Here is a 55,925-nt window from a genome sequence, read left to right as displayed (position 1 = left end):
TAATTATGCGCTTTTTCAACGAACATCTCCGCTTCTTCTTGGCTGAGATCTTTAAGTAATACATCTAATTCAGCTGCCAATTTCACACCGCCATCAGATTTATCTGGCAATAAATAAGCAGTCGCACGTACTTCTGGCTCAATTGTACCTTTGCCTGCACCTTTCAAAATATGCATTAGCGCATTGTTAAAACAAGAGCTGTAACCTGCTGCAAATAACTGTTCAGGGTTTGACTCTGTAACGCCGTTGCCACCCATTTCTTTTGGAACAGCTAAGTCTTGATAAAATGTATTATCTTCACTAAAAACTTTTCCATCTCTTCCTCCATTACTTATGACAGTTGTTTCAAATAATGGTTTTGCCATGAAAATCACTCCAATAATTTTTGAAATTCAATAATAATGATTAATTAATCGTTTTACATATCGAATTAAGCTTAATCTAATTGTATTCTATCATTAATTTTTAGATATTTAAAATCATAAGTGTTAAATTGTCATTTGTCTCTACTCATTAAAAAATAGGACAAGTACATAAGTAAAAGTCCTATTGGGCTAAAACACTTTCAATTGTTCGCTATGTATTACAAAACTCGCCAACACTTCTGCTAATAGGTAGTTATATTATGTATAAAGACAAGAAGAACTCGTTTCTAAAACCTAAAACACTAAGTTCAAAACTATAGCTATTAAAGCTAAAATAATCGCTATATAACCTAGTTTAAATTTAGCTAATACTCCATAAACACCAACAAATAAAATTCCTAAAGTTGTACATAAAGAAGCCACATCTGAATTTATTTGAAAGGCAAAAACAACAAGACTAATGAAGAAAAATATAGAAGAAATAATCAAAGAAATCATAGAAAAAATACCACGATTTTTTTCATTCATAATAAAAAGCTCCTTTCACTTTTTAAAATATAAAACAATATTGCATTATTGACGTTGAGCTGCTGAACTCTTAACTTTTATAATAATGTTTAGAATACCAAGCCACAAAAATTGCAAACAATATAAAATAAACTCCAAACCATGTGTCTAAATGGTCTTGATTCATTTGTTTATATGCAAAAAATACTAAAAACATCCCTAAAATCACTTGTACAATAAGTAAAAACCATTTCAAATAACCCACTCCTTTACATTTTTCATTATTTCACAATATAATTAATCAAAATATTTTTATTTATAAAATAAAATAGGGCAAGCACATTATGGTACTGATCTTAGTATCAATACAAGAGAAAACTCCTTTCTAAAAGAACAAAATCTCTATTAAACCTAAAATAAACAAAACTGCACCTACTGATAAGTAAAGAACTTCAGTTTTTCCTTCTTTTTTAGTTTCAATCCAATAATTTAAGATAAGTATTAAACCTACAACGGATAAAGAAAAAGGAAAATTTATAAGACCTGTTAAATCCAATATTGTTAATATGGAAGTTACTATAATTAATAAAATCAATATATTAGATATAACATTTAAACTCTTCATTACAACACCTCATTTTTCAAACATTTACATTGTTATTTTTTCCAATTCCTTTATTAACGTTGATCTTCAGAACTGTTTACAATTAATAATTTTTTCGTATAAACATATATTCTATTTTTTATCTTTAAACTTTTTAAGCACAAAGGAAAATGGTGTCATAACGAATGCAAAAAATGATGAAGAAATTAGATTTGCATACATATCAAATTCAATTGGTAATACTAAATCCAATAGGGATTTCAAAACAAAAAATGAAACCAAAAAATATATAAAGGACAAAAATATCTTCAAAATACAACCCCTTTTTAGCAAACTTTATTTCAGTCTAATTAATCTAAATTCTAATATAAATATAACAAAAATAGGTGAGCAGATAAGTGTTTGCCCATTGCATGTCCACTCCTCAAATCAAAGGTAACGGGTTAAATATTAAAATAATGATAATAAAAAACCATACCAAAGAGGTGAAACATAAGTTTCCATTATTGCTGCTAGTAATACAATTGGTAAATAATAAAGAATATAGCTTTTAATACTGTCAATTAATATTATGTAAATTGGTTTCATTTTAATAGGTTTTTTTCTGAATAAATTCATTAACTTACTAATAATAACTTTGTTAATAACATAAAGTATTGAAAGCATTAAGCTTGAACTATAAATTTCAATTAATAGATGCGGCAAAAATCCAAGAAACAGCCTTATTCCATCCGTGAAATTATATGCAAAGTGTATGCCAATTAACATACCTAATGAAAAAACAGTTGATAGCATATTCAAATAATATAAAAATGGTATTGGTATAATAGCAAGTATCAGCATTATGAAAGGTAAAATGAACCCATTATTAAAAAAATATGTAAATAAACCTACTAGTTTAAATTTGTGCTCGTCATTTATACTAGCTTTTGAAAAATCGCTAAAATCATCTATCTTCAAGCCAAGAATGTAAAATATGAAAATAATTGCTACAGTTATACCTACAGTAAATATGAAAAATTTATTAGCCCTTTTCATAAAACTTTTTTCAATGGATAACATAATCTTCTCCTTATATTTTATGTAGTTCATAACAAACCGTATACTAACATACTATTAATAAAACAAACCTTTTATAATCTTCGGTCATTTCTAAATTTCATAGACTTAACAACTAAATAAACTACATTTACTCCCATTACAAGAACATAAGGTATTAATATAAATAAATTTTCTAATTGTGAGATGAAAATAAGTCCAAGTAAGAAAATACATTTAACATAGTTGGCATAATAAATCCTTGATCTAGTTCACCCTTCCTTTTCAAATCAATAACACTCCTTTGTGATATTAAAATCAATTTATTACTGATTGTATAATATTTGATATTAACACATAAAAATAGGGCGAGCACATAAGTGCCTGCCCGAGCAGTTTTGAATTAACTATAAAAATAGTTAGAGTGATTTCATAAAATAACACAATTATAAATAAGAAGGTGATATTTTAATTTGTGAAGCGTCCCAGAAGGAACCCTAAGGGATAAAGTTCTGGAGGAACTTCATGCACAATTATATTATACGCAATTAAATAGTACAATGAGATTTACAGTATCTTAACACTACTCACTTGATTTAGTCTTATTGAATTTCAAAATAGTAAAGATAACTACGATAGCTATCGTAACGAGGTCAAATGATCTTGTAAAAGCTTCTCCAAATTCTTTATTTTGCCAGAAATAGCGAATGATGAATAAAAGTGTTGAGTGAATGAAAAGTATTATAAACATATATATCATGGATTTATCCAAAACCATACATATAATAATCATCATTGTAACTGCAATTATAGTGAGTAGTAACATTACTACATAAGGTGCAGACATATTTATTTCTCCTTATTTAAATAAATAGCTAAGAATGCCGTTCCTATACAAAACCACATACTAAATATTGCTATCCACATAACTAATCCACCTTTTCTATATATTCCAATAATACATTCCCAATTAAAACAACTATAGCAATATCTGCTAGTATAACTGGTATGTTAAATGGTACTGAGAAATTTAATAATAAAGTCCCTATGTAAAAAATAGCTATAGCAATAAAAAACTGTATTACAACATGAAAGAATTTATGACCTCTCATTTTCATGAAAAATAGTCCTACAAACAATACAAAAAGTAATGATAAATATAATGTAATACCAGTTAAACCCATTAACTCTTCTGATTGGGAGTTAATATGAAAGAATGGTATAAAAGTTAACATCCTATTTATGAATAACAGAATACCGCAAAAGACTATAATACCAACGAAATGAATACCTAAACTCTTAATGAATAATAATAATTTATTTTCTGATTTCTTAGAACCAATCGATATAAACAAATCTATTATAGCAGCTAACACAATTATTAATATAAATACTATTAAATAAAATTGGGAATACTTTCCCATAAAAAGGTCAATAAAAAAGCCTAGAACATCGTACAATCCACTTAACATAGCTTCCTCCTTATACTTTTCTTTTTTAATAATATTGAGTGTAACTCACAGGTATATTAACATAATCAAAAAACAACTTATATTGTCCATACATATAAATTGAGTTAATAAATGTAACAATAACAAAACCACCTAACAGAACTGATACTGATGGGTGGAAGTTATAGCACTTCATTTAAACAACCTATAAATTTCAATAAATATTTGATAGTGTGATATTAGTTATATAAACAATCTTTATTAATGGAGGAAACATGCTTAAAATTTATGATGCTACTTATATCAAAAGAACATTAAGCTTTTTAGCTATAACATTATTGATTTTTATCATCACTTTTATTCTGGCTATTATATTTAGTCCTTCTACTGAAACCATTAAAAACATATTTAATGGTATACCTAAAAATGTGGCCAATGCAGAAGGTTTACAAAAAGTTTGGGAATATATATTAAACAATGGCTTTAGAGTTCCTTTTCAAATGCTGATACTAGCTATCATTCCAATTCCTTTTTTATATTATTTAAATATAATCAGTACAACAATTTCTCCTGCTATAGCTTTAGGATTTGCAGTTAACTTTGATAATTATAAAGGAATTATGCTAACCATATCTACAATCCCTCACTTCTTGATAGAAATATTAGCATTTTGCTTTGTTGCTAGTAGCCTATTTAAATTAAATCAATCTATTATCAGAAAGATTTGCAATCTTTTAAGAAAAAACAAGAAACAGAATTTTTCTATCAAACTAGCAATAACTAATTTAATAAAAATTTACATTTTTATTGCTTTACCTTTATTTATAGTAGCAGCATTCGTCGAAAACTATTTATCAAAATTAATACTTGATTTACTCACTTAAAATAACAAGCCCACTATCATTGATAATGGGCTTATTTCTAATCTTCCAAAGGAATATCATCTATAATTTTAGTTCTATTGGGGTACTTCTTATCCATTTTCTCTTCTACTTCAGTCATCCTACTCACCAATATTAATGATTACTGGTGTACCTCCTATTAGTTCATGCTTATCTGTAAAAAGTGTATTGTATTTGCCAAGTAGATCACGCGCTTTTAATCGGTCACTTATCTTAATAGGTACTTCAACCATCTCAACACTTTCGTTGTAAATGATATTGTACTTGCCTGTATCTGGGTTCTTAACGTATTCGCCACGTTTAGTGACTACCTCTTTCATTTCTGTTTCTTCCCCAACGGCTGCATTAGATAGTAGATGTAGTATCTCATTCGCAGAAAGCACTTTATCATCAATAACCTTATTTTTATCTTCATAGATATAGTTTCTTAAATAGGTTATAACGTTGTTTATGAGCACTTTGCTACCTGAATCATTCCTTTGATGATAATTGTATTACAGTTTTTAGATAAGTATACATAAACTACGCTTCTATTCACTCCCCACAATTCCTAAATCACAAAAAACCCCTCAAGCCTATGCTTAAGGGGGTTCATCATTCTATTCTGTTATTCCCACTCGATGGTACTTGGGGGCTTAGATGTAATATCATAGACAACACGGTTCACGTGGTCTACTTCATTAACGATTCTGCTTGAAATTTTTTGTAAGACTTCCCAATCAATACGCGCAAAGTCACTTGTCATTCCATCAATGGATGTCACTGCGCGAATACCAACAGTATGATCATACGTCCGGTAGTCTCCCATGACACCTACAGATTGAATACCAGGTAACACTGTGAAGTATTGCCATATATCGCGTTCAAGACCTTCTTCACGAATGACTTGTCTTAAAATCGCATCTGATTCGCGTACGATTTCAAGTTTATCTTCTGTAATTTCACCCAGCACACGAATACCTAAACCTGGACCTGGGAAAGGCTGTCTCCATACTAAGTGTTCTGGAATACCTAATTCGATACCTAATTCACGTACCTCATCTTTGAATAATGTATTAATAGGCTCAATTAATTGGAATTCCATATCTTCAGGTAATCCGCCTACATTATGATGTGATTTAATCGTTTGTGCTGTTTTTGTACCTGATTCAATAACGTCTGTATACAATGTACCTTGCGCTAAGAAATCAACACCTTTTAGCTTAGATGCTTCATCATCAAAGACATAAACGAATTCATTACCAATGATTTTACGTTTTTGTTCCGGATCTGACACACCTTGCAATTTGTTCATAAAACGTTCTTGAGCATCGACACGAATGATGTTCATGTTGAAGCCCTCACCAAATTGTTCCATGACCATGTCGCCTTCACCTTTACGTAATAAACCATGGTCTACGAAAATACATGTTAATTGGTCACCAATCGCTTTGTGTAATAATACAGCAACAACAGATGAGTCTACACCACCACTCATTGCACATAGCACCTTGCGATCACCAACAAGTTCGCGGATTTTTTCAACTTCAATATCAATAAAGTTTTCCATTGACCATTCACCAGTACATTCACACACACGACGTACGAAGTTACGTAATAAATCGTTACCAAATTCAGTATGACGTACTTCAGGATGGAATTGAACACCATAAATACGGCGTGATTTATCTTCAATTGCTGCATAGTTTGTGCTTGGACTATCTGCAATCACTTCAAAACCTTCTGGGATTTCGATCACTTTATCTGAATGACTCATCCAAACATTTTGTTCTTCAGGAAGTCCGAAGAATAATTCATCCGTTTTCGCATTAATCACTGCTTTACCGTATTCTCTTTCATTGGCACGTTCAACTTTGCCACCTAACAATTTAGTTGTTAATTGCATGCCATAACAAATACCTAGAATAGGAATACCTAAATTGTAAATTTCTGGGTCAATCGTAAAAGAGTTCTCTTCATATACTGAATTTGGTCCTCCTGAAAGGATAATCCCTTTCGGATTCATGCGTTTAATTTCTTCAATGCTGATTTCATGGTCGTGCAGTTCACTATACACACCCATTTCACGTATACGACGTGTAATTAATTGGTTATATTGGCTACCAAAATCTAAAACAAGTATGAGCTCTTGCTCTTTCGCCATTTCCATAACTTTAAATCTCCTTTTAACTTAGAATGAATAATTTGGTGATTCTTTAGTAATTTGCACATCATGTGGGTGACTTTCTGCTAATCCAGCAGGTCCCATACGTGTGAATTGTGCTTCTTCTCTTAATGCTTCTAAGTTTCTTGAACCAGTGTAACCCATACCTGATCTCACACCGCCCATAAGTTGGTAAATCGTATCTTGTAATGGACCTTTATAAGCAATACGACCTTCAATACCTTCAGGCACGAATTTTTTAGGGGCTTTATCTTCTTGGAAGTAACGATCGTTAGAACCACTTTCCATTGCGCCTAATGAACCCATACCTCTATATACTTTATATTGTCTACCTTGGAATACTTCTGTTGCGCCAGGGCTTTCTTCAGTACCTGCAAGTAAGCTTCCTAACATCACAGCGTGTCCACCAGCTGCCAATGCTTTGATGATGTCTCCTGAGAATTTAATACCACCATCAGCAATAATAGCTTTTCCATGTTTACGTGCTTCTGTTGCACAGTCATACACGGCTGTAATTTGTGGCACACCTACACCAGCAACAACACGAGTCGTACAAATTGAGCCAGGTCCAATACCTACTTTGACAACATCTGCACCAGCTTCGTATAAAGCTTTAGTACCTGCAGCAGTCGCAACGTTTCCGGCAACTAATGTCACTTGTGGGAATTTTTCTTTAATGTGTTTAACCTGTTCTAAAACACCTTTAGAATGTCCATGAGCTGTATCAATAACTAAGGCATCTACACCCGCTTCAACTAATTTTTCAGCGCGAATATCTGTATCTTTTGCAATACCAATCGCTGCACCAACTAGCAATCTGCCAAGTTTGTCTTTAGCAGAATTTGGGAATTCAAGTACTTTTTCAATGTCTTTGATTGTGATTAAACCTTCTAATTTACCATCTTTAACTAACGGTAATTTTTCTATTTTATGTTGCTGTAATAGTTCTTCAGCTTCATCCAAAGTAGTGCCTACAGGTGCTGTAATTAAGTTTTCTTTAGTCATAACATCTGAAATCTTAATAGAGAAATCTTCAATAAAACGTAAATCACGGTTTGTTAAAATACCGACTAATGTTCTGTCTTCTTCATTGTTAACAATAGGTACACCTGAAATACGATATTTGCCCATTAATGCCTCTGCTTCATACACACTTTCTTCTGGCGTTAAGAAGAATGGATTTGAAATAACACCATTTTCTGAGCGTTTAACTTTTTGAACTTCATCTGCTTGATCTTCAATATTCATATTTTTATGAATGACACCTAGGCCACCTTGTCTAGCCATTGAGATTGCCATTTTAGATTCAGTTACAGTATCCATACCTGCTGAAATAACAGGGATATTTAATTTAATACCTTCTGATAATTGAACGCTCAAGTCTACTTCTTTCGGCAATACATCTGATTCTGCTGGTAACAATAACACATCATCAAAAGTTAAAGATTCTTTTTCAAACTTATTTTCCCACATATGAATACAGCCTCCTAATATTTGTTTTATAGCTCCATTATTCCATAGTTTCTATGTTTTGTTGATTCTTAATGCCGTTAAAAAAGAAATTCAAAACAATTGCTGAAATCGCACCGAGTACAATACCATTTTGAGTTAACCATGCGAATTGGTCTCCTAAAGCTTGAAACGCTTGTGGTACTGCACTTATACCCGTTCCTAGTCCAACTGATACCGCGATTATCAATAAATTATTTTGATTTTTGAAATTAATATTACCTAATATACTAACACCATATGCCATTACCATGCCAAACATTGCTATCATTGCGCCACCTAATACTGGTAGTGGAATCATATTGGCTAAAGCACCTAATTTAGGAATACAACCACAAATAATGAGCAAGATAACCATGCCATAGATAACTTTGTTCTTTTTAGCACCAGATAATGATACTAAGCCTACATTTTGAGAATAAGCAGTATACGGGAATGCATTAAAAATAGATCCTAAGATAATCGCAAGACCTTCAGCTGTATAACCTTTACGAAAATCTTTTCTTTCCAATTTCTTACCTGTAATTTCACTTAATGCATGGTAAACACCTGTTGATTCTATCAGACTGACTAACGCAACAATAAAGAATACTAAAGTTGCGCCAAAATCAAAGCTGAATGTTGAAAATCTAAATGGTTGTGGTAACGAAAACCAATGTGCTTCACCAACTTGTTTCACATCAACAATGCCAAATATTGACGCTAATACTGTACCTACAATTAAGCCAATCAATATGGCAATAGATTTTAAGAAACCTGTTGTAAAACGTTGCACAATTAATATGACTATTAATGTAATTACACCAAGTAAGATGTTTTTGGCATCACCAAAATTTTTAGCACCTTCTCCACCTGCTAAATAATTCATCGCTACTGGCATCAAATTGATACCTATAATTGTAACGACACTACCTGTTACAACTGGTGGAAAGAATTTAACTAAATATGAAAAGAATGGAGCAATGATGACAACCAATATACCTGATAAGAAAAGGGAACCATATAAATCACCTATGCCTTTGGTTTGCCCGATTAAAATCATCGGCGCAACGGCAGTAAATGTACAACCTAAGACGATAGGCAATCCGGTGCCTGTGCCTTTCCAAACTTGTAAAAATGTGGCTACACCACACATAAAAATATCAACAGTGACTAAGAAGGCAATTTGTTCTGGAGTAAAATCTAAGCTTGTCCCTACAATAATTGGTACGAGTATGGCGCCTGCATACATCGCCAATAGATGTTGTAAACTTAAGATAAATGTCTTCATGATTGTTCCTCAACAAATGTCACTTTATTTCCACTTAGAGAAGCAACTTTACATAAAGACGATACTTTCAACCCTGCTGTTTCTAAACGTTCTCTGCCTGGTTGGAAGCTCTTTTCAACTACAATGCCTACGCCAACAGTTTCAGCATTGGCTTGTTGAACAATTTCATTTAAGCCTAATGATGCATCACCATTAGCTAAAAAATCATCAACAATTAATACGCGATCATTTTCATCTAAAAATTCATCTGAAACCACTACAGTACTCGTCGTATTTTTAGTGAATGAATGGATATCAGCTTGATATGTATTTTTCGTTAACGTGCTAGGCTTTGCCTTTTTAGCAAATAAGCATGGTACATCAAAATGCATTGCTGCCATGATTGCTGGTGCAATACCAGATGCTTCAATCGTTAATACTTTAGTAATCCCTTCATTTTTAAATTGATTATAAAACGTTAGTCCTACATCGTGCATCAGCTTTGCGTCTATTTGATGATTTAAAAACCCATCTACCTTCAAAATCTTCTCATCAATGACGACACCGTCTGCCTCAACTTTCCGTTTTAACAAATCCACTCAAAAAACCTCCTCATTTTTTATACAAAAAAAATCCTAAACTAACTTAGTTTCAGGATCTATGAGTGAACGTGCAATACTATAAAGAACTGATAGCCTTCAACATTCATTTCCCTAATTATGTAGAAATTGAAAACACGACAATTGTTTTAGAAGAATATATTAATCACTTCATTTCCCAAATCAAACTTTAAAACGATTGAAGTTGAATGCTTTGTATTGTATTGGTTACCCATAGTCATGTCGTTAATGGCAACATGGTAGAAACTTCTAGAGCCATATTCTCTAGATTATATGAGTTAGATAAATTATTAACTGATGATAGCAAATTTCGGCATGATTTTCAACACGAATATTATAAGTAAGCGCTTTAAAGAAGGAGATTTATTAATAGTCAATTATGTTAGTAACCGCTTTCTTTACTTTTAAATCAAGATTGTCAGATACGCCACTTCATTATATAATAAATATATATTCGTTTTACCTAGTAGTTAATAGGGAAAGTATTAGATAAACAATAGAAAAGTGGACGGAGGGACAGTTAATGGCTGATTTTACAATCGTACAAAGTAAAGACGAAATACTACCAACTATCCAGCAAAAATTGTCAGAAGGATATGTTGAATCTGAAATTTCAGTAATTAGTAAGACAAAACTTCATTTTGACGAATTACATGATTCTGAAGTAAACCTAACAGCAACGAGTGGCTCATTCAGTGATAAAATGGCTAAAATTTTAACTGGCGAAGACGGTGAAGAAACTGTTTTAGCTTATTATGATATTAGCGATGATGATAAAGAGCGTTATAAAAAAGAGATCCTTGATAATAACTATCTCGTGATTGCAACTAAAGATAACTCTTCTCATGAAGAAGTACAAGAAGCAAATGCTGCATATACAAATAGTGCTATTAAAGATAAGCATTACGCAGAAGAAACAGAAGGACCAAAATCCTAATCTACGCTCAAGTAAAGTGTGATTTATACTATTATTTTAATAAGATCACAAAATACTTTCATATAGCTACTTAACATTATAGACTACCTTTATAAGGAGCGAACGCAGGAAATCACTTTGTATTTTGTGGTTTCTGTCTCGCTCCTATTTTATTCCTTTTATAAATGACCCATAGAATATTTTTATAAATTATTTCCACTGATTTCCATTTATTTACTATGTTATAATAAACGCATTATTATTGGGGGGCATCTATTCATGGATTTTAAGACTATCAAATCAATTGATGATCCATTATTTAAAGCAGCATTAAAACTTTATGATGGACAATTCGACATTGATTTATCTGAAGATGAACAAATATTTAAACAATCTTTAAAAAATGAACATACCAAAGATGACTATATCTTTTTAGTAGGCATACAGTCAGATAAAGTTGTTAGCTTAGCAACTGCACATTATGAAGCGACAACAAATTCTGCCTTTTTAATCTATTTAATTGCAAATGACCAACCGGACCACGATGAATTAATTACAAATACTTTGGCACGTATAGAAAAGGAAATTAATTATTTATCCAATCAATTACATGAACACGATGTAAACTTTATTATGCTAGAAGTACCTAAAGAACCAGAACTTGTTTCAGAAGATGAGCAACAAGTGCTCAGTAACAGACGCGAGTTTTTATTTAGCCATGGTTTTGAAAGACAATATGATTTAGATTATCTAGCCCCAAATTTAGACGGATATTCAGAAGGATTGCCTAAAGATTTGTTTATCAAATCTAATATAGAACTGACAAAAGACATATATGGGCCAAGTATTAAATCAAACTATATATTAAAGTATGTATTTGCGAACAGAATTTCTAGAAGTATTATTTACCCATTATTAGAAGAAATGGATTTACGTAAATCATAGTGTACACCACTTGAAATCACTGTTAAAACAGTTTAGACTAACATAGAGGTAAGACTGACGTTTCACTAACCGAAGACAAACGTCCGTATACATAAAATCACTTATGAAAGGACTCATTTCTATGTTAACTAAAGAATTTGCACAACGTGTTGAACTAAGTGAAAAGCAAGTCCGTAAAATCGTTCAACATTTAGAAGAACGCGGTTATCAACTTAGTAAAACCGAATACCGTGGCCGCGAAGCCACAGATTTCCAAGAAGAGGATATTGAACTCTTCCAAGATATTGCTGAAAAAGTGAAGCAGACAAATAGCTATGATTTAGCCTTCGAAGAACTTGAAAAGGAAAAAGATTTTCTACAGGTATTAGTCAAAGAGGATGACAACAACCTACCTTCAGATCAAAATGTGTCTTTACTCGTAGAAGATTTACGTACCGAAATTCAAAATATGCGTGACGAACGCCAAATGCTCGGACAAATGATTAATCAAGTGCACCAACAACAGCAAGAATTGCATAAAATGCAAGATCAAATTACATCTAAACTAGAAGAAAATACAGAATCACTGAAAGCAATTCAATCATCTACAGATGAAATTAAATCTACACAAAGTGTCATTCAGGATTCCCAAAAAGAACAAACAGAACTTGTGAAGTCTAATGTCGAATCTGAACGCGTGCATACAAATCAAAGTTCAATTAATAATGAAGCGAATGCATTCACTGAAAATACAACTGAGCAAGCAAATACGAAAGCAACACCTGAAAAAGCGACTGACACAGCAGATGCTCATACAAATACAGTTTCTGAAAATGTATCAACACAAACTGCCGATGAAGAAATCACACAAATTAGCGAACAACCTTCGACACAATCAGCAAATTCAGAAACTAAAAAGCAAGCTGCCGAAGTAAATTCAGCCGATAAAACAGATGACCAAATTGAACAAGATACACATAAAGAAACGTCTGAAGCTGAACAACAAACAGATCATAACAAAGAAACCGCATCAGCTTCGTCTACTACAAATGAGTCAGACGCACAACAAGCAAACACGTCTCAAGAAACAACGTCATACGCTTCACCACTTGCTAAAGAAGAGCGCAAAGAAGAACGTAAAGGATTTTTCGCACGCCTCTTTAATTTATAAGTTAAAGATGATACCAAAGCCAAAAAGTCTTTGGTTAAAAAAACGTCAATTTCTATTGAAATCGTATAGAAATTGACGTTTTTTGTTTTGCATAAAATTTCACAGTTTGTGATATAGCTATTATTCAAAAATTACAGCGCTATTTTGACTTTACTAAGGTCACTTTAAACTATAATATTACTCGAATCGAAATTCGTATTAAAATATCTACCAGCTTTTCTAAATCAAAAATTTTCCTTAATTTCATCCTAATTGAATTTCTATCTGATTTAGCCACAAACGCCTTGACACCATATTCTACCTAGATTTATAGCCCTTCCGATTCTGCTTCAAAAATAAAGTCATATAAATTTTATAATTTTTTTGAGTAATTGACTTGAATATTATTCGTTTTGCTACTATCCTTAGTATGCGTATCGGATTTAACAAAATAAATTAAATAAAAGAAAGTGTAGGTCTTGTTTTTATGTTATTAACAATTTTAAACATCATTATTTTTGCGGCCTTCCTTATCGGATTATATGTAATGGCAAGAAGACATGTTTCGTTTCCTAAACGTGTCTTTACAGCTTTAGGCATCGGGATTGTCTTTGGGATTGCTATTCATTTAATTTACGGTGTGGATTCAAAGGTCACTAAACAAACCACAGATTGGTTTAGTATAGTTGGAGATGGCTATATTTCATTCTTACAAATGATTGTTATACCTTTAATATTTATTTCAATCGTTTCCGCATTTACTAAAATTAATATTGGAGAAAAATTTGCTAAAATTGGCATCTATATCTTCATTTTCTTAATTGGGACTGTAGCAATTGCGGCAATTATCGGTATTATCTCAGCACTTGTCTTTGGCTTAGACGCATCTACGATTGATTTAGGTAGTGCCGAAAGCTCAAGAGGCAGTGAAATCGCAAGTCAAGCTAAGGATATGACAGCTAACACGCTACCACAACAAATCTTAGAATTATTACCAAGTAACCCATTCTTAGATTTCACTGGTCAGCGTACAACATCAACGATCGCTGTAGTGATCTTCGCTGCATTTGTTGGCTTTGCCTTCTTACGTGTAATGCGTAAACAACCTGAAAGTGGTCACTTACTTAAACGTGGTATCGATGCCGTTTATAATATCGTAATGGCAATTGTAACGTTTGTATTACGTCTAACTCCATACGGTATTTTAGCTATCATGGCGAATACAATCGCTACAAGTGATTTTGGTGCAATATGGACATTAGGAAAATTTGTAATCGCATCTTACGCGGCATTAATTGTAATGTATATCATTCACTTACTCATTGTAACTGGTATGGGACTGAACCCTGTTACATTTGTTAAGAAAACGTCTGAAGTATTGCTATTTGCATTTACTTCTCGTTCAAGTGCTGGTGCTTTACCACTCAATGTTCAAACTCAAAAAAATCGTTTAGGAGTGCCAGATGGTATTGCAAACTTCTCAGCTTCATTTGGTCTTTCTATTGGTCAAAACGGCTGTGCCGGCATTTATCCAGCAATGTTAGCAATCATGGTAGCACCGGCAGCTGGTGTCGAAGTTAATTTACAATTTATCTTATCTGTCATAGGCATTGTTGTGATTAGTTCATTTGGTGTAGCAGGTGTCGGTGGTGGCGCAACATTCGCATCTATCATTGTATTATCTACATTAAATTTACCTGTTGCATTGGCGGGTGTACTGATTTCAGTAGAACCACTTATCGATATGGGTCGTACTGCATTAAACGTTAACGACTCTATGCTTGCTGGTACAGGTACAGCTAAATTGACAAACAACTTAGATACTGACACTTATCATTCGAAAGAATACGGGGAAATCACAAGTTCATAATAAAAGACATCACTCACTATGAACTTCAGATATTTTTATAAATATAATTAAAGGTTGGAACGCTAGTCGTTCCAACCTTTTTTCATTTCTATACTTTTACTATATTATCAATTCAATTTTAATCATATTACTATTTTTGTCGTTTTATTGTTATCATCAGTTTTACGTAATTATAAATAAAGACAATAATCAAACTTAGCGATAATGATTTCAACAATAGGTTGACCCATGTACCGTTCGTAGTTAAATAATACGTCACGATACTATTTATAACAAACACAATAAAAATAATCCCTAACTTCAGTAACATGTCTCCCACCTCTTTTAATTTAGTTTAGTGGGAAACATGCATTTTTTCAATTTAATTTTTCAATACCTTCAATAGATATATCTTTACTTTTTAAGATTCAACACTTGTTTGTCCAAATATTTTTTTCTTTATTGCTTCTCCAGTTGGCGTTCCAGCTAGACCTCCCAGTCCAGTTTCTCTCAACGATGCCGGCAAGTTGCGTCCTACTCTATCCATCGCCTCTATCACTTCGTCTACTGGAATTCTACTTTTTATTCCAGCTAATGCTAAATCAGCTGAGATTAAACCATTGCCTGAACCAATAGCATTACGCATAACACAAGGTATTTCAACTAACCCTGCCACAGGGTCACAAACTAACCCTAATAAATTACTGATAGCTAATGCCATCGCATGACCACTTTCTTCAGGTGTTCCACCAAATATCTCAACTGCTGCAGCTGCTGCAATTGCTGAGGCTGATCCCACCTCTGCCTGACATCCACCAATAGCACCTGCCACACTTGCATTGTTTGCGATAATTTTGCCACATAGTGCTGCAGCAAATAAAAAATCAATCATCTGCGCTTCTGTTAAACCGTGTGTTTTTTCTAACTTGAATAATATGCCTGGTATTGTACCTGATGACCCAGCAGTTGGTGTTGCACAAATGATACCCATCGCAGCATTCACTTCATTTGTCGATATTGCACCTTTTAAAGCTTCTACCATATCATGTCCAGATAAAGCATGGTAATCTTCATTATATCGATCTAGTTTCACTGCATCATGTCCAGTATAACCTGTTACACTTTTCACACCATCTCCAGAAAGTCCCTTTTCTAACGCTTCTCTCATAACATCAAGATTTTGTTTCATTAATGCACGAACTTCATCCCTTGAAATCCCTTTTAATTCCATCTCCTCATGAATCATCATTTCAGCAAATGTTGTGTTCTGTGCCACTGCATAATCTATAATTTCTCGCATTGAATGATACATATTGCCACTCCTCTAACAAATATATGAAAAATTTAATTCTTTATATTTCTCACGTAATTTACTTAAACTATCTACATCTAAAGCTTTATTTAGATGTAATGCCAATAAACATTTGTCATTATTAATTGTTTTAATTTCTTCATTAATATCTACTTCATACTCAATCAAGTCATTAATCAAATGGTTAATTAAAGAAATATTAGCTTCTCCATCTACAACCAAAATAGGCAATGCATGATGCATGAGGATACAAAGCCCATCCACGTGGATACTTTTAATTTTAATTGTACCTCCACCAATTGAAATACCATTAATTTCTACATGTCTTCCATTACCATCTAATTTAATTAATGCGCAGTTCGGATGTTCACCCAAGCTAGCACTTGTTTCTTCTATAATTTCTATATCAATATTTTGTGCTTCCGCAAATGTGATAGCGTCTTTAATTCGCTCATCAAATGTGCTGAAACCCATTGACCCACCAATAATTGCTAAATCTGTTCCGTGACCCTTGTGCGTGGAGGCAAATGATTCATAATAATGAATCACAATCTTTTGAGGTTCAGACTGTAATACTGTTCGCGCAGCATTGCCTATTTTCACTGCACCTGCAGTGTGAGAACTAGATGGGCCCATCATAATAGGACCAATAACATCAAAAGCACTTTGATAATCTTGTTTTCTTGCCATTCTTCTCTCTCCTTAATTGGTCTGTTTTTTCATTCTAGGTAGATTGAAATTCAAGCTAGTCATATTAAATTTATTAATCATTTTTCCTATAACTAGACTTAATAAAATACTAGTAATTGATACCGTAATAATCGTAATCACAGATTTAATCGGGTCATTAAATCCAAACAATACAATAGCACCGGCAATTGGCGTCGCCATACCTGTCACATTGATTACTAATCCACTAAATGTGACGATACATGCGTTTACAACACCAATAAGTGCATTAGTACCATAGAGTTGCAAAGGATACTTCGCAATAATATCTATTTGGGTTAATGGTTCAACTGCAACAGCGAAAGCTTTGGAAGCGTTACCTATTTTTAATTGTTTAAACATAATGAAATTGACAAATGAGCTACCTGTACATGTCAGTGCACCAATCGCCATAGGCAAACCAGTTAGTCCTAATAAGCTTGTTAATACCATGGAACTAAGTGGTGTCATACCTGTAACAGGAATAATAAGACCTAAAATAATTGCTAATACATAAGGATTGTTGTCACCAACAGCTGTCACGGCACTACCAATTTGTTTTAATAAAGCGATAACACCTGGGCTCATAATACTTGCAAGAAGGAAAGAAACAGCAGGAGCAAATAAAATTACAGTTATTAAATCTAAGCCCTCTGGGACTTTTTTTTCTAAAAATTTAATAGCAAATGAAACCAAATAAGCAGCTAAAAAAGCGGGTAATAATTTAAAATCGTGAAGTACTAAACCAACGATTACAGCAAAAACTGGCGAGACACCTAATTTTAAACAAGTAAGAAAACCGACTGCTACACCACTTAAACTACCGGCTAAGTCACCAATTTCCTGCAAAAACTTAATGTCAAAGACGCCACCAATGGCATAACTTAAAAATGCTTGTGGTAAGAATGTTGCACAGGCAGCACCCGACAATGCTTGTAGCCCTTTCTTACCATAAGGTGCAAAATTTAAAAATAACGTCATAGCTAACAATACAATGAGTAGCGTTCCTACACCTAAAATAATATCCATTTCCTCAAACCTCTTTCTATTTTTCATTGATATCTATCATTTTTTATTTCCAACCACATCATAAAACTTTGTGAAAACACTTACAATGGCAAAAAACAGACTTTTATGAAATATTTGTGAATAAATTCACAAAATAATGAATTTTATATAATATAATAATCCATTTGTTATATTGTTTGTTATATTAAGTTAATGAATTTGAGAAAGATAATAAGTTTTCACTAAAATAACCGTTCAATAGCTGCAATAATTTGAACAAATGACTGAATTGGTACTAATATCGTAACTAAGCACTATCATTGTGTAACGAACTCCTAAATGACATAAAACAAAAACCGTCAATTTCTATTATTATTGCAATAGAAATTGACGGTTCTTTTTTAGACCAAAGTATTTATTTTACAAGTACTTAACATATGGACAGTTAAATTTAATGAAACAGTCGATTTAATTTTAAACTTTTCATTTTGATTGTTTTCCTTAACACTGACTGTCTTTGCTTCTATTTTGTTAACAGAAAATTGATCCTCACTTTTAAATATTTATTATCTTGGTTTAAATGGACCCCAAGTAATTTTTTGTTTACTATCTAACGGAATGTTATCAATTGTATTCGAAACATCATCAAACCATTTTAAAAATGCAGGATTTTTGTCTAAATGCGCTTCAGCACTATCTTCGCTAATATCATGTAAATACCACGCCTTACTTTCAAATTCATATTGAATCTGTGAATATGCGAGCCGAGTTAAATTAACACTATCATATAAGCAGTTCACATGCTTCACGAGATTAGGTGCTTGTGAAATTAAACTATTTGATATGGTTCTTTTATGGGTTTGATTATCTAAATCATTCCACATTCTTAACTGGCCATCCATTTGAAAGAATATATCTATCGTAGAATCGTTTTCGTTAAATGAAATAAGAATAAATATACGTTCTGCTGTGTGATCAACGGAATTAATAGCTCCAACAACTAACTTTTGGGCCAATTTCACCCAATAGGCTTGGGCTTCTTGAGGGGTTAGTTTACTGCTAGAAGAATAAATATATTGCTCTTTAGCTTTATGATTTCCATGCGTTTTCTTACCAAAAAATTTGTCAAACATGCTCAACATAACCAACCCCTTTCTATGATATGACCTTTTCATCATAAGTGACACGCAACAGAAGTTGTCAGTGAATTATTTTTTAATAAAACCTGATTTATTCAATTGTTCTAACATATCTAGTCTCTGCTTAGCACTCATAAAATTAGAAATTTGTTCTGACCACGTTTCAGTACGTTCACCATTTGTACGGGATTCATAATATTTACTTACAGTTTCATCGTAATCTGCTAATGTTTTACGTTGCGTTTCTTTATCACTGTCATATTTATTGTGATGGAAGATATTTTCAAGTGGTAAACGTGGTTTAGGATCTCCATTTTCGTCATCTGCTGGTAAGCCTAATGCCATACCAAATAATGGGAAAGTATGCTTAGGTAAGTCTAAAATTTCACGCACACGTTCAACATCGTTTCTCAATGACCCTAAATAAACCATGCCATAACCCATGACCTCAGCTGCAGCAGCAATATTTTGTGCAACTAATGTCGCATCTATCGTACCGACCAACAAACCTTCTGCTGATTCAAATGATGTTGCCATATCTTTTTTAGTATTTTCATTAACGATTGCATGTCTGTAATAATCCATAACAAAGACAAATAAATAACCGTTTTCTACTACATAAGGTTGACCTGACACTTCTTTCAAGTCTTCTTTAACTTCAGGATCATCTATACCAATAATTGAATAAGCCTGTAAATAGCTTGACGTTGAAGCGCTTTGACCCGCTTCAATTAATTTTTTAATATGCTCCTCTGGAATAGGCTCTTGCTTAAAGTTTCTGACTGAATGGTGTTTTTTCAATAAGTTGTATACATAATCAGACATGTATTATCCGCTCCTCTTTTGTGTATGTGTTTATAGTATTTAGATGTTAACAAAGCTCACAGTGAATTGCTTGTTATTTGTTTACCCTTTTTTCACTCTTATTAAATGTTATCATCCTATTTAAATGTTGAATATTCCTAAAATATATAAACAAAATAAAACACGAATGTGATGCTTGTGTGCTTCAATTAAATAAATCATCTTGGCACATTATATATGTCAGAAATGGACACAAAAATACTTCTTAAATTTTTTCATATATTGCTATATAACCACAAGTATATTTTCCTTTTGTAATATCTCCTGTTTTAAAAATAATAATATTCAAAATTGAAATGTTTTCCAAAACATAAATGTGGAACAATAATAACAAGGGGGTAATTCATTTGAGTAACAAAAAACAGGAACAATTAAAAAATGTAGAAAAAAACAATGACGATAAAGCAATGACGACGAATAATGGCGTTAAAGTAAGTGAAGATGAAAACACATTAACCGTTGGTGAACGTGGTCCTAGTTTATTAGAAGATTTCCATTTTAGAGAGAAAATTATGCACTTTGACCACGAGCGAATTCCTGAAAGAATCGTACATGCTCGCGGTTTTGGCGCTCACGGTGAATTTCAAGTTTACAAAGATTTATCTGAATACACTTCTGCAGACTTTTTAACACATCCTGAAAAGACTACCCCAGTGTTTGTCAGATTTTCAACTGTCCAGGGATCAAAAGGTTCTCCAGATACAGTAAGAGACGTGCGTGGTTTTGCTACAAAATTCTATACAGATGAAGGTATTTTTGATTTAGTAGGTAACGATATACCTGTTTTCTTTATACAGGACGCTATTAAATTTCCAGATTTAATTCACGCTGTTAAACCTGAACCACACAATGAAATGCCTCAAGGTGGGACTGCTCACGATACATTCTGGGACTTTTTCGCACAAAACCCAGAATCAACGCACACAACGGTTTGGGCTATGAGTGACAGAGGTATCCCTAAAAACTTTAGACAGATTGAAGGATTCGGCATCCATACCTTCCGCTTGGTTAATCGTGATGGTCAATCCTATTTCGTAAAATTTCATTGGAAGCCAGTTCACGGTTTAGAATCATTGGTATGGGATGAGGCACAAATCTTATCCGGTAAAGATATTGACTTCCATCGCAAAGATTTATATGAAGCAATTGAAAAAGGAGACTACCCTGAGTGGGAATTAGGCCTTCAAGTGATTCGACCAGAACAAGAATTTGATTTTGATTTTGATATTTTAGATCCAACAAAAATATGGCCAGAAGATGAAGTTCCAGTTGAAATTGTTGGTAAAATGACGTTAAATCAAAACGTATCTAATGTTTTTGATGAAACGGAACAAGCAGCGTTCCATCCTGGTCATATCGTGCCTGGCATTGATTTCTCTAACGATCCTCTATTACAAGGACGTTTATTCTCATATACGGATACTCAAATATCAAGATTAGGTGGACCAAACTTTAATCAAATACCAATTAATCGACCAGTTAATGAAGTACACAATAACCAAAGAGATGCTATGCATCAAATGAATGTCCATAAAGGACAAACGGCATATCACAACAATGCATTAAACAACAACGATCCCCACACAACACCTAAAGAAGAAGGCGGCTACGAACATTATCAAGAAAAAGTTGAAGGACGTAAAATACAAAAACGTAGTGAAAGCTTTAAAGATTATTACAGCCAAGCTAAACTTTATTTGAATAGTTTAACAAAGCCTGAGTTCGACCATACCGTAGATGGATTTTCATTTGAAATTGGTAAATGTAAATCAGCTATGGTTAAACAAAATGCAGTGAATCAACTAAACAAAGTTGATCGCGCATTGGCAGAGCGCGTCGCAGCAAACGTAGGTGTTGAAGTGCCAGAAGAAAATGAAGAAGTACAAACTGATGCCAAAGATAGTAAGTTAACAATGGAAAAATTCGATATACCATTACCTGGACATTCTGTAGCAGTACTTGTGAACGGTGAGATAAATGAGAAAACATTAAAAGCATATGCCAAAACATTTGCCGACAACAAACTCAACTATGCTTTTGTAGGCAAACAACCTAAAGATATCACTAAAGATTTCGGCATAACTGAAACGTATGATACTGCACACCCTACATTATTTGATAGTGTGTTTGTAATTTCAGATGGTGCAGAATTATCACCGGATGCAGAGGCATTTGCAGAACTCACATACAAACACAACAAACCGCTAGTTGTTAATCAAGCCGCATCAGAAAAATTATCAAATGCAAAACTAGACTTGAACGCACCCGGTGTATATATTTCAGATGATGCTCAAACGATTATTCAAGCATTTGAACGCGCAAGATATTGGGACAGATAAGCATATAAAATTAAAATAATATATCCCTACAACGATATATTTAATGATACAAGCAGACGAGATAGAAATTTTTCATTGTAATTTAATTTCTATCTCGTCTTTTTTATGTGAATATGGGTAAATACTTACTAAACATTTAAAGATTCAATTTACATCAAATTGATCTGATTTCATGCTATATTTATTTCAAAAACACCTTCAAATAGGTGTTTGCAACCTCGAGTTGCACACGAGTAAACGATTAAGTGCGTGACATTACATGGTGATACCGTTAATTTCAAATAAAAGGAGTGATAACTATGGAAATTGGACCACGTATCAAAGAACAACGCGAACTCAAAAATTGGTCGCAAGACGAACTTGCTGAAATATTAAATATTTCACGTCAAAGTATTTCAAAATGGGAACTGAACAAAGTCTATCCTAGTATTGATATGTTAATAAAAATGAGCGACCTATTCGACGTCTCATTAGATGAACTCATTAAAGGAGATAAAGCATTAAAAAAGACAATTATTGAAACCTATCAACAACCAGTTTCTAATCAGAAAGATCGTCCTATGAATGTTTGGGAATTTCTATCTAACTTTTGGTGGTTATTCTTCCCTGTAGCGTTTATTATTTGGTGGATGGTACAGTCGTTTGTTTGACTGTAAAATTGTTTATTAATATGATTATTTCACTTTTTTCAATGAACAACTCATAAGCTATTTTAAAAACTTAGGAATAGAAATGTAGCTAATAAATTATTTGTTATGCTTCTATTCTTAAGTTTTGAGTAGCATAAACAATTCACTTTTTAAATTCTCCTAAATTCCACAACCTAAAATAATCTCTTTATGTGATTCAATCATTTTATATACACCTATTGTTAACATGGAACAATTTAGCAAATATCAAAATGCGGCGCTAATGTTTTCCAATAAATCAATTTACTTTCTTTAATATTTACTTATCATTACAAGTTCCAAAAGCGGTAAATAAGTTCACAAATTTGTGATAATTTTTCATAAGCCTATCATATCAAACTTTCAATGCCTTCCTTCTCAATTCTTATGTTTAGTTGAGAATAGGAAGGCTATTTATATAGTGTGAAAGAAAATACAAATAATGTATATGCTTTCATTTTCTTATGTAGCTTAACTAGTTTTATTGTCTTCTAACACAAATAGCGAGCACGATTTAAATCTATTGTGCTTTAAAGGTACTAATGTTGACGAAACAATAGCTACATGCAATAATAGTAATTGAAAGATTAGAATTATTATAATTAAGAAATTATGATAATCTGATTAATAATATTTAAATTAACACTAAGTTATTAAATAGGAGGATGTTTTACATGTCTTTAATCAACAAGGAAATTTTACCATTTACAGCTAATGCTTATGATCCAAAGAAAGATGAGTTTTTCGAAGTTTCTGATGAAAACTTAAAAGGTTCTTGGAGTGTAGTTTGCTTCTACCCAGCAGACTTCTCATTCGTATGTCCTACTGAATTAGAAGATTTACAAAATCAGTATGATAAATTACAAGAATTAGGTGTAAACGTATATTCAGTTTCAACGGATACACACTTTGTACACAAAGCTTGGCATGATCATTCTGAAGCAATTAATAAAATTCAATATACAATGATTGGCGATCCTTCACAAACAATCACTCGTAATTTTGATGTATTAGATGAAGAGGTGGGCCTAGCTCAACGTGGTACATTTATCGTTGATCCTGATGGTGTTGTTCAAGCAGCTGAAATTAATGCGGACGGTATTGGCCGTGATGCAAGTACATTAGTACACAAAATTAAAGCAGCACAATATGTACGTCAACACCCAGGTGAAGTTTGCCCAGCTAAATGGGAAGAAGGTTCAGAAACATTACAACCTGGTCTTGACTTAGTAGGTAAAATCTAAGGAGGCATTGATTTGAATGCTTAATGATCAGCTAAAATCACAATTACAACAATTACTTCAATTAATGGAAGGTGATGTTGTACTACGCGCAAGTCTTGGTTCAGATGATAAATCGAAAGAACTAAAAGAGTTGCTAGACGAAGTTGCAGCAGCATCATCTCATATCACAATTGAAGAGAAAGACCTAAAACGTACACCAAGCTTTACAGTAGATAAACCTGACGCAGACACAGGGATTACATTTGCTGGTTTACCTATGGGTCACGAATTTAATTCACTTGTATTAGCTTTATTACAAGTCAGTGGTCGCGCACCTAAAGAAGAGCAATCTGTCATAGATCAAATTAAAGCTTTAGATCGCCCACTCAATTTTGAAACTTATATCAGTTTAACGTGTCAAAAATGCCCGGATGTCGTTCAAGCATTGAACTTAATGAGTTTATTAAATCCAAATATCACTCATACAATGATTGACGGTGCTATTTTCAGAGAGGAATCTGAAGATATTATGGCAGTGCCAGCTATCTATTTAGATGGTGAAGAATTTGGCAATGGACGCATGACTGTACAAGATATATTATCTGAACTAGGTAGTAAAGCAGACCCTTCGGAATTCAATGATAAAGATCCTTACGACGTGTTAATCGTTGGTGGTGGACCCGCAAGTGGTAGTGCCGCTATCTATACTGCACGTAAAGGATTACGCACTGGTATTGTTGCAGATCGCATTGGTGGTCAAGTCAACGATACTGCAACAATTGAAAACTTTATTACAGTTAAAGAAACGGATGGTCCTAAGTTCTCCTCTGCACTTGAAGATCATGTAAAGCAATATAATGTAGATACCATGACAGGTGTCAGAGCAAGTGATATTGAAAAAACAGACAATGGTATTATTGTCACTTTAGATAATGACGCTAAATTACAAAGTAAAACCGTGATTATTGCTACAGGTGCACGTTGGCGTAAGCTAGAAGTACCTGGTGAAGAAGCCCTTATCAATAAAGGGGTGGCATTCTGCCCGCACTGTGACGGACCTCTATTTGAAAATAAAAACGTTGCTGTTGTTGGTGGCGGTAACTCAGGTGTAGAAGCTGCAATAGACTTAGCAGGTATTGTAGAACATGTTACACTACTTGAGCGTAACGCTACCCTTAAAGCAGACGACGTATTACAAGAACGTTTAAGCTCTTTACCAAACGTTACAATTATCAAGAACGCACAAACAACTGAAGTTTTAGGTGAAGCTTCAGTGACGGGTCTTAAATATCAAGACAAATCAACTGGTGAAGACCACACTATAGAATTGGAAGGTATATTCGTACAAATCGGATTACTTCCAAATACAGAATGGTTAGATAACTATGTTGAGTTAAACCAAGCAAATGAAATAATCATTGATCGTACAAACGCTACAAGCATCCCAGGTATATTTGCTGCAGGCGATGTTACAGACGATCGTAATAAACAAATCATTATTTCAATGGGCGCTGGTGCAAATGCTGCATTAAATGCATTTGATTATATCATTCGACACTAATCACTTCCCTATTCAAATAGATGATAAAGGAGAACCAAATTTGGTTCTCCTTTTTTTGTTGTTTTCATTTCTAAGGAAAAGCAGTCGAATCTTGTTACACAAATATGAAACGTTTTCGCTCAAAGTTTCAAACTTTGTTCAAAAGATTGTGCGTTTAAGTTTACGACATCTATATCAATCAATAGCTTGAAATGATAGTCTTAGGTTATAATTTCAAAAGCACATCAATTAATATAAATTGGACTATTTTTAAAGGAGCAATACGTTTTATGAAAAAAAGTATACTTATAACATTCGTTCTCATGCTAACTGTCATACTCACAGCATGTGCTAATGAAAATTCAAATGATGATAAACAACACAGTGAAAGACATGCCCCTTCAAATGTCAAAAAAGTTACAGAAAGTAATATCTTTGCTTCTCATAAAAAAGGCGAAAATATAAGCGAAGATGAAATGAACAAAGCGATAAAAAAATATCTAGATGTTAATGCAGATATTCTCGACAATAAATATCTAATACAGTATAAATTAGATAAGCAAACCGGTACGGATACTAAAATCACAGACGCACAAGCCAAAAGATTATCTGATTTATCACACAATGCGATTAAAAACGATGTGCGATTTAAAAACTTTGTCAAGGACAATCATCTGCCTAAAGGTTATAAAGATGACGTGGATCGAATCATTAACTATTTCACTGCGTTAAACACCACGATTAAAGATGCTGATAAACAAATCGAAGAAGTAAATTATCAACCGCAAAACACGCTAAACGTTGTAGACGTATCAGCAGAACATGCAGGAAATGTAAACGGTAAACAACAAGAAAAAATCAAAAAGTTCCTTAAAGATAAAGGTATTAAAAGTGATGCAATAGATAAATAATGTATCATTCATGGTTATTCAACTACTTGAATTTGTGAACATTCTTTGAATAACTATCAAATTCATTTTTATTGATATCAAATAAAGTGCTATGCATTACAAAATGATGACAATACCAATTCCCAGCATTATAAAGCCTTTTAAGCGCTTACTTAAAGTTAAATGATTCATCTTGACTTATATTTGTAAAAAACCTTACATGATTGTAAGGTTTTTTAATATAAAATGACTTTTTTTCTCGGAGATGTATTTGTTATCCTATGTTATAAGATTGAACACAGTAAACGTAGGAGCACAGCCGAAAACTTTATAGGGAGGTTGCACTATGGTAATTACGATTTTACTAGGTGCCATGGCTGCTGTCTTCATAGCTTTTAATCTCTTTGAGAAAAAAGAAACTTATGGCGTAATTTCATATAAATCTATTGCTTTAAGCATTACTTACGTCATACTCGCAGTTATTGTTGGTAGTTTCTTAGACAATATCAACACTATATTCCAAGGATTTCACGATAGCTTAACAGCAGCAAAAAGATATTAACCTGAACTGAGCAAATAAACAGTTCAGGTTTTTTAATACGTCATTTTATCAAAGCTAAAGCTCAATTTCATAAGGTACACAATTATCAATTTGCTTATCTATCACAGATGCTTTATTTTCATAACCTAAGTATACGAAACAACATCTAATTACAACTTGATGAGCAATGATTACAACTGTATCTAAAGATGTATCTAGCTCTTGTTTAAAGAAAGTTTCTACACGTTTTAAAACATCTTCATAACTTTCTCCTTCTGGTGCTTTTTGAGTAAAGCTGTGCCTAAATGAACTGTTTGGACCGCCATTAAAATAAGTTTCAAATTGAGCATTTTGTTCAATTTCACTCACTTTTTCACCCTCAAACTGACCTAAAGAACGTTCTCTCAGTAATGTCGTTACACTAGCTGGAATATCTTTATCAAAAATTGCATTATATGTTTGTCTCGTTCTTGTTAAATCAGACAAATAAATATGATCAATTTTGACTTGATTAAAATGATGTTGTAATAATTGCGCGTCTCGAGCGCCTTTTTCAGTTAATGGAACGTCTAATTGGCCACAAAAATAGTGATTTCCTTCTTTTTTATCGTAATTGGATTTTGATTCACCATGGCGAATTAAGTATAGTTTCATATGTTTGTACTCCTTTGTATTTTTAAATAAGGTAACATTTTTGTTAGATGAAGTATAACTTCTATAATAAAATATTTATTTTTGTTACTTTAAATGTGAGGTGATAAAAATGAATGAACAACCTTTAAATTCAGATACGCAAGGTGGACGTGTCTTAGCTTCTGTAAGTTATTTCAGCATATTTTTTGCTCCAATCATATTACCTATCATCATTTGGATTTTTGCTGATAAACCAGCATCCACGCATGCTGCTAAATCGCTATTCTATCATGTCATCACATATTTAGGACCGATATTTATTATTATCGTTGCAAGTTTAGGTGGCATGATCGTCAATCAACAACATCATACAATTATGGTCATAATGATAATTTTAGGAATTATTTTAATCTTATTCACGATTTGGTATACAATTAAAAATATTTATCGTGGCGTCAAAGTAATAATTTCTGAAAGTGCTTATTTTAACCCCTAAGATAAATCATTTACTTTTGAATATTCGATAGACACAAAAACACACTAAAAAAACAGCTTGGGAAAATATTGTTTCCTCAAGCTGCTTTTTTTGTTAAATCTAGATTAACTACTTTTGCTAAATAATAAATTAAGCGACAGACCAATTAACACTGCACCTACCGTATAGTCAAAAATAGCTTTAATCTTTCTGTTTGCAAAAAGTAATTTAATGTATTGAAAAATATATACACAGAAAATAAACCATAATAAAATAACTGTCGTTACAATCGCGGATAACACCGCTATTTGTGTGGTAACGCCTTCGCCCGCACTTAAAAATTGCGGTAAGATACTTATGTAATAGAGTAATGCTTTTGGATTTAAAATGGTACTAAAGAAACCTTGCCTATATGAACTTAAATAGCTGATTTGTTGTGCTTTCATTTGTGTGATTGAAAAATTCATACTTTGACGTGCACTAATAATACTTTTGATACCTAAATATATAAGGTAACAAGCACCCAGTATTTTAATCACTAAAAACACGTAATACATATTTGCCAAAATAAAAATAATACCAAAGACCGCTAGTAGAGAATAAACAACATGGCCTGTCGTTATACCCAATGCTGCCATTGCACCATTACCTTTACCAGAAGTGATTGAATTTTTCATCACGACGAAAAAATCAGGTCCTGGGACGATAATAATCATTAAAGTAATTGTTATAAATGCGGCTAATCCTTCCATTTTCTGCACCTCCACCTTAATTATGTTATCAAGATGCACACGGTATCGCAACACGCGAAACAAATCTTTTATGATTCTGTTATGGTGATGTTCAAATAATATATGAACGAAATCCAAAATTTGGTCAATGGTCAATCATTGAAAGCCGTGAAATGGAAAAATAATTTATGTGATATAACTCAGTTAATTTTAACTTAATAATTTCAAACCAATGGTGCTACCCAATATAACTAGAATACAAATAATTCGTTTAATATCCGTTGACTCTTTGTAAAAAAGCATACCTAAAACTGCTCCGCCAACAGCACCAATGCCAGTCCATACAGCATATGCAGTGCTCATAGGCAACTGTTTCATAGCAATAGATAATGTTAAAAAACTAATTGCAAAGAAAGTTATCATCCAACCAAGCGATTTATATTTGCGACTATGCACATAAGCATTCAAAAATGTAATACCAAGCATTTCAAATATACCTGCACAAATCAGTAAAATCCAAGCCATTATGAATGCCCCCCTTCATTTGTCGTCACTAATTTCAAACAAATTACACCAAGCAACAATGTCATTATTAAAATGATTTTTCCTGGTTTAAATGGTTGATCAAAGAATATAAAATCAGCTAGTGTAACGCCAGTTGTACCAAGTCCTACAAAGACTGCATAAGATGTCCCTACCGGTAATACTTTTGAAGCATCTATAAGTAAGTAAAAACTTAAAAATATAGCAATGACTGTCAATATCCACTCAAATACTGATGAAGCATGAGTTAAGCCAATAACCCATCCCACTTCAAAGAGTGCTGCAATCACAATTTTTAACCAATTCATAACAAAATCCTCCTTTAAGATTAAAAAAGCCTGAGAGATAGTCATCTATACTATCTCCCAGGCTTTTATCCTTCCGTGTCACATATTAATATGTGCCTTTCTCTCGGACCGAACCAACACCATCGTTGTGGAACCCTAGAAAGGTTTATTCAATTAGTGAAATCGTATCAAATTACACTTCGAACTTCAAGTTAAGATGATTCAGTTTATAATAAATTATATTAATTCTTATAAAGAAAGCGTTTTAAATTAATTTTTAAGTCAAAACTCTCTACATTTTATGTATTTTAATGTATAATAAGGATTACATTATAATAATTATAATGTAATGGTGTCGTCAATGAAACTTATTCTCAATTGAGTATTTTGATAAACGGACTAAAACGATTGATAAAAGTGAGGGATTATTATGAAATTATTAAATTACAAAATGCAAAATAATGAACTCGTTGCAACTGTATTATCTGACAAGAAGCAAGTATTCAAATATACGTTTGATGTAAATACACCAGAGTATGAAATTTTAGATGTACTAGAAGAAATCAACCATTATGTTGACAATGGTCATCATCCACTGGGTTGTTCTCTATTGAAAAATTATTCACATGAGGATGTGAGTCACAATATTTTATAATCTAGATTCTCGACCAAAAAGGTGAGTATAGCTGATAGACATTAATCAGTATACTCATCTTTTAATTTTTGATTTGCATAAATGGCCATACCTGTTTTTAATTTTCGAAAACCTAATTTTTGATATAATCCTTCGACGCCATGCGTTGAAATTAAATGCACGCAAGACACCTGCCCCAATTGGTTAATCATTCTACATACAATGTCATAACCTATACCCTTATTTTGATAGGACTGATCCACGATAACATCATAAATAGCTGCGTTAAATACACCATCTGATAAGGCTCTCGCTAATCCTATAGCACTACCATTATGCTTTGCCACCACGATATGTGTGCTAGCATTAAAAATGGTCTTAATTTTTTCCTTATTATGCCCCATCCAACCATTCGAGTGATATATTTTTATAAAATCTTCTAAATCATGTGAGTCAAATACATAAGTATAATCTATTTTCATCTCTATCACACCCTCATCATTTGTGTATATCAATCTATTTTATAGCTTTCTATACCCTTACATTACATAATCATTTATAATATATTTAAATCATCTTTTAATGTCACGTCATACATCACATATGATGTACAAAGAAGGCGTTAATATAAACAGTTAACAGGGTAAAGAGATAGTAAAGACGTTATTATTTTATCGATACAAGTAAGGAGGGACGCAAAATGTGGATTGTTTCAATATTACTCATTATCGTTGGTATTGTGTTGCTCATCATAAATAACCGTACACCTAAAAAAGAAGGTGTCGGCAAAAAACAAAGTTTAGTCAGCTTTGGTGTGGTCTGTTTAATCATCGGTATTTTCGGACTCATAGGTCAAATTATTAAATCAATTATATAAATCATCATATTAAAAAAGAGCGGGGTCGTAATCCAGTTACACTAGATTACTTAACCCTGCTCTTTTTGATTAGAGACTTTTTAATATTTATTAAAAATATTTGCTTTACATATTGAATAAATCATTAAATGATTCAACCATTGTAGGATGTGTATAAATATTTTCTTTTAATACTTCATAAGATAAATGTTGGTCAATTGCTAATTTTACTAAATTAATAATTTCCTCAGATTGTAAGCCATATAAAGTAGCACCTAATATTTCACTTGTTTCTTTATTAACGACTGCTTTAAACAAACCTCTTGTATCATTGTTTATTTTATGACGCGGAATTGTGTTTACAGGTACTGCATTTTCTAAAATTTGATAACCTTGTGCTTTTGCTTCTTCTGCTGTTAAACCTACACGTGATAATGGTGGATCAATAAATACAGTGTATGGCACAGCACCGCGATTTTCGGTCGTACGTTTGCCATCACCAAACAATTGATCTTTTACAATTCTGAAGTCATCTAATGAAATATACGTGAATTGCATGCCACCTTTAACATCACCTAATGCATAAATATTTGGCACGTTTGTTTGTAAGTTTTGGTTTACTTTGATTTCTCCACGTTCACCAATTTCAACATCTGTATTTTCTAAACCTAAGTCTGTATTTGGTTTACGACCAGTAGCTAACAATACCGCATCCGCTTCATAGCTTCCTTGTGTCGTGTGTACTGTTGTGCCAGATGCATTATCTTCAAAACGCTCTGTATCTGCATTTAATACAAGATTAACACCTTTATTTTCAAGATCTTTTTTAACTTCTGCAACAATATCTTTATCTTCTTTAGGCATGATATCATCATGTTTCTCTAAAACAGTTACTTGTGTATCAAAATTCGCAAACATAGAAGCAAATTCTAATGCAATATAGCCTCCACCCACAATAACTAAACGTTGAGGTTGTGTTGCCAATTCCATAATGCCAGTAGAATCATATAAATGCTTTGATGTTTCTACACCTTCGATGGATGGAATGATTGGTTGTGCACCTGTATTAATCACGATATCTTCTGCAGTAAGTGTTTCTTGTACTTCACCATTTTCATCTAATAATTCTACTTCATTATTAGACTTAAATGCTGCAGTAAAATCTAATACGTTGATATTATTATCATCTGCTAAATTATGATAATTCTTACTGTTTAGTGCATTTACTACATCGGATTTTCTAGAAAAAGCTTGTTCAAATGAACCGTGTGCTAAACCTTCATGCACAAGTGTTTTTGAAGGAATACAACCTATATTAATACATGTACCACCATACATCTTTTGCGATTTTTCAACTACAGCTACACTTTTTCCTTGGCCAGACGCAAATTTTGCTAAAGTTTTACCACCTTTACCAAATCCAATTATTAATAAATCATACTTTTTCATAATAATCCTCCTTAATCGTTTCATTTAAAACGTCTTTAATCGTTACATTTTGATAATAATTAATTAATAGCTCTTCTTCTTTTTGATGAAACTTAAACATCGTGTTGCCAATTTCTCTTGAAACTTCACAGTCACTACCAGCATCTCCAGTAAATAAACGTCCTTCTGAGCGATCTTCTTTAAACATCACAAATAGTTCAGACAAGTTAACATTTGCTGTCATATCATTAGCCTGATACCCTCCAAATTTACCTCTAGAAGTAGCTAAATAATGATGTTGATTTAACTTACGAGTTACCCTGCGTAATTGAGCCGGATTAATACAGATACGTTCCGCTAATTCATTGCTGCTAAAACGCTCATCATCATGTTTTAGCAAAAAAGTCAGTAAATGTACTGCTATATTGAATTCTAAATTCAAAGAAATCACCTTTTATCTTTAATTGAAACTTTTATAGTTACATTTAAACATATTAAACCATATCGTGCAAAATTTTTGTTTTGGTATTTGAAAAATATATAAAAAGGATTGGAAGCGTGAACAAAGTTAAACATTGCCATGCTTTCAATCCTAGTTGGATAGTTACAATAATGCACCTCTTATTTTATTGCCATATTCTAAATATGATTTCAGACAACTAAGCATATATACCCAGCCTTCTTTTTGGCCTAATAAGCGTGCTACATCATTTTCTTCTATATCTTTTTCTGTAGTAGTTACAATTGTATGATTATCATCACCATCGAATTGTATTGTTACATGATTATCGCCCCACTTAAATTGAATCATTTCATTTTCAACCATATCTTCTATTAAAATATCGATTTCAGCATGATACTCTTCATATCGTAAGGTAATTGTTTTACCCTCTTCCCAACGTTCAGAACTTGAAGAAAACCAAAATCCTCCTATATAATCTGGATTGACAAAAGCTTCAAACACTTGATCACTAGATACATTGACTTGCATTTTAGTTACTATATCCAAAAAATTCACAACCTTTCTTCTAAAATTAAATATTTTGTAATCATTCAATCATAAAAACACATCACTATGTCTTATTAAGGCATTCAGCGTGATTGACCGAACAGGAAAGACTAACCGCACATGTTAGCGTTGATCATAAATTCATAAACATGGTTATCATAATGCTCGGTCAGTACATGTTTTATTCTCCATGCCGTCGTTATTACTTTTTCTAAAATATCCAAGCTATTTCATTTTCAATTTAATAATTCACTCTATACCTTTCATACCCTAATATGTAAATTTCATTACAATGTTATTAACATAATTGTAAATAACATATAATCTATGCAGCATTAATAAATTTGTTATACTTTACTAGTCAGTAAATACTTTTGATCAGGAGTTAACGATGAAAAATATTCTAAGCACTTACGTATATTATTTAGTTATGCTTGTTATTGTTGGCATCATACTAGTTAGTCTATACTTTACATACATATGGAACAATAACCAGTCACCCAATCAAGATAAATATCAAAATTTCGCTCAATTAAAATCAGATACAGTGAAACAGCGTGATTGGCAAAGAAATGTTAAAAAAACAAATAATAAAGATATACTTATTACTGCGATACATGGTGGCGGTATAGAACCGGGCACCTCCGAATTAGCTAAAATCATTTCTAAAAAAGGAGACTTTAATTTATATAGCTTTGAAGGCTTACTAAAATCAAGTAACAAACAATTGCATATTACATCTACCAATTTTGACGATCCTAAATTGAAAGAAATGACAAATCGTTCTCAAGAATCTATCTCAATACACGGATTTCAAGGTGATAAAGATATCGTTTATATCGGCGGCCAGGATAAAAAAATGGCGCAATCCATAAAAAAAGAATTAGAAAAAGAAGGGTTTAATGTAGAAAAAAGTCCAAATAATATTAATGGCCGTTCTTCTAAAAATTTCATCAATGAAAATGACTCAGGTTCCGGAGTTCAACTGGAGATATCTACATCTATTAGAAAATCATTTTTCAAAAAGGACAATTTAAACAGAAAGACGAGAGAAAACACGAATAAATACCGAAATTCAATTTATGATTTCGCTGAAGCCGTCACTAAAGGCATTCGTTCACAAACTTAAAAATTAATTTTTTCAGTTTACTTCTATCAATTAACTTGCTTTTTTTAATAATGAGTATAAAATACTCATTATTAAAATGCGAGGGACTTTAAAAATGAGACTATTAAACAAACCATTATATATGTATTTAATGTTGTTTTTATTCACCACAATCGTTGGCACCTTATTATTATATCTACCGGTCACAGGTGTAAAACCTTTAGATTTTGTAGACGCATTTTTTATCTCTGCTAGTGCATTTACAGTTACTGGCCTAGCGACTATAGATATATCTAGTCAATTTAATTGGTTAGGCGATACTATTATTTTATTACTTATTCAAATTGGTGGGTTAGGAATAGTCACGGTAACACTTTTAACGCTGATACTGATGCATCGAAAAATCAGTTTAAGAAACCGTTATTTGATTATGACAACCTGGAACATTGAAACACCTGGTGGCGTCATCAAATTGATTCTTCAATTCGTCGTTTATAGTATCCTTACAGAATTCATTGGAGCAATATGTATCGCACTATCATTTATTCCAAAATATGGCTTTGGTAAAGGGCTATTTTTAAGTGTGTTTACTTCAATTTCTGCTTTTAATAATGCTGGTTTTTCATTATTTAGTGATAATATGATGCGCACTGTTAATGACCCTATAATAACTATAATCGTTCCAATTCTTATCATCATGGGCGGTATTGGACCGCTTGTCTTTTTAGACGTCGCTACAACAAGAAAGTTAAGTAAATTAACCGTACACTCAAAAATAGTATTAACGACATATGTCATACTCATATTTATTGGTTCGGTTGTGTTTTACTTTTTAGAATATAACCATTCTATGATGCATTTATCATTTTTAGAAAAACTTGGCGCTTCATTCTTTCAGTCTGTTACGACACGAACTGCTGGTTTTAACAGTGTCGATATCGGACAAATCACACCACCTACTTCAATATTATTAATGCTTTTAATGTTTATTGGTGGCGCCCCTATCAGTGCTGCAGGTGGTATTAAAGTAACAAGTTTAGTCTTAACGTTATTATTTATAAAAAGTACATTAAAAAACGAACAACACCCTTCTATTTTCAAAAAATCTATACATGACCATACATTAAAAACTGCTGTGGCCATTACATTTTCTGCCGGGACATTCGTTATATTTATCTCATTTATTGTAAGTTATTTGAATTCGGCAATACCTTATTCTAAAGTATTATTTGAAGTGATTTCCGCTTTCGGCACTGTTGGGCTATCGATGAATTTCACGACATTATATGATAGCCCAACGAAAATAGTCATTGTACTCACAATGTTAATAGGTAAAATTGGTATACTTACATTTCTCCAATTATTTATTACTGAAAAAAAGCAAAAATTTTATTATGCTAAAGAAAATGTGCATCTATAAAAAATGAAAACAGACCAGAAATTAGTTTTTAATTTCTGGTCTGTTTCTACTTCACATAAATATTCGTTTCAGTACAATCTAATCAAACCCTCATCACACTATTTTACTCTTCTTAAAATTGTTGATGTTATTGCACAAATCATTGTCACCAATACCAAAATATTCATCATTATCATATGTGTACCAGTTATTTCGAATCCTAAACTAAAGTTACCAGATTGACTGTTGGTAAAACCATTAACAAATATGATCGCTAATACGCTTATCGCACATAAAATACCAATCACATCAAAAAAGAATTTAACATATGGATATTTAATACCTTTAGTTAACATGCGTCTCACCTCAACTAAATTTAAAGTTACGAACTATATATCGTATGCTAACAATTTCCTAATTACGATTACATATAATGTATCACACTATACAAAATCATAAAATAGTTAGAATTGTTGATGCCATGATCAAATCACTTCAAAATTGTTCTTTACTTTATACCACAAAGCATCATTCATTAACCAATTGTATTCTTTGGGCTAACTTTTTGATTTGTGCATTGTCTGTTGCATTAACTTCAACTGTTTCTACATCTTGCTCAACTGCATTTTTAGTGTCTTGATAAACATCCTCAGGGTTCGAAGATGTGCTTGTCTCCCATCTGTAAGGAATTTTTTTATAAATATTAATAGTTCCATCCCCATTACTACTATATGTTATTGAGCCACCCACTTTCATTGGTGCTTCTAATTTAACAACATCCTCAGGATATTTTGCGCTTTTTTCCGCATTTTCATTTACTGGCGACCCTTTTGGATATTTTTTGACATAAATATTTTTGACATCTTTAATCATGCCTAGTTGATGCCAAACACGTGCGTATTCGATCTCTGAAGCACTTAAACCTGTTAAATAACTTGTACTATTATCGTCATTTTTCTTTTTTGAAACATTATCGTTTTTCTTTTTAGCTTTTGAATCTGTATTCTTGTCATTTTCAGCCGTTGAATCTTGAGGTAACGACTGATCCTTTTTTGCTTCACTTTGTTCTGTAGATTGTCGTTCCTCACGCTGATCATTGTCTTCATCTTGTTTGTTTGTATTACTGCTTTGCTCAACATCATCACTATTTTTTTCGTTGTTACCACATGCTGTCAAAATCACTGATAAAAATAACAATGACAGTATTAAACTGATTTTTTTCATTATCTATACCCACCTATGATTTTATATTATTAAAGTAACACGAAACTATGACGTTCACAATTATATTAAAAAATCATTTTTCAATGTATTAAAAAACGAGCATAGTCCATTAAGACTTGCTCGTTTATATGCAATACTTCTATTTTATTTTTAAAATTTGCCCTACTTTCAAACTATTAGAACTCAACTTGTTATCCTTTTTAATTTTATCTACAGTAGTACCTTGATTTTTAGCAACACTGTATAAAGTATCACCTTTTTTAACCGTATATGTCTTAACTAAATATAAAATTTGTCCTTTACTAATATTATCAGACTTTAAATGGTTCCATTTTTTTATGTTTGCTACACTCACTTTACTTCGTTTTGAAATATTATAAAGTGTGTCTCCCTCAACCACTTTATGTGAATCTCCAGTAATAGAATCACTTGGTGTGTTAGGATTTTTTAACTTTAGTACTTGTCCTACAGAAAGTATGTTACTCGTTAATTTATTCCATTTCTTAATATTATCTATTGAAACGCCACTTCTTCTCGAAATACTATACAGCGTATCACCTTTTGATACTTTATAAGTGCTACCAGTAATTGCTCCATCACTACTACCACCTGATAGAGATTTATAGTGTTTTTGTACTAAGCTGTAAAACTGGTTCATATTATATCCCCATTGTCCGAAATAGCCAATCGGATCTGAATGGTCTGAACCACCCCAATATTGACTTACCGCATTGTGACTTATAATTGTGCCTGTCCCTTGATTATTGTCAGCAAGCGAAGGTTGTAGCCCATTGGCTTTCAACATTTTTGCGGTTAAATATGCTTGGTTATTAACTGATCTTGCAAAACCATCAAATGTGTTTGATCTTGTTAATTCAATTTGATAAAAATATGGATTAGCGTTAGCACCTGCACCCCAAGCTAAATATTGACTTGGCGCAGTCTGCACAATTTTATCGCTACCCGCATACGCATGTACAAATGCACTATTATAATTGTTGTACATGTAATTTACCTCACCATCAATTGTACTGTTTGGATTGGCCGTTTCATGAATTACTACACCGATATATTTGCCAGATTTATAATTATACTTTGGTAAGTTATTCATTCTAGAATCTTGTACAATTTTAGCTGGCTTTATATTATTATTTGCTATGTATGTATTTACATCTTGATATGCTCGATTTGCTGAAAAACTTCTCATTTCAGCATTTTGACGTTCACCATCTTTATTATGTAACTTTAAATCTCCTGGTGTTAATGCATTTTTCAATTGTTGCGGACTCATTTTTTGAGCTTTTTCATAATCAATGGCTTTACTCGTATTTTCTTTATTTTGTGTATCATTTTTCTTTGTATCCTGAGTGCTTTTATTTTCTTGTGCTGCCATTGCAGTTTGTGACAATAATAAACTTGAAACCAACAACAATGAAACACTAAATCTAAACTTCATAACGACATCTCCTTGAATAAAATATTAATCCGTTTACTATTAAGTAGCAAAAAATTTCATTTACAAAACTTCTTTAATTCATTCTATATTAATATTGAATTAATTACAAAATGAAATATTATTTTATACTTCATATTAACGACATTTACCGTTTCTAAAACAAAATTAAAAGCCGTCGCTCACTTGAGCAACGACATTTTATTAAATATCTGTAAAAACACTAGACAGTATCGCAATCAAAGCCACCACTAACACAAGTACTAAAATGGAATCAATTTTTCTTTGATTACGTTGGTTCATAGGTTTTCTGAACTCTTTTAATGCTTTAAAACCTGCGATTAAAACAATAATTAAACAGACTAAATGAAATAACAAGGCAAACACAGCCATCACAATCACCCCAAGTCATATGAATAAGATCTTCAAACCGTATCACTACAAAAACCTAAAAATCTCTTATGAAAAGGTCATATTATTTATTTATCCATACCCTTTCTACTTATTAAACTAACGAGCACTTTTATTTTCTATTTAAAAATGTCAAAAACATTTGACATTTAAGCACATATTTTTTTATGTTGAAAATGAAAAATTTTCTACTCATGGAGGCATCATTATGAAATTATTCATCATTTTTATTGTTGTTTTATTATTTACAGTCAGCTGGACGATACTGTCACATAAATTTTTACCTTCAGAGATATCTGACCAAGCTAATAATCAATATGACGAAAGGCAAAGTAAAATATTCACAGAAGTACTTGCTAGAACTTGCGTTTGGACAATACACGCCCTACTCTTAACATTTATATTGCGTATAATTAATGTATGGGACTTTAATCACAGCTTTTTTTCAACTTATCCAGAGCTATCCGTCATTATCATTATTTTCATATTAACGATTATGAACTATTTTTACGTAAAACGTAAATATACATAAAAGGGAAGATAAAATGAAAAACAAAATCAAATATTATCGCAAGCAGAAGGCCATTTCCCAATTAAAACTTAGTCAAGCACTTGGCGTTTCTAGACAAACCATTAATGCGATTGAAAATAATAAATATGATCCATCATTATCTTTAGCATTTAAACTGGCATCAATGCTCGATACTACCGTTGATGATTTGTTTAGCTAATTAGCATTGATGCTAATACGTATCGCAAAATGTTTCCACTGACTTACCAAACGATTAAAATAACTTATCTAACATCATGTCCGGCACAATTTCTATAATACTTTATTTACTTGCTCTAAAATAGCATCGTTGGCTTTAAACATAATTATTTCAATATCAATTGATAAAAAGCTAAATCTAACCATCTGTCAAATTTATAACCGACACTTTTTATAGTTCCACATAATTCAAAACCATATTTTTCATGCAATTTAATGCTAGCAGTATTTGATGCGTCAATACCTGCAACAATTGTCTTATAATTTCTGTTTTTAATTTCTTCAATTAATTTAACTAAAAGTTGTGAAGCTACACCTTCATTTCTAGTTTCTGGGTCAACATAAATCGAATGTTCTACAGTATATTGATACGCTGGCCAATTTCTAAACGCACCATATGTTGCAAATCCAACAACTTGGCCATCTTTTAAATATACAAAAATGGGTTCAGCTTGCTCTAATTTTGTATGAAACCAAGTTTCTCTTTCTTCAATGGTTACTGGCTCATATGTATAAACTGCAGTCGTATTTAATATTGCATGATTATATATACTTAAAATCGATTGTAAATCTGATTGACGTGCTTGTCGTATCATATCGTTTCACCTCTATTTCATTGTATATTCAAAGTATATCTACAGCAAATCTATGTCATAAAACATAACAAAAACACTCACCATAACCCTAAAGTTATCTAATGAGTGTTTTTCATAAAAATATTTATATATGCACAAAGCACAAATAGTATTATTTATTAATAAATTGTAATTCATAAAGTTCTTTTTCATCATACGTATTAAATCTATCTAATTTACCATTTAACATGATTGTTTTTACTTTTCTACTAACGTTATGATAATAATTAATTCTAATATTTAAATTAGATTCATAACCATTATTTTGAATGGTACTTTGCAATTCATCAAAAACATCTTTATTAATTGGTAATAAATAACCTTCTTTACTTGGTAATATACTTACATATTTCTTTTGAATTACGTTATCTTCATTAAGAATAATTTCAATCTTAATATCTTTTGCTGCTCCGCCACCTAGATTAAAAATTTTCAAATAATCTTGGTGTTCAACAGAATCAGAACTTGTATTAATCATTTGTAATTGATTATCTTTATCTAAAGAAAGTAAAATTTGATTAAATCCAAGCGCAGGAATAAAACTTATTTTCATTTGGTACAGTTGTATTGAAACTGAAACAAAATAAAATAGTGCCATTATAAAAGTTCCAATAGAACCAATAGCTGAAATAATATTTATCATACTAAACCACCTTTATATTATCATTGAGAGATGGTCGTTGATTATCGTAATATTTTCACAAAAAAGATCATAATTTCTACCCGTTATAATAAAAATTTTTTCTAACTTTTTGTAAGTCGATTTATCTTAATTATTTTTTTCTTAGCGCACTAATAATAAGTGAAGCGATAAATATAAATACAATTGAGCCAATCAATGCAGGGAAAATTGGTACGCCGCCCCATACTGGGCCCCAAGTACCAAGCAATCTACTACCAATCGCAGAACCAATTAGACCAGCAACAATATTACCAATGATACCTCCTGGAATATCTTTACCTACGATAGCACCTGCAATCCAGCCGATAAGGCCACCTACAATGATCATTATTATAAAACTCATATGCATAAACTCCTTTTTATTTGTATATTTTTAAACACATGAATATTACGATAATCAACATGAAAATACAATACCACAATTACTTTATTTACGTAAATGGTAATCAATGTTTTTAAATACAAAAAGACCCCTAATAAAAGGGGCCTTATAACGGGAGTTATGAATCTTCTGCATGCCCAAGGGCACACAGAAAACCCATCTCCTCATTTTCGCACACCCGTGGGCATGCAAAACTAATTATAAAACTACGTGACAGTAATGTAAATCTTAAATTTGTAACATGTGCTTGATTTCATCTTATAATTTTATTTTTTCATTTAATGCAATAAGGGATTATAACTATAATGATAGACAGCTATAGTATAAACTTATCTATATGTATCATTGAATTTGATAGCTTTCAAAACATTGATTTGATGCAGTTTTTTATTTCAAAGCCCTATACTTTTTACCTAAATATAGCGCTAGAAAGAGATCGATTTATAAAAAGATGGCCAATATCTTCAAAATCATTTCAAGTCTTCTTTTCAAATAACACATAAATATGATGTATGACTTTATTCATTATTATGTTTTTCTTTGATCATTTCAGAAGGTACTGCAAATACAAATAGTAAAATAAATAATATCAATGCTAAATGAGGAATATCTTCAAGAAAATACCATCTTAAATTCCAATCAAACATCATATTCGCATATTTAACAATATACTTACTAAACAATAAAATAACGCATATCCATACTAAAACATCTAAAATTTTAGTGATAAGTTTCATGTATAGCCCCCTTATAAGTTATAAAAAATAAACGCTATAATTACAATAAAGAGAAAATCAAAAATGATTTTCTTGATATTTTTTTCCATAACGTGTGGTATCGCACCTATGATTAAACTTAGTATAATAAGTATACCAGACCCGTTAACAACATAGTCCAGAAATTTCCATTCAAAGATCAAAGCTAGAATCAATGAGGCAAATACTAAGATCAAAGCTACTATGCCAAAAGTGTTTGCTATCACTTCTATTGTCTTATATTTTTTCTTATTATTTTCATGATTCATAAAATGCCTCCCAAATGCAATATGAACATTCATTTTAAAATACTTAAGATTAGTATTTATGTTTTTTAAATTTCTGTGAGTGGACTATAAAGGTAGAAAACACTTTAGTTAAGCCTTTTAACGGTTACTTTTCTTTGAAATTTCAATACTTTTATAAAGCAAAAAGCCTGCATTTAAAACAGTTATTATTGCAAAAATCACGGTAAGAAAAACATTAAGATGATTGAATGTACCAAAAGCAAATAATAATACTAAAATTATATTCATAAAATTAGCAATAATAAAACTCATATCCATATTATTCCTCAAATTTCTCACTCCTGTTGAACTAATACTTTTAGAAAAATATTTCACCCGTATTTACATAAATTTATATCTTGAGTTAATTTATTAATAATGTGCTGAATTATCCAAATGTCTCTATATTTCTTTAATACACTATCTGCACTTAGTAATTATCTTCTCTTTTAGCTCTTAATGCCTTAATCATGTAATAGATATTTACTGTAGCCGCAATTAAAGCACCAACGCCAACTGTAATAGAATTATTGTAAAATGAATAAACAGCAAATATAAGCGCACCTACAAATATAATAAATGAAACAATTATCTCAATATTATTCCACATATAAATACCCCTTTTTGTTATAATATTATTTCAATGCTAACATACTTTTTATAAAGTATATGTTGCATCCATCAAAAAAGTAAAAATTTTAAATTCATATATATATGATTTAAGCAATATGACACTTAAATACATCAAAGTTATACGAATAAACGGCAACACACCCAAAGCATTCTAGGAGTTGACATAATTTGAATAGATTAATTGATGATATGGGTTTTTGGTATGAAGGACATACACTATCTTATCCTTTAATATTTGCAGATTGCACAGTTACATATAGCATTATGGAATTAAAAGTACTTTTAGAATATTATCAAAAAGATTCATGGTGGAAAAATTATACTATTGCACTCATGGATTTCGAGTCAAAATACAATAATGCTGGGTAGTTCATTACAAATTTTTGAATCTAAATTTTAAAAATAGAGAATCAATATCTAAGGGGCGAAGAAAGTGAATAAGAGAATAGCTATACACCATACAATTAATATCATTTTAATGATAACACTCATAATTTTTAATTATACAAACATTAGTGGATTTACCACTTCATTAATATTAGCAGTACTCTTTATGGGTAATGCAATTTTATTAATACGGGCTAGTACGAAAAAAATAGAAAAAGATGGCGTTACGATAGATGATTATAACAAGAAGTAATATAACTTTACGAGGAGTGTTATGATGCAATTTGGCAAATATAAAATTGATGAATTTTACCTAATTGTGATTGGCGGATTTTTAATAACATCTATTTTTGTACCATTCATGCTCATTTCAGTGGTGTTAATGGTTATTTTAGGATTAGAAAAAGAAACATAGTATATAAAAGGAGATTGGTATAATGGAATTCAATAATTGGACAGTTACAATTAATGGCAAAGGATCATATAATATAGTCAGAGACGAAGATACACTAGTTATTTTAGAAAACTATCAACACGTTGCCCTATATTTAAAATTGGAAAATGATGCTATAAAAGTTAAATCACTAAGTTATGGAAATGATGTATCGTTTAATGTTGATACAAGAGAAATCATTGTAAATGTTATAAATTTATTAGATGATGACAATTAATCTAAATCATCACTACGCAAACTTCAACAATAATGAAATTATAGAAAGTTCACTTAAAAAACTTAAAACACTGTTAAATAGCTTTTATAAGCAATTTAATATGATTTATTATGCATATCCTTACCTTTATTATCAAAGTTATGCCTTTTTTCCTTAATATTACGTATGTTTTATATCAAACTTTATTAAATAAATTTATTTATACCTTTTTATTATTAATCAAGGAATCAAAGTGTAAACAATAGTAACTAGAACCACCACAACAAGAATTATAACATTTGTTATTCCTACCTTTTTAAGTTTTTCTTGATATTCATTATCAGACATTTCATTTTTCTTTTTACTCAAAATATAATAAAAAGTAAAAATAGAATAACCAATAAAAATCACGAGTGAAATCACAACTAAAATTAAAAATATAATTTTTAGTATATCCATTTTATTCATCTCCTAATAATAATTTATCCATCTTTCAAATTGATTATCTGTTTTTTTAGTTCAATCATAGTATTGTACTTTTCATTAGGTTCCACTTCAGACAATAATACATCTAGTGACCTATCATATATGCTCTTAGCTTTAGTTTCGTCTTCTTGAGCCATCGTACTATATAAATATCCAATTTCTTCAACTAAATTTGCACTTTTATTTAAATAGATAAGTTTTTCTTTATTAGCATCATGATCAATTAAACCATCTCTAATACCGTATTTAATTGCATAATAAAGTAAAATAGCAGATAGAATTATGTATACAAAAACCAAATAAACACAGCCTTTCAATTTTCAAATTTATGTGTTTCATTACTCATTAATTTTTATTGTTTTTCTTATTTAAATAAATGGCTAAAAATGCAATTCCGATGCAAAACCACATTCCCAATATTGAAAACCAAATTGTCATCGTAAATTCAGTCCTTCTTCTTAGTTTTATTATCTTTCTTGTAATAAATCTTATTCAAAAAAAGTGATATCTGCTAAATAGCTACCTCCAATAACATCTACAATAAATGATGCGTTAGTTGCAAACACCTTTCTAAGAAATTTCATATAAAAGTCCTAATAAATATTGTTTTAAATATGATTTCATACTAACATACCCTAGATTAAATTTATATTGTGTAAAAATAGTCTGTATTTCAATTGTAAAGTTATGAGATCTTCCTAAAAGTCACATTATAATTCCTTTATAAAACGAATCATATCTCTACACAATATTCCATTTTCATAAATTTTTTCATTATAATTTCTATCATAAAACCCTACATCTATATTACGCATTCTAAAACCCATTTTTTGATAAAATATAATTTGCTCAATACTAGAATTACCTGTTCCAACCTCGATATTTTTGTAACCATTCTTCTTGGCATATTCAAAAGCATTTGCTAACAACTTTTTACCAATCCCCATTTTCTGTTTAGATTCTAGTACTGCTATGTTAACTAATTCAATTTTATCTTTATTAATTTTTTGTAATACATAGCACCCTAAAACTTCATTATTTTCTTTATATACAAAGCATTCTCCTTTTTTTAAATAATTTAAAATTAAATTTTTTGATGGGTCTGCCAGCAAAAGAAGTTCAATCGGTGCTTCACCTACAGATTTCAACTTTTCAATCATAATGATCACTCTTTCAAAACGTTATTTTTTGTGCTTTTTAAATATAATACGAAAACACCCATCAGAAATTATACTGATGGGTGGAAATAGCTAATTTTCTTTTTTTGAATTTTCTTTAAATCTTTTTTTAATATCCTCAATCAAGGAGCCACTACCTGCAAAGTTAGAAAATGTATTCATTACAAATGTTAATATTTTTCCAATTATGTCCATACAGCATTCCCCTTTACTATATAGATACCTTATTTCCCCATAAAATAATCACACATTTAGTATGAATATTACTTTATTTTTTAAGTGAACATTATCTTCTATTTTGTTGCTTCTAAGATATTGCTAATTAATTTCATGTATCTCTGTTCTATTGCTTTTATATACAAAATTTATTAACTCTCAAACTCTACGAATTTTTAGATACAACCCCTTATCAATATTTCTGCTAAAGGTGAGTTATTTATATAACTGAAAGAAGAGAATATAAAATTTTTCTTAAATATTCTTCACAAATTGCTGCTAATACTATTACTGGTATCACTACAAATATATAGATTTTAACTGTATTATAAAGTGATTTTATTATTGATGTTCTTTCACCATTCTTTTTAAATAGCTCTCTGATTTTACTTCGAATTGATTTATTTAGTTGAAACAATACACTTGCAAATATACAGAAACCTAAAATTTCTAGTGTAGTATGAGGAAATACAGATATGATATTGGCTATAGCTTTATAAAAATCAATTTTTAATAAAATACCAATCACAATACCTGGCAATACAGAACTATATATCAAATTAAAGAAATATAAAAATTGAATAGGTATTAGTGAAAGCAGGAACATTTGTAGTGGAACTATAAAACCATTATTTACGATATATATAATAACTGCACCTAGTCCTGAATATTGTTTAACAGAACGAGATATATCGTTATCTATACCTTTAATCATTGCTTCCACATTCATATCGATACTATATGTAATTACAATTGTTAAGATCATTATACTCAGACTAAATAAAAATATTTTTAAAGTTCTAATAATAAAACCTTTATCAATAACAAACATAGACTTCTCCTTGCATTTTGTGTAGTTCACAACCAAACACAAACTAACATATTAGAAATATGAACAACCTACAGCAGCACGTATTGATGTTTAGAATTGTATTATACATATAACTCATTTCTTTTTTTCATCCATAAAATACAATGACAGTAAAGCAAAGAAAGCACTAACAATCCATAATCCAGAAATATAAAATAAAATAGCTGTTAACCCAGAGAAAGTAATCTTTAAAATTTTCAAATCTTTTTTCTTCATAATTTTCCACCTTTTTTTAAACCTTCTCCTACAAAAACAGATCCTACAAACCCTATTAACCCATTAATCAAAGATGGCCAAAAATTCATATCTCCCATATAAAAGGAAACTAAAAAAATTAATCCTCCAGTCACTATACAAATTATCCATTGACTTAATTTCATAGACTAAAATACTCCCTTCTAGAAACCTTTATTTCAGTTTATTTAATCTTATTCAGAATATAAATATAAAAAATAGGTCAAGTACATAGATGTTTATCCTACATACCACTCCTCATATCAAAAGTATTGGGTTACATACTTCTATTCATAAACCTTTACGTTTAATTTGTCTGTATACAAAGATGATTGCAACCATTAAAGTTATGCTATCAAGTACCTTTATAAAAATTGAGCCAAACTCTAAAATTTCAATTTTAAAAATTGCACCTATTATAGGTAAGAAAATATTAAAACCTATTAATACTAATAAAATTGCTAATATTACTTGTTGTGATTTAGGCAATACAAACACCTTCATTTCTTATTATATAAAAGCTAAATATTAATATTAGAGAAACCCACTCCACAAATCTATGGAGTAGGCTAAATATTTATTTAAATTGCCTTAGTGTAAAGAAATATTAAACAGAAGTATTTTCATTACTTTTTATTATTAGAGTTAGAAGAAAATAAAAATGCACCAAAAAATAATAATGGGAATATGGCAAATAAACGTATGTTAAAAGAATTATCATCAAAAATAATTGGCAAAGAAATATAAATTATAAATGTTATTACTAAAAATATTAGATAAATTTTTTTATTATTACTCATATGTAAAACCTACAAAACAATTGCTATAAATGCTCTAGCAACAACATATGCAAATTGTTTATTAAAACCAAAGTTATTAGTTAACCCATTCGCTATGCCATCTGCTAAGTTGCCTTCAAAACCTGTTAAAATATCACAAAATTTATTGATACTTTGATAATGGAACATAACGAGTTTAGTACCAGTTGTATTTTCTATTTTCTTTACCAATTTATTCCATGCCTTTTCACCGACTTTATTTACAGTAGCTCTAATTGCTTGAGCTCCTGCTTTTGCAGTCATTGTAGCTTTTCCTCTTTCAGCTACACCATCTCTATAATTTTTCACTTGGCCTTTTATCCTGTCAGCAACTGCCGGATCTTTAAAATCACTTTTACTATTATCAATCTCTTTTAATAGTGCATCACCAATCGCTTTTCTTTGATTCATTTCTTTATCTATTTCACTTCTAGTTTCAGCATTCGCCTTACCAGAATCAATAGTAAAATATACAGGACCAGATAAAATCGCAGTAGCTACACTAGCAGTTAATATTTTTTTAATTTGCTTATTCAATGTTAAATCTCCTTTTATATAATAATTCTCCCAAATTACTATATAAATAACATCCCCAAAATAAGTTTAACAAAATTAAAGTTCATTTCAATTAAGGTAGTGTAAAAATTAATTTTTTGTTGTGTATGAACGATAGCTCCTCAACATCTATAAACCTCTAACACTACATCCATTAAACGGTAATAATACAATATCATCCCAAGAACTAACGTTCATTTTTTACATTGTTAACAATTAGTTGTTTCCATGCTATTCTTATACAAAAAGGTGATTAATAATGAGCTTACCTGTTGCGATAATATTAGGAATCATCATTATACCTATTTACGCTTATTTTTGGGCATCCATATATCGTTGGGAAAATAATAGAAGAGTAAGACGTAACAATTTTAAACCTATGACTAAAAAGTTATTCTATTGGAATTTATTAGTACATGGTATTTTTGCTGCAATTTTCGTTATTATTGCAATCTACTTAAGTTATTTTAATTAAGTTACTTTAAAACCATATTATTAATTAAACAAGATGTTTCTATAAATACTAACTTTTTGGAATGATCTTTTGATAAACTTGAGCTATTACATTTTTTGATATTGGCAATTATTATTTTTTTTACTAATGCAATCGGACTTTTTGTATTTTGGTTATCTAGTCTTATTCTAATAATAGACAGATGCTCCATTTTAGTGCATTAACTCGTAAATTAACAAAATGCTAGAAAAGTTTTGTTGACCTCTTCAATTTTATGGATTGTAAAATTAAAAGATCAAACAAAAATTCAATAAATCGTACTCATTACTTACTTACATAAAGGAGCATCATTGTGGATATACTTATAGGAATCATAATCAAAATAATAGATATAATTGTAGCTATAGTAAGCTTATTTGAACAGGAAACATCAAAGTTATTGAGTAAGATGTTTAGACGTAAAAATAAAAAAGAAGATGAGATAAAAGAATAGGAACAATAACTGTGTCCTTTCATACGTTCATAAAGTATATTAATACCTATTACGTTTACAAAGGGGTATCGCTGTGGAGTATATTATAGGTATAGTAATTAAAGTAATAAATTTCATATTAAGTACAATGCTCGATGGTTACTTGTGTTTTAAAGAGTTCATTAAAGAGAGAAAAAAAAATAAGGATTAACCATTTACTACGTGTCTTTTCACACTAACGTCCTATTTTATGGTTGCGAGATACATAATGAAATTTTAATTAAATAGCGTTGAAAGGGGAGTAGGTAATGAACAAACCATTGTATATACATCACATAATTAATCTTGTCCTATTGATACTCCTGTTAATATTAGATTATTTCAATACTATTAATTTGACTGTGGCAATATTACTTATCCTTTTAATTTTAATAAATTCTACTTTATTACTAATTGTTTCCAGAAAAAAAGAAGATAAGATGATACACAAAAATTCTAAAACGTTCAAATCAGAAGACTTATCATCTTTACCTATAATTATATTTTTTATCATTTTATCAATTCATAATATATTAACTAAAGATAGTATAATCTTTTTGAGCTTTTCAATACTCAGTTTAATTGTTTTTATACTTATTCTAATATTAGAAATCAAATCATATTTAAAACGCAGAAGAAATGATAAGGAAAGTAAATAAAGGGAGGGATATTATGAAAATAGGTAAATGCAAATACGATTACAACTATTTAATTATGTCCATACCACTTTTATTAGTATCTATATTTGTACCAGCAGTTTTTGTAGTATTTGTAATTTGCTTAATATACGGATTTGAGAAGCGTAAATAGGAGGAATATTATTAGATTCGGTAAATATAAAGTAGATGAAACGTACTTTGTTTTCGCAATGACATTTCTAGTATTATCTATTACCATAATGCCTTTATTTTGGGTTATTAGTATATCTTTTTTAGCATTTAGCTTTAAGAAAGAGAAGTAGTAAATAACAAGGAGGAATTAAAGGATGCAGTTTAATAATTGGAATGTCACTATAAATGGAAAAGGTTCACATGATGTCGTTGTTAATGACGATACATTACTAATTTTACAAGGATTTCAACGCGTTGAAATAGCGTTGAAATAGCGTTGAAAATAAAAAATGATTTCATGCAAATAAAATCTTTAGGCTACAGCGAAGATGTAAGTATCAACCCTGTTACAAAAGAGATAACTGTTAATGTCGCTAATTTATTGGAAGATGACGAATAGTTCTGAAAAAATGAACAAGTCAAAGTTTGATTTATTAAATGACAAATGATTTTCTTCATGGGTAAATCGTCTCCCTTTATTATTTTTATATGTAGAGATAACAAATGAATCTACTACAAGAATTATATTATTAATTGGTTTGTTTTTAATTATGTATTTTGGAAGTTAGAATTTTCACATCCTGCCTTTTTCGATCCAAACGCACAAAAAAATAACCCCGTAGGTATATGCCTACGGGGTTTGCAGATACAATATCTATTATTGTTCTTCTTTAACATATGGTAATAATGCCATATGACGTGCACGTTTAATAGCTAAAGTCAACATACGTTGATATTTAGCTGAAGTACCTGTTACACGACGTGGTAAAATTTTACCGCGTTCTGAGATAAAACGTTTTAATAATTCTGTATCTTTATAGTCGATGTGTGTAATTCCGTTTGCTGTGAAATAACAAACTTTTTTACGACGACGTCCGCCTCTTCTTGGTCCACCTGCCATGGTAACTGCCTCCTTTTAAAATTTTTTTAGTTTTATACGTTCATTATAATTAGAATGGTAAATCATCATCACTAATATCAATAGGGCCGTTTGCATTTGCAAATGGGTTATCTGATTGATTATTGTTTGATGGATTATTGTTGTTATTGTTTTGATAAGAAGACGTATTTTGTCCGGATTGTTGTCCACCAAAATTTTGGAAATTATTATTTCCTTCTTGAGCATGACGCTGATTTTGGTTTTTAGGTTCAAGGAATTGAACGCTATCACAGACAACTTCAGTTACAAATATACGACGACCTTCTTGGTTTTCGTAGCTACGTGATTGAATGCGACCGTCAACGCCAGCTAGACTACCTTTGAATAAGTAGTTATTTACATTTTCTGCTTGTTTTCTAAAAACAACGCAGTTAATAAAATCAGCTTCGCGTTCCCCTTGCGCATTTGTAAACGTACGATTTACTGCTAGAGTAAAAGTCGCAACACTCACGCCTGAGGGTGTTGTTCTATATTCTGGATCTTTCGTTAAACGACCGACTAAAACAACTCTATTTATCATTTAAACGACCCCCATTTATTATTTTCTTGTCTTATCTTCGTCTTCACGAATTACGATATAACGGATGATATCGTCTGTGATTTTAGCTAAACGTTGGAATTCGTCAGTCGCTTCATTGTCTTCAGTTTGGATACGTACGATGTTGTAGTAACCTTCACTGAAATCATTAATTTCATAAGCTAAACGACGTTTGCCCCAATCTTTAGTTTCTAAAACCTCTGATCCGTGAGAAGCTAAGATACCGTTGAAACGTTCAACAACAGCTTTTTTAGCATCTTCTTCAATGTTCGGACGAACGATGTACATAACTTCATATGTTCTCATTTTATAATTGCACCTCCTTGTGGTCTATGCGGCTCACCATCTTTGTGGTAAGCAAGGAATAATTTTCATTACTCACAATCAAGAATTATAGCACAGAGCTTTACATTTTACAATGATTATCAGACGTTCAAAATGACATTTTTATCTCATGTTTCATATGAAACATTTCATTACCTCAGCATCCTACAACTTGCAAATTCACTCGACATTCAATCTAACTCATAAAATATTATATTCCTTTTTAAATGATTATAAATAAATTTAAAAGTTATTTCAGATAAACTTGATAAATCATTTTAATTCTAATAGCATATCATATACGTTCTTGATTTATATCATTAAAATCAAAGGACATGTTTACATAATTCAAAATTAATCAAAGGAGATTTATATGACTTCAGTTATTAAAAAAGGATTGCTGTCCATGAGTGTCCTATTTGCAACTACAATAACATTTAATACTGTACATGCAACTGAAAATACAGCAAGCGAAAAAGGAACCATGGGATATGGCTATCAAAAGTATATTGAAAAACACCCTGAAGAAAAAAATAATGAAACTCAAGAAAGTGCCTTTCGTTCAAACCCCAATACAACCGCTACTGGTGAAAGGGTCTTAGACATTTCCGAATGGCAAGGTAAGCTTTCAGCACAACAAGTCAAAGATTTAAAAGCAAATTATGATTTCATTATTATTCGTGCACAATATGGTTCTGAAAAAGTCGATGCAACATTAGAACATAACTCAAATTTATTAGATAAGTATAACTTGGACTTTGGCGTTTATTCTTATAGTATGTACGAAAATCCCGATGATGCCAGATATGAAGCGCAAACTTTATACAATCGTGCACCTAAAGCCAGTTTTTATATCAATGATTTTGAAGAAAATACTGTGACATCGGGTACCGCTGATGAAAGTACAACTGCCTGGTATGACAAAATGCGTAGCCTTGCTGGAGATAAAAAAATCTTATTTTATTCATATGAAAACTTTATGAAAGAACATGCTTCAGAATCAGTGGGACAATATGATGGTTATTGGCTCGCTAACTATAACCAAGAGCAACCAACACAAGAACATGTGTTATGGCAATATACAGATAGCTATGCTTCACCTGAATTAAACCAAAATGTCGACGCAAATTATACGGGACCTGGTGTAGACACATCATGGTTTACATCTTAAGTTTTTCATCGCAGCATTCATAATGCTATTTTGATAAGTAAAACTTAGTACAACTAATGTCATGTCACTTTTACCTTTAACCAATATTCGTATCAACGTTTGTATTTATTCATACATCAAGGATTAAGAAGTATATATAGTTAAAATTTTAACCTACTACTAGTTAAGTTGAATGAAAGTGTGTCTATGAACAAAAAGAACATTCAAGACTCCCGGCATACTTACTTTCCAAATTTATGAAAAAAGCTTACGTGTTACCATATTAAGTAACACGTAAGCTTTTATTTTATACATTAAATCTAAAGTGAACGATGTCTCCATCTTTCATAATGTATTCTTTACCTTCTAATCTTTGTTTTCCAGCTTCTTTAGCACCATTTTCACCATTAAATTCTACATAATCATCGTAGCTCGTTACTTCTGCACGTATGAAACCACGTTCAAAGTCAGTATGAATAATCCCTGCACATTGCGGTGCTGTCATACCTTTTATGAATGTCCAAGCACGTACTTCTTGTACACCTGCTGTAAAGTATGTTGCCAAACCTAATAAGTCATAAGTTGTGCGAATTAAACGATCTAAACCGGGCTCTTCAATGCCTAAATCTTCTAAGAACATTGCTCTATCATCATCATCCAATGTAGCAATTTCTTCTTCAATCTTAGCACTGATAACAATGACTTCTGAGCTTTCTTTTTCAGCATATTCACGAATAGCTTGAACTTTTTCATTATCTTCATCGCCAATTTCGTCTTCTCCGACATTAGCAATATATAACATTTCTTTAGATGTTAATAATTGTGCTTGGTTTACATATTTTTGGTCTTCTTCCGTAAAATCTAAACTTCTTACTGGATTACCTTCTTCTAAAGCTTCTTTAATTCTTGATAAAATGCGAACTTCGTTAACAGCATCCTTATCTTTTTGTCTTGCCATTTTTTCTAATTTTGGTAGACGTTTCTCAACTGATTCCAAATCTGCCAATACAAGTTCCATATTGATAACTTCAATATCATCAATAGGATTAACGCGACCAGAAACATGTGTCACATTATCATCATCAAACGCACGTACGACTTGGCAAATTGCATCAACTTCACGAATGTGAGATAGGAATTTATTTCCTAACCCTTCACCTTTTGAAGCTCCTTTAACAATCCCTGCAATATCAGTGAATTCAAAAGTTGTTGGGATTGTTTTCTTTGGTTGTACCATATCTGTCAATACATCTAATCTACTATCTGGAACTTCGACAATCCCCACGTTAGGATCAATCGTTGCGAATGGGTAATTCGCTGCGAGCGCACCCGCTTTAGTAATTGCATTGAAAAGTGTTGACTTCCCTACGTTTGGAAGCCCAACGATACCTGCTGTTAGAGCCATTTATTCATTCTCCTTATTTTTCAGTATCTTGATGAGATACTAATATTTTTTTCATTTTTTTATTAAACGTTTGTCGTGGAATCATAATGCTTCTTTGACAATTTTCACATTTTATTCGGATATCTGCGCCTACACGAATGATTTTAAAGCGATTCGTACCACAGGCGTGTTGCTTTTTCATCTCTACAATGTCATTTAAACCGTAATTTGATGTCATTCTGTCACTCCTCCGAATATTTAAGCGTTATTTTGTTGATTAGGGTCATATTGTAACATCATCGGCTTAGGTGTTTTAATCTCTTTTTGCTTAAACAATTTCAATATCTCTTTTCTTAAAATACGTGCTCCGGAAGCACCCTCACCTGGTATTGTTTCAGCAGACACACTCAATACAATTTCATCTCGACTGATTGAATTGATACCAACGACTTGTGGTGTAGAGATAAACAAATAATAATTTGTTTGTATAGATTGAAAATAGTCTGTGAGTACATTTTCTACTTGATCAATATCTTCCTCTACCGAAACTGGTATTTCGACAATTGCTTCACCATTGGTCACTGA

Annotated in this window: 76 protein-coding genes, 1 pseudogene and 2 riboswitches (2 of these 79 running past the window's edge); of the genes and pseudogenes, 24 read left to right on the top strand and 53 right to left on the bottom strand. The window is 31.4% G+C overall.

Annotation, left to right across the window (positions count from 1 at the left end):
• The 8 genes and pseudogenes from KA814_RS11115 to KA814_RS11085 form a co-directional block, all read right to left on the bottom strand.
• Positions 1-365, bottom strand: partial view of an Ohr family peroxiredoxin gene (locus KA814_RS11115; protein WP_046207036.1) — the 5' portion only. Its footprint begins 64 nt before the window's first position; the window shows 365 of its 429 coding nt (coding positions 1-365); it begins with the start codon at positions 363-365; its stop codon lies beyond the left edge, outside the window.
• Positions 366-659: 294 nt separating this feature from the next.
• On the bottom strand, positions 660-893 hold the full coding sequence (locus KA814_RS11110) for a hypothetical protein (protein ID WP_046207037.1): 234 nt from the start codon (positions 891-893) through the stop codon (positions 660-662).
• 70 nt (positions 894-963) lie between these two features.
• Entirely contained in the window at positions 964-1,128 is a 165-nt protein-coding gene (locus KA814_RS11105; RefSeq protein ID WP_182478106.1) for a hypothetical protein, read from the bottom strand.
• A 129-nt stretch (positions 1,129-1,257) separates the two neighbouring features.
• Entirely contained in the window at positions 1,258-1,497 is a 240-nt protein-coding gene (locus KA814_RS11100) for a hypothetical protein (protein WP_046207038.1), read from the bottom strand.
• A 429-nt stretch (positions 1,498-1,926) separates the two neighbouring features.
• The gene (locus KA814_RS11095) at positions 1,927-2,538 is read right to left on the bottom strand and encodes a stage II sporulation protein M (RefSeq protein WP_157948042.1); all 612 of its coding nucleotides are present in this window, start codon (positions 2,536-2,538) and stop codon (positions 1,927-1,929) included.
• Positions 2,539-2,609: 71 nt separating this feature from the next.
• Positions 2,610-2,803: pseudogene (locus KA814_RS13845) on the bottom strand (hypothetical protein).
• Positions 2,804-3,097: 294 nt separating this feature from the next.
• Entirely contained in the window at positions 3,098-3,361 is a 264-nt protein-coding gene (locus tag KA814_RS11090) for a hypothetical protein (protein ID WP_073345073.1), read from the bottom strand.
• A gap of 82 nt (positions 3,362-3,443) precedes the next feature.
• A complete protein-coding gene (locus KA814_RS11085; protein WP_107359902.1) occupies positions 3,444-3,986 on the bottom strand; it encodes a hypothetical protein in 543 nt (180 codons plus the stop codon).
• Positions 3,987-4,240: 254 nt separating this feature from the next.
• Here KA814_RS11085 and KA814_RS11080 point away from each other — a divergent pair, with 254 nt between their 5' ends.
• Entirely contained in the window at positions 4,241-4,849 is a 609-nt protein-coding gene (locus tag KA814_RS11080; protein WP_046207043.1) for a stage II sporulation protein M, read from the top strand.
• A gap of 119 nt (positions 4,850-4,968) precedes the next feature.
• On the opposite strand, the gene KA814_RS11075 is transcribed toward KA814_RS11080, so the two are convergent.
• The 5 genes from KA814_RS11075 to xpt form a co-directional block, all read right to left on the bottom strand.
• Complete coding sequence (locus KA814_RS11075; RefSeq protein WP_238394773.1) at positions 4,969-5,325, bottom strand: terminase small subunit; 357 nt, start codon at positions 5,323-5,325, stop codon at positions 4,969-4,971.
• A 149-nt stretch (positions 5,326-5,474) separates the two neighbouring features.
• Complete coding sequence (gene guaA, locus KA814_RS11070) at positions 5,475-7,016, bottom strand: glutamine-hydrolyzing GMP synthase (protein WP_019469906.1); 1,542 nt, start codon at positions 7,014-7,016, stop codon at positions 5,475-5,477.
• A gap of 21 nt (positions 7,017-7,037) precedes the next feature.
• Positions 7,038-8,504: an IMP dehydrogenase gene (gene guaB / locus KA814_RS11065; RefSeq protein ID WP_046207044.1), complete on the bottom strand. Its 1,467-nt coding sequence runs from the start codon at positions 8,502-8,504 to the stop codon at positions 7,038-7,040.
• A gap of 37 nt (positions 8,505-8,541) precedes the next feature.
• The gene (pbuX, locus tag KA814_RS11060) at positions 8,542-9,810 is read right to left on the bottom strand and encodes a xanthine permease PbuX (RefSeq protein ID WP_107359903.1); all 1,269 of its coding nucleotides are present in this window, start codon (positions 9,808-9,810) and stop codon (positions 8,542-8,544) included.
• Positions 9,807-10,388: a xanthine phosphoribosyltransferase gene (xpt, locus tag KA814_RS11055; RefSeq protein WP_046207046.1), complete on the bottom strand. Its 582-nt coding sequence runs from the start codon at positions 10,386-10,388 to the stop codon at positions 9,807-9,809. Before xpt ends, pbuX begins: the two co-directional genes overlap by 4 nt.
• Before the next feature lie 215 nt (positions 10,389-10,603).
• Positions 10,604-10,706, bottom strand: a riboswitch (purine riboswitch).
• Positions 10,707-10,932: 226 nt separating this feature from the next.
• On the opposite strand from xpt, the gene KA814_RS11050 reads away from it, so the two are divergent.
• From KA814_RS11050 to KA814_RS11035, 4 genes are all read left to right on the top strand, one after another.
• The gene (locus tag KA814_RS11050; protein ID WP_064209625.1) at positions 10,933-11,346 is read left to right on the top strand and encodes a general stress protein; all 414 of its coding nucleotides are present in this window, start codon (positions 10,933-10,935) and stop codon (positions 11,344-11,346) included.
• Positions 11,347-11,604: 258 nt separating this feature from the next.
• Complete coding sequence (locus tag KA814_RS11045) at positions 11,605-12,270, top strand: hypothetical protein (RefSeq protein ID WP_107359904.1); 666 nt, start codon at positions 11,605-11,607, stop codon at positions 12,268-12,270.
• Between the two features lie 121 nt (positions 12,271-12,391).
• Complete coding sequence (locus KA814_RS11040) at positions 12,392-13,420, top strand: hypothetical protein (protein ID WP_046207049.1); 1,029 nt, start codon at positions 12,392-12,394, stop codon at positions 13,418-13,420.
• Between the two features lie 466 nt (positions 13,421-13,886).
• Complete coding sequence (locus KA814_RS11035) at positions 13,887-15,269, top strand: L-cystine transporter (RefSeq protein WP_046207050.1); 1,383 nt, start codon at positions 13,887-13,889, stop codon at positions 15,267-15,269.
• Positions 15,270-15,399: 130 nt separating this feature from the next.
• Here the strand turns inward: KA814_RS11035 and KA814_RS13690 are convergent, their stop codons facing one another.
• The 6 genes from KA814_RS13690 to nfsA form a co-directional block, all read right to left on the bottom strand.
• Complete coding sequence (locus KA814_RS13690; protein WP_071562246.1) at positions 15,400-15,579, bottom strand: hypothetical protein; 180 nt, start codon at positions 15,577-15,579, stop codon at positions 15,400-15,402.
• Positions 15,580-15,669: 90 nt separating this feature from the next.
• Positions 15,670-16,560, bottom strand: a complete 891-nt coding sequence (gene sdaAA, locus KA814_RS11030) for an L-serine ammonia-lyase, iron-sulfur-dependent, subunit alpha (RefSeq protein WP_046207051.1) — start codon at positions 16,558-16,560, stop codon at positions 15,670-15,672.
• Positions 16,561-16,572: 12 nt separating this feature from the next.
• Positions 16,573-17,250, bottom strand: a complete 678-nt coding sequence (gene sdaAB, locus KA814_RS11025; protein WP_064209629.1) for an L-serine ammonia-lyase, iron-sulfur-dependent subunit beta — start codon at positions 17,248-17,250, stop codon at positions 16,573-16,575.
• Between the two features lie 12 nt (positions 17,251-17,262).
• Positions 17,263-18,297, bottom strand: a complete 1,035-nt coding sequence (locus tag KA814_RS11020; RefSeq protein WP_046207053.1) for a PTS sugar transporter subunit IIC — start codon at positions 18,295-18,297, stop codon at positions 17,263-17,265.
• A gap of 545 nt (positions 18,298-18,842) precedes the next feature.
• On the bottom strand, positions 18,843-19,409 hold the full coding sequence (locus tag KA814_RS11015) for a hypothetical protein (RefSeq protein WP_046207545.1): 567 nt from the start codon (positions 19,407-19,409) through the stop codon (positions 18,843-18,845).
• Positions 19,410-19,484: 75 nt separating this feature from the next.
• The gene (gene nfsA / locus KA814_RS11010) at positions 19,485-20,240 is read right to left on the bottom strand and encodes an oxygen-insensitive NADPH nitroreductase (RefSeq protein WP_203265317.1); all 756 of its coding nucleotides are present in this window, start codon (positions 20,238-20,240) and stop codon (positions 19,485-19,487) included.
• 386 nt (positions 20,241-20,626) lie between these two features.
• Between nfsA and KA814_RS11005 the strand changes: the two genes are divergently transcribed.
• The 6 genes from KA814_RS11005 (at position 20,627) to KA814_RS10980 (ending at position 27,501) form a co-directional block, all read left to right on the top strand.
• Entirely contained in the window at positions 20,627-22,618 is a 1,992-nt protein-coding gene (locus KA814_RS11005; RefSeq protein WP_107359905.1) for a catalase, read from the top strand.
• 299 nt (positions 22,619-22,917) lie between these two features.
• On the top strand, positions 22,918-23,268 hold the full coding sequence (locus tag KA814_RS11000) for a helix-turn-helix domain-containing protein (protein ID WP_046207056.1): 351 nt from the start codon (positions 22,918-22,920) through the stop codon (positions 23,266-23,268).
• Between the two features lie 692 nt (positions 23,269-23,960).
• Positions 23,961-24,530 carry an alkyl hydroperoxide reductase subunit C gene (gene ahpC / locus KA814_RS10995; RefSeq protein ID WP_046207057.1) on the top strand — a complete coding sequence of 190 codons (570 nt, stop codon included), beginning with the start codon at positions 23,961-23,963 and terminating at the stop codon, positions 24,528-24,530.
• A gap of 16 nt (positions 24,531-24,546) precedes the next feature.
• Complete coding sequence (gene ahpF, locus KA814_RS10990) at positions 24,547-26,070, top strand: alkyl hydroperoxide reductase subunit F (RefSeq protein ID WP_046207058.1); 1,524 nt, start codon at positions 24,547-24,549, stop codon at positions 26,068-26,070.
• A 269-nt stretch (positions 26,071-26,339) separates the two neighbouring features.
• A complete protein-coding gene (locus KA814_RS10985) occupies positions 26,340-26,960 on the top strand; it encodes an NDxxF motif lipoprotein (RefSeq protein WP_070038372.1) in 621 nt (206 codons plus the stop codon).
• 325 nt (positions 26,961-27,285) lie between these two features.
• Positions 27,286-27,501: a hypothetical protein gene (locus KA814_RS10980; protein ID WP_046207060.1), complete on the top strand. Its 216-nt coding sequence runs from the start codon at positions 27,286-27,288 to the stop codon at positions 27,499-27,501.
• A 54-nt stretch (positions 27,502-27,555) separates the two neighbouring features.
• Here the strand turns inward: KA814_RS10980 and KA814_RS10975 are convergent, their stop codons facing one another.
• Entirely contained in the window at positions 27,556-28,134 is a 579-nt protein-coding gene (locus KA814_RS10975) for a histidine phosphatase family protein (RefSeq protein WP_046207061.1), read from the bottom strand.
• A gap of 109 nt (positions 28,135-28,243) precedes the next feature.
• On the opposite strand from KA814_RS10975, the gene KA814_RS10970 reads away from it, so the two are divergent.
• Entirely contained in the window at positions 28,244-28,609 is a 366-nt protein-coding gene (locus KA814_RS10970; protein WP_107359906.1) for a DUF4870 domain-containing protein, read from the top strand.
• Positions 28,610-28,713: 104 nt separating this feature from the next.
• On the opposite strand, the gene KA814_RS10965 is transcribed toward KA814_RS10970, so the two are convergent.
• The 3 genes from KA814_RS10965 to KA814_RS10955 all read right to left on the bottom strand — a co-directional run bounded on the left by KA814_RS10965 (position 28,714) and on the right by KA814_RS10955 (position 30,170).
• Positions 28,714-29,340: a LysE family translocator gene (locus tag KA814_RS10965; RefSeq protein ID WP_046207063.1), complete on the bottom strand. Its 627-nt coding sequence runs from the start codon at positions 29,338-29,340 to the stop codon at positions 28,714-28,716.
• 189 nt (positions 29,341-29,529) lie between these two features.
• Entirely contained in the window at positions 29,530-29,844 is a 315-nt protein-coding gene (locus KA814_RS10960) for a DMT family transporter (protein ID WP_064209633.1), read from the bottom strand.
• The gene (locus KA814_RS10955; protein ID WP_107359907.1) at positions 29,844-30,170 is read right to left on the bottom strand and encodes a DMT family transporter; all 327 of its coding nucleotides are present in this window, start codon (positions 30,168-30,170) and stop codon (positions 29,844-29,846) included. The genes KA814_RS10960 and KA814_RS10955 overlap by 1 nt, the downstream gene beginning before the upstream one ends.
• 52 nt (positions 30,171-30,222) lie before the next feature.
• Positions 30,223-30,320: riboswitch (guanidine-I (ykkC/yxkD leader) on the bottom strand.
• Positions 30,321-30,579: 259 nt separating this feature from the next.
• On the opposite strand from KA814_RS10955, the gene KA814_RS10950 reads away from it, so the two are divergent.
• Entirely contained in the window at positions 30,580-30,804 is a 225-nt protein-coding gene (locus tag KA814_RS10950) for a hypothetical protein (RefSeq protein ID WP_019469882.1), read from the top strand.
• Between the two features lie 41 nt (positions 30,805-30,845).
• Here KA814_RS10950 and KA814_RS10945 read toward each other — a convergent pair whose 3' ends face one another.
• Complete coding sequence (locus KA814_RS10945; protein ID WP_064209635.1) at positions 30,846-31,265, bottom strand: GNAT family N-acetyltransferase; 420 nt, start codon at positions 31,263-31,265, stop codon at positions 30,846-30,848.
• A 218-nt stretch (positions 31,266-31,483) separates the two neighbouring features.
• On the opposite strand from KA814_RS10945, the gene KA814_RS10940 reads away from it, so the two are divergent.
• Complete coding sequence (locus KA814_RS10940; RefSeq protein ID WP_164987250.1) at positions 31,484-31,660, top strand: hypothetical protein; 177 nt, start codon at positions 31,484-31,486, stop codon at positions 31,658-31,660.
• Between the two features lie 105 nt (positions 31,661-31,765).
• Here the strand turns inward: KA814_RS10940 and merA are convergent, their stop codons facing one another.
• From merA to KA814_RS10925, 3 genes are all read right to left on the bottom strand, one after another.
• Positions 31,766-33,088, bottom strand: a complete 1,323-nt coding sequence (merA, locus tag KA814_RS10935; protein WP_107359908.1) for a hypothiocyanous acid reductase MerA — start codon at positions 33,086-33,088, stop codon at positions 31,766-31,768.
• Positions 33,075-33,509: a redox-sensitive transcriptional regulator HypR gene (hypR, locus tag KA814_RS10930; protein ID WP_046207067.1), complete on the bottom strand. Its 435-nt coding sequence runs from the start codon at positions 33,507-33,509 to the stop codon at positions 33,075-33,077. The genes merA and hypR overlap by 14 nt, the downstream gene beginning before the upstream one ends.
• A 162-nt stretch (positions 33,510-33,671) precedes the next feature.
• On the bottom strand, positions 33,672-34,076 hold the full coding sequence (locus KA814_RS10925) for an SRPBCC domain-containing protein (protein ID WP_064209637.1): 405 nt from the start codon (positions 34,074-34,076) through the stop codon (positions 33,672-33,674).
• A gap of 391 nt (positions 34,077-34,467) precedes the next feature.
• Here KA814_RS10925 and KA814_RS10920 point away from each other — a divergent pair, with 391 nt between their 5' ends.
• Both KA814_RS10920 and KA814_RS10915 read left to right on the top strand, forming a co-directional pair.
• Positions 34,468-35,205 carry a poly-gamma-glutamate hydrolase family protein gene (locus KA814_RS10920; protein ID WP_046207069.1) on the top strand — a complete coding sequence of 246 codons (738 nt, stop codon included), beginning with the start codon at positions 34,468-34,470 and terminating at the stop codon, positions 35,203-35,205.
• 94 nt (positions 35,206-35,299) lie between these two features.
• The gene (locus KA814_RS10915) at positions 35,300-36,604 is read left to right on the top strand and encodes a TrkH family potassium uptake protein (protein ID WP_046207070.1); all 1,305 of its coding nucleotides are present in this window, start codon (positions 35,300-35,302) and stop codon (positions 36,602-36,604) included.
• Between the two features lie 98 nt (positions 36,605-36,702).
• On the opposite strand, the gene KA814_RS10910 is transcribed toward KA814_RS10915, so the two are convergent.
• The 4 genes from KA814_RS10910 to KA814_RS10895 form a co-directional block, all read right to left on the bottom strand.
• Positions 36,703-36,939 (bottom strand): hypothetical protein, encoded by a 237-nt coding sequence (locus tag KA814_RS10910; RefSeq protein WP_046207071.1) that lies wholly within the window; start codon positions 36,937-36,939, stop codon positions 36,703-36,705.
• Positions 36,940-37,111: 172 nt separating this feature from the next.
• Positions 37,112-37,807, bottom strand: coding sequence for a hypothetical protein (locus KA814_RS10905; RefSeq protein WP_107359909.1), 696 nt, complete (start codon positions 37,805-37,807; stop codon positions 37,112-37,114).
• A gap of 139 nt (positions 37,808-37,946) precedes the next feature.
• Entirely contained in the window at positions 37,947-39,263 is a 1,317-nt protein-coding gene (locus KA814_RS10900; RefSeq protein ID WP_107359910.1) for a LysM peptidoglycan-binding domain-containing protein, read from the bottom strand.
• 201 nt (positions 39,264-39,464) lie between these two features.
• The gene (locus tag KA814_RS10895; RefSeq protein ID WP_046207074.1) at positions 39,465-39,653 is read right to left on the bottom strand and encodes a hypothetical protein; all 189 of its coding nucleotides are present in this window, start codon (positions 39,651-39,653) and stop codon (positions 39,465-39,467) included.
• Positions 39,654-39,879: 226 nt separating this feature from the next.
• On the opposite strand from KA814_RS10895, the gene KA814_RS10890 reads away from it, so the two are divergent.
• On the top strand, positions 39,880-40,203 hold the full coding sequence (locus tag KA814_RS10890) for a hypothetical protein (RefSeq protein WP_107359911.1): 324 nt from the start codon (positions 39,880-39,882) through the stop codon (positions 40,201-40,203).
• Positions 40,204-40,216: 13 nt separating this feature from the next.
• A complete protein-coding gene (locus KA814_RS10885) occupies positions 40,217-40,402 on the top strand; it encodes a helix-turn-helix transcriptional regulator (RefSeq protein ID WP_107359912.1) in 186 nt (61 codons plus the stop codon).
• A gap of 145 nt (positions 40,403-40,547) precedes the next feature.
• Here the strand turns inward: KA814_RS10885 and KA814_RS10880 are convergent, their stop codons facing one another.
• The 7 genes from KA814_RS10880 to KA814_RS10850 all read right to left on the bottom strand — a co-directional run bounded on the left by KA814_RS10880 (position 40,548) and on the right by KA814_RS10850 (position 43,791).
• On the bottom strand, positions 40,548-41,036 hold the full coding sequence (locus KA814_RS10880; protein ID WP_064209641.1) for a GNAT family N-acetyltransferase: 489 nt from the start codon (positions 41,034-41,036) through the stop codon (positions 40,548-40,550).
• Between the two features lie 151 nt (positions 41,037-41,187).
• Entirely contained in the window at positions 41,188-41,718 is a 531-nt protein-coding gene (locus KA814_RS10875; RefSeq protein WP_046207078.1) for a hypothetical protein, read from the bottom strand.
• A gap of 130 nt (positions 41,719-41,848) precedes the next feature.
• On the bottom strand, positions 41,849-42,100 hold the full coding sequence (locus KA814_RS10870; protein WP_064209642.1) for a GlsB/YeaQ/YmgE family stress response membrane protein: 252 nt from the start codon (positions 42,098-42,100) through the stop codon (positions 41,849-41,851).
• 557 nt (positions 42,101-42,657) lie between these two features.
• Positions 42,658-42,876 carry an epilancin biosynthesis-related protein ElxI1 gene (gene elxI1, locus KA814_RS10865; protein ID WP_046207080.1) on the bottom strand — a complete coding sequence of 73 codons (219 nt, stop codon included), beginning with the start codon at positions 42,874-42,876 and terminating at the stop codon, positions 42,658-42,660.
• Between the two features lie 11 nt (positions 42,877-42,887).
• Positions 42,888-43,163, bottom strand: coding sequence for a hypothetical protein (locus tag KA814_RS10860; RefSeq protein ID WP_064209643.1), 276 nt, complete (start codon positions 43,161-43,163; stop codon positions 42,888-42,890).
• Positions 43,164-43,280: 117 nt separating this feature from the next.
• The gene (locus KA814_RS10855) at positions 43,281-43,472 is read right to left on the bottom strand and encodes a hypothetical protein (protein WP_107359914.1); all 192 of its coding nucleotides are present in this window, start codon (positions 43,470-43,472) and stop codon (positions 43,281-43,283) included.
• A gap of 139 nt (positions 43,473-43,611) precedes the next feature.
• Complete coding sequence (locus KA814_RS10850; protein WP_070658181.1) at positions 43,612-43,791, bottom strand: hypothetical protein; 180 nt, start codon at positions 43,789-43,791, stop codon at positions 43,612-43,614.
• Between the two features lie 191 nt (positions 43,792-43,982).
• On the opposite strand from KA814_RS10850, the gene KA814_RS10845 reads away from it, so the two are divergent.
• The 4 genes from KA814_RS10845 to KA814_RS10830 all read left to right on the top strand — a co-directional run bounded on the left by KA814_RS10845 (position 43,983) and on the right by KA814_RS10830 (position 44,872).
• Positions 43,983-44,183 (top strand): hypothetical protein, encoded by a 201-nt coding sequence (locus KA814_RS10845; RefSeq protein WP_046207083.1) that lies wholly within the window; start codon positions 43,983-43,985, stop codon positions 44,181-44,183.
• Positions 44,184-44,247: 64 nt separating this feature from the next.
• Positions 44,248-44,454: a hypothetical protein gene (locus tag KA814_RS10840; RefSeq protein ID WP_107359915.1), complete on the top strand. Its 207-nt coding sequence runs from the start codon at positions 44,248-44,250 to the stop codon at positions 44,452-44,454.
• Between the two features lie 24 nt (positions 44,455-44,478).
• Complete coding sequence (locus KA814_RS10835; protein ID WP_176745325.1) at positions 44,479-44,616, top strand: hypothetical protein; 138 nt, start codon at positions 44,479-44,481, stop codon at positions 44,614-44,616.
• A 22-nt stretch (positions 44,617-44,638) separates the two neighbouring features.
• Complete coding sequence (locus KA814_RS10830) at positions 44,639-44,872, top strand: hypothetical protein (protein ID WP_107359916.1); 234 nt, start codon at positions 44,639-44,641, stop codon at positions 44,870-44,872.
• Between the two features lie 219 nt (positions 44,873-45,091).
• Here the strand turns inward: KA814_RS10830 and KA814_RS10825 are convergent, their stop codons facing one another.
• From KA814_RS10825 to KA814_RS10790, 9 genes are all read right to left on the bottom strand, one after another.
• Positions 45,092-45,310, bottom strand: a complete 219-nt coding sequence (locus tag KA814_RS10825; protein ID WP_107359917.1) for a hypothetical protein — start codon at positions 45,308-45,310, stop codon at positions 45,092-45,094.
• 23 nt (positions 45,311-45,333) lie between these two features.
• Positions 45,334-45,636 (bottom strand): hypothetical protein, encoded by a 303-nt coding sequence (locus KA814_RS10820; protein ID WP_064209649.1) that lies wholly within the window; start codon positions 45,634-45,636, stop codon positions 45,334-45,336.
• A gap of 411 nt (positions 45,637-46,047) precedes the next feature.
• Positions 46,048-46,497 (bottom strand): GNAT family N-acetyltransferase, encoded by a 450-nt coding sequence (locus KA814_RS10815; protein WP_107359918.1) that lies wholly within the window; start codon positions 46,495-46,497, stop codon positions 46,048-46,050.
• A 90-nt stretch (positions 46,498-46,587) separates the two neighbouring features.
• On the bottom strand, positions 46,588-46,710 hold the full coding sequence (locus tag KA814_RS13765; RefSeq protein WP_259336415.1) for a hypothetical protein: 123 nt from the start codon (positions 46,708-46,710) through the stop codon (positions 46,588-46,590).
• A gap of 241 nt (positions 46,711-46,951) precedes the next feature.
• Positions 46,952-47,563 carry a stage II sporulation protein M gene (locus KA814_RS10810; protein ID WP_210122753.1) on the bottom strand — a complete coding sequence of 204 codons (612 nt, stop codon included), beginning with the start codon at positions 47,561-47,563 and terminating at the stop codon, positions 46,952-46,954.
• Positions 47,564-47,677: 114 nt separating this feature from the next.
• Complete coding sequence (locus KA814_RS10805) at positions 47,678-47,818, bottom strand: hypothetical protein (RefSeq protein WP_019469856.1); 141 nt, start codon at positions 47,816-47,818, stop codon at positions 47,678-47,680.
• Positions 47,815-47,982 carry a hypothetical protein gene (locus KA814_RS10800; protein ID WP_019469855.1) on the bottom strand — a complete coding sequence of 56 codons (168 nt, stop codon included), beginning with the start codon at positions 47,980-47,982 and terminating at the stop codon, positions 47,815-47,817. Before KA814_RS10800 ends, KA814_RS10805 begins: the two co-directional genes overlap by 4 nt.
• Before the next feature lie 145 nt (positions 47,983-48,127).
• Positions 48,128-48,325, bottom strand: coding sequence for a hypothetical protein (locus KA814_RS10795; RefSeq protein ID WP_107359920.1), 198 nt, complete (start codon positions 48,323-48,325; stop codon positions 48,128-48,130).
• A gap of 320 nt (positions 48,326-48,645) precedes the next feature.
• Positions 48,646-49,191, bottom strand: coding sequence for a hypothetical protein (locus tag KA814_RS10790; protein WP_107359921.1), 546 nt, complete (start codon positions 49,189-49,191; stop codon positions 48,646-48,648).
• A gap of 277 nt (positions 49,192-49,468) precedes the next feature.
• Here KA814_RS10790 and KA814_RS10785 point away from each other — a divergent pair, with 277 nt between their 5' ends.
• Positions 49,469-49,684 carry a hypothetical protein gene (locus tag KA814_RS10785; RefSeq protein ID WP_107359922.1) on the top strand — a complete coding sequence of 72 codons (216 nt, stop codon included), beginning with the start codon at positions 49,469-49,471 and terminating at the stop codon, positions 49,682-49,684.
• Between the two features lie 1,978 nt (positions 49,685-51,662).
• Here the strand turns inward: KA814_RS10785 and rpsR are convergent.
• Genes rpsR through rpsF form a run of 3 tightly spaced genes read right to left on the bottom strand, consistent with a single transcriptional unit; the run spans position 51,663 to position 52,788 of the window.
• The gene (gene rpsR / locus KA814_RS10775) at positions 51,663-51,905 is read right to left on the bottom strand and encodes a 30S ribosomal protein S18 (RefSeq protein ID WP_042737618.1); all 243 of its coding nucleotides are present in this window, start codon (positions 51,903-51,905) and stop codon (positions 51,663-51,665) included.
• A 49-nt stretch (positions 51,906-51,954) separates the two neighbouring features.
• On the bottom strand, positions 51,955-52,464 hold the full coding sequence (gene ssb / locus KA814_RS10770; protein WP_046207091.1) for a single-stranded DNA-binding protein: 510 nt from the start codon (positions 52,462-52,464) through the stop codon (positions 51,955-51,957).
• Between the two features lie 18 nt (positions 52,465-52,482).
• Positions 52,483-52,788 (bottom strand): 30S ribosomal protein S6, encoded by a 306-nt coding sequence (gene rpsF, locus KA814_RS10765; protein ID WP_019469843.1) that lies wholly within the window; start codon positions 52,786-52,788, stop codon positions 52,483-52,485.
• Between the two features lie 391 nt (positions 52,789-53,179).
• On the opposite strand from rpsF, the gene KA814_RS10760 reads away from it, so the two are divergent.
• Positions 53,180-53,977 carry a GH25 family lysozyme gene (locus KA814_RS10760; protein ID WP_064209658.1) on the top strand — a complete coding sequence of 266 codons (798 nt, stop codon included), beginning with the start codon at positions 53,180-53,182 and terminating at the stop codon, positions 53,975-53,977.
• A 286-nt stretch (positions 53,978-54,263) separates the two neighbouring features.
• On the opposite strand, the gene ychF is transcribed toward KA814_RS10760, so the two are convergent.
• The 3 genes in view from ychF to KA814_RS10745 are tightly spaced (at most 20 nt apart) and all read right to left on the bottom strand, a layout consistent with a single transcriptional unit that may run on beyond the window.
• Complete coding sequence (gene ychF / locus KA814_RS10755; RefSeq protein WP_046207093.1) at positions 54,264-55,361, bottom strand: redox-regulated ATPase YchF; 1,098 nt, start codon at positions 55,359-55,361, stop codon at positions 54,264-54,266.
• Positions 55,362-55,374: 13 nt separating this feature from the next.
• Positions 55,375-55,578 carry a DUF951 domain-containing protein gene (locus KA814_RS10750; protein WP_046207094.1) on the bottom strand — a complete coding sequence of 68 codons (204 nt, stop codon included), beginning with the start codon at positions 55,576-55,578 and terminating at the stop codon, positions 55,375-55,377.
• Between the two features lie 20 nt (positions 55,579-55,598).
• Positions 55,599-55,925: the end of a mechanosensitive ion channel family protein gene (locus KA814_RS10745; protein ID WP_046207095.1), read on the bottom strand. The gene runs 558 nt beyond the window's last position; only the last 327 of its 885 coding nucleotides appear in the window; its start codon lies beyond the right edge, outside the window — the gene reads right to left on this strand; the stop codon is at positions 55,599-55,601.

This window comes from Staphylococcus sp. GDY8P196P, from assembly GCF_017891705.1.
In the GTDB taxonomy this organism is placed as follows: Bacteria; Bacillota; Bacilli; order Staphylococcales; family Staphylococcaceae; genus Staphylococcus; species Staphylococcus ureilyticus.
This window is presented reverse-complemented; position numbering and strand designations above follow the sequence as displayed.

Bases quoted from the DNA above. Each gene is read 5' to 3' on its own strand.
- pbuX (WP_107359903.1), bottom strand. From the start codon at position 9,810: ATGAAGACATTTATCTTAAGTTTACAACATCTATTGGCGATGTATGCA.
- KA814_RS10900 (WP_107359910.1), bottom strand. From the start codon at position 39,263: ATGAAGTTTAGATTTAGTGTTTCATTGTTGTTGGTTTCAAGTTTATTA.
- KA814_RS11020 (WP_046207053.1), bottom strand. From the start codon at position 18,297: ATGGATATTATTTTAGGTGTAGGAACGCTACTCATTGTATTGTTAGCT.
- KA814_RS10835 (WP_176745325.1), top strand. From the start codon at position 44,479: ATGCAATTTGGCAAATATAAAATTGATGAATTTTACCTAATTGTGATT.
- elxI1 (WP_046207080.1), bottom strand. From the start codon at position 42,876: ATGAAACTTATCACTAAAATTTTAGATGTTTTAGTATGGATATGCGTT.
- KA814_RS10760 (WP_064209658.1), top strand. From the start codon at position 53,180: ATGACTTCAGTTATTAAAAAAGGATTGCTGTCCATGAGTGTCCTATTT.
- ahpF (WP_046207058.1), top strand. From the start codon at position 24,547: ATGCTTAATGATCAGCTAAAATCACAATTACAACAATTACTTCAATTA.
- KA814_RS10830 (WP_107359916.1), top strand. From the start codon at position 44,639: ATGGAATTCAATAATTGGACAGTTACAATTAATGGCAAAGGATCATAT.
- KA814_RS10915 (WP_046207070.1), top strand. From the start codon at position 35,300: ATGAGACTATTAAACAAACCATTATATATGTATTTAATGTTGTTTTTA.
- KA814_RS10895 (WP_046207074.1), bottom strand. From the start codon at position 39,653: ATGGCTGTGTTTGCCTTGTTATTTCATTTAGTCTGTTTAATTATTGTT.
- KA814_RS11015 (WP_046207545.1), bottom strand. From the start codon at position 19,409: ATGTTTGACAAATTTTTTGGTAAGAAAACGCATGGAAATCATAAAGCT.
- KA814_RS10800 (WP_019469855.1), bottom strand. From the start codon at position 47,982: ATGAAATTAAGTCAATGGATAATTTGTATAGTGACTGGAGGATTAATT.
- KA814_RS10825 (WP_107359917.1), bottom strand. From the start codon at position 45,310: ATGGATATACTAAAAATTATATTTTTAATTTTAGTTGTGATTTCACTC.
- KA814_RS10970 (WP_107359906.1), top strand. From the start codon at position 28,244: ATGAATGAACAACCTTTAAATTCAGATACGCAAGGTGGACGTGTCTTA.
- KA814_RS10955 (WP_107359907.1), bottom strand. From the start codon at position 30,170: ATGAATTGGTTAAAAATTGTGATTGCAGCACTCTTTGAAGTGGGATGG.
- KA814_RS10910 (WP_046207071.1), bottom strand. From the start codon at position 36,939: ATGTTAACTAAAGGTATTAAATATCCATATGTTAAATTCTTTTTTGAT.
- KA814_RS10940 (WP_164987250.1), top strand. From the start codon at position 31,484: ATGTGGATTGTTTCAATATTACTCATTATCGTTGGTATTGTGTTGCTC.
- rpsR (WP_042737618.1), bottom strand. From the start codon at position 51,905: ATGGCAGGTGGACCAAGAAGAGGCGGACGTCGTCGTAAAAAAGTTTGT.
- KA814_RS11000 (WP_046207056.1), top strand. From the start codon at position 22,918: ATGGAAATTGGACCACGTATCAAAGAACAACGCGAACTCAAAAATTGG.
- sdaAB (WP_064209629.1), bottom strand. From the start codon at position 17,250: ATGGCAAGAAAACAAGATTATCAAAGTGCTTTTGATGTTATTGGTCCT.
- KA814_RS10960 (WP_064209633.1), bottom strand. From the start codon at position 29,844: ATGGCTTGGATTTTACTGATTTGTGCAGGTATATTTGAAATGCTTGGT.
- KA814_RS10850 (WP_070658181.1), bottom strand. From the start codon at position 43,791: ATGTGGAATAATATTGAGATAATTGTTTCATTTATTATATTTGTAGGT.
- KA814_RS10965 (WP_046207063.1), bottom strand. From the start codon at position 29,340: ATGGAAGGATTAGCCGCATTTATAACAATTACTTTAATGATTATTATC.
- KA814_RS13765 (WP_259336415.1), bottom strand. From the start codon at position 46,710: ATGGACATAATTGGAAAAATATTAACATTTGTAATGAATACATTTTCT.
- KA814_RS10810 (WP_210122753.1), bottom strand. From the start codon at position 47,563: ATGTTTGTTATTGATAAAGGTTTTATTATTAGAACTTTAAAAATATTT.
- ssb (WP_046207091.1), bottom strand. From the start codon at position 52,464: ATGATAAATAGAGTTGTTTTAGTCGGTCGTTTAACGAAAGATCCAGAA.
- KA814_RS11085 (WP_107359902.1), bottom strand. From the start codon at position 3,986: ATGTTAAGTGGATTGTACGATGTTCTAGGCTTTTTTATTGACCTTTTT.
- nfsA (WP_203265317.1), bottom strand. From the start codon at position 20,240: ATGTCTGATTATGTATACAACTTATTGAAAAAACACCATTCAGTCAGA.
- KA814_RS11040 (WP_046207049.1), top strand. From the start codon at position 12,392: ATGTTAACTAAAGAATTTGCACAACGTGTTGAACTAAGTGAAAAGCAA.
- KA814_RS10815 (WP_107359918.1), bottom strand. From the start codon at position 46,497: ATGATTGAAAAGTTGAAATCTGTAGGTGAAGCACCGATTGAACTTCTT.
- KA814_RS11035 (WP_046207050.1), top strand. From the start codon at position 13,887: ATGTTATTAACAATTTTAAACATCATTATTTTTGCGGCCTTCCTTATC.
- KA814_RS10860 (WP_064209643.1), bottom strand. From the start codon at position 43,163: ATGAATCATGAAAATAATAAGAAAAAATATAAGACAATAGAAGTGATA.
- sdaAA (WP_046207051.1), bottom strand. From the start codon at position 16,560: ATGTATCATTCAATGCGAGAAATTATAGATTATGCAGTGGCACAGAAC.
- KA814_RS10980 (WP_046207060.1), top strand. From the start codon at position 27,286: ATGGTAATTACGATTTTACTAGGTGCCATGGCTGCTGTCTTCATAGCT.
- KA814_RS11045 (WP_107359904.1), top strand. From the start codon at position 11,605: ATGGATTTTAAGACTATCAAATCAATTGATGATCCATTATTTAAAGCA.
- KA814_RS10875 (WP_046207078.1), bottom strand. From the start codon at position 41,718: ATGATAAATATTATTTCAGCTATTGGTTCTATTGGAACTTTTATAATG.
- KA814_RS10870 (WP_064209642.1), bottom strand. From the start codon at position 42,100: ATGAGTTTTATAATAATGATCATTGTAGGTGGCCTTATCGGCTGGATT.
- KA814_RS10785 (WP_107359922.1), top strand. From the start codon at position 49,469: ATGAGCTTACCTGTTGCGATAATATTAGGAATCATCATTATACCTATT.
- guaA (WP_019469906.1), bottom strand. From the start codon at position 7,016: ATGGAAATGGCGAAAGAGCAAGAGCTCATACTTGTTTTAGATTTTGGT.
- KA814_RS10890 (WP_107359911.1), top strand. From the start codon at position 39,880: ATGAAATTATTCATCATTTTTATTGTTGTTTTATTATTTACAGTCAGC.
- KA814_RS10985 (WP_070038372.1), top strand. From the start codon at position 26,340: ATGAAAAAAAGTATACTTATAACATTCGTTCTCATGCTAACTGTCATA.
- KA814_RS11080 (WP_046207043.1), top strand. From the start codon at position 4,241: ATGCTTAAAATTTATGATGCTACTTATATCAAAAGAACATTAAGCTTT.
- ahpC (WP_046207057.1), top strand. From the start codon at position 23,961: ATGTCTTTAATCAACAAGGAAATTTTACCATTTACAGCTAATGCTTAT.
- KA814_RS11095 (WP_157948042.1), bottom strand. From the start codon at position 2,538: ATGTTATCCATTGAAAAAAGTTTTATGAAAAGGGCTAATAAATTTTTC.
- merA (WP_107359908.1), bottom strand. From the start codon at position 33,088: ATGAAAAAGTATGATTTATTAATAATTGGATTTGGTAAAGGTGGTAAA.
- KA814_RS11050 (WP_064209625.1), top strand. From the start codon at position 10,933: ATGGCTGATTTTACAATCGTACAAAGTAAAGACGAAATACTACCAACT.
- KA814_RS10975 (WP_046207061.1), bottom strand. From the start codon at position 28,134: ATGAAACTATACTTAATTCGCCATGGTGAATCAAAATCCAATTACGAT.
- KA814_RS10750 (WP_046207094.1), bottom strand. From the start codon at position 55,578: ATGACATCAAATTACGGTTTAAATGACATTGTAGAGATGAAAAAGCAA.
- guaB (WP_046207044.1), bottom strand. From the start codon at position 8,504: ATGTGGGAAAATAAGTTTGAAAAAGAATCTTTAACTTTTGATGATGTG.
- rpsF (WP_019469843.1), bottom strand. From the start codon at position 52,788: ATGAGAACATATGAAGTTATGTACATCGTTCGTCCGAACATTGAAGAA.
- KA814_RS10945 (WP_064209635.1), bottom strand. From the start codon at position 31,265: ATGAAAATAGATTATACTTATGTATTTGACTCACATGATTTAGAAGAT.
- KA814_RS11090 (WP_073345073.1), bottom strand. From the start codon at position 3,361: ATGTCTGCACCTTATGTAGTAATGTTACTACTCACTATAATTGCAGTT.
- KA814_RS10885 (WP_107359912.1), top strand. From the start codon at position 40,217: ATGAAAAACAAAATCAAATATTATCGCAAGCAGAAGGCCATTTCCCAA.
- KA814_RS10880 (WP_064209641.1), bottom strand. From the start codon at position 41,036: ATGATACGACAAGCACGTCAATCAGATTTACAATCGATTTTAAGTATA.
- KA814_RS10950 (WP_019469882.1), top strand. From the start codon at position 30,580: ATGAAATTATTAAATTACAAAATGCAAAATAATGAACTCGTTGCAACT.
- KA814_RS11110 (WP_046207037.1), bottom strand. From the start codon at position 893: ATGAATGAAAAAAATCGTGGTATTTTTTCTATGATTTCTTTGATTATT.
- ychF (WP_046207093.1), bottom strand. From the start codon at position 55,361: ATGGCTCTAACAGCAGGTATCGTTGGGCTTCCAAACGTAGGGAAGTCA.
- KA814_RS10805 (WP_019469856.1), bottom strand. From the start codon at position 47,818: ATGAAGAAAAAAGATTTGAAAATTTTAAAGATTACTTTCTCTGGGTTA.
- KA814_RS13690 (WP_071562246.1), bottom strand. From the start codon at position 15,579: ATGTTACTGAAGTTAGGGATTATTTTTATTGTGTTTGTTATAAATAGT.
- KA814_RS11100 (WP_046207038.1), bottom strand. From the start codon at position 1,497: ATGAAGAGTTTAAATGTTATATCTAATATATTGATTTTATTAATTATA.
- KA814_RS10920 (WP_046207069.1), top strand. From the start codon at position 34,468: ATGAAAAATATTCTAAGCACTTACGTATATTATTTAGTTATGCTTGTT.
- KA814_RS10905 (WP_107359909.1), bottom strand. From the start codon at position 37,807: ATGAAAAAAATCAGTTTAATACTGTCATTGTTATTTTTATCAGTGATT.